This window comes from Oceanimonas smirnovii ATCC BAA-899 (assembly GCF_000381965.1).
Classification (GTDB): domain Bacteria; phylum Pseudomonadota; class Gammaproteobacteria; order Enterobacterales; family Aeromonadaceae; genus Oceanimonas; species Oceanimonas smirnovii.
Map to the genome: position 1 here is coordinate 1 of NZ_KB908457.1, position 57,671 is coordinate 57,671.

A 57,671-nucleotide genomic window follows, 5' to 3' on the forward strand; every position below is an offset into this window, starting at 1 on the left:
AAACGTTTGAGCAGCAATATCAATGCCGACAAATACACTCATTCCCTTTCCTCTCGCCTCGCTATGGTTCACAATTATCACCGGTTCCCCGACCTCGCACTTCATGCAGTCTCAACCTTGTGATGCGAAGTCCATCTTGATGGCTTCCTGATACTCTTCGAGATAGGCAATGAGGCGGGGGGCCAATCTACGCACGAGGTCAGTAAACACTGCCTCCAGGTTGGGACGGCCTCCCCGGTAACTGGTTTTAACTCTATCAATTCCTGTGCGTTCAACATACAAGGTTGGCGATGAGCGTAGCGAATTCACAACATTTTCGCCGTCTGCCGGAATGTTGGGACTCGTCCCAACCTACCTGTAAGGGTAATATCCACTGCCGCTTCATACGAACAAAACGGCGCTGTACTCACAGCGCCGTTTTTATTGATGTTTACGACACGGCTGTGTTGCCGGGCCGTACGTAATTCAGCGCTTCCTTTAGTGTGGAATGAAAACTCAGGCTGTGCTCTATCGGCGTCATGCCGGAGCGGGCCATGGTTTTCAGCGGCTGAAACTGTAAATCCGCAATCACTACTTCCGTCCCCTGTTTCCGGCAGACGTCAATAAAACGATTCAGCGCCGACAGGCCGCCGGCATCCAGTACCGGTACCGCATCCATATACAACACCACACCCCGGCATTCCTTCACCAGCAGCGTCAGCTCGCTGAACACGCGATCGGCAGCGGCAAAAAACAGCGGGCCGTTAATTTTGTAAACCTCCCAGCCCGCAGGCAAGGCAGCCGGCACCATTCTTTCATGCTGGGTAATATTTACGATACGGGTCATATCAGCGATGTTTTTCACAAATAACACCATGGCCATCAGAATACCGGCCGTAATGGCAATCACCATGTCAAAGACAATGGTCAGGGAAAAACAGGTAAGAAACACCAGCAAGTCGCCCTTCGGCGCTGTCTTGAACAAATGCACGGCCTTGGGCGCTTCACTCATGTTCCAGGCCACTACCAGCAACAGTGCCGCCATGGCCGGCATGGGCAGCCAGGCCAGCAGCCCCGACAGCAAGACCAGCCCCGCCAGTACCACCAGCGCATGTACCATGGCCGCCACCGGCGAGACACCACCGGCGCGAACGTTGGCCGCTGAGCGGGCAATGGCAGCAGTAGCAGGAATGCCACCAAAAAACGGTGCTATCAGGTTGCCTATGCCCTGCCCCAGCAGCTCACTGTTGGCACTGTGGCGCTTGCCGGTCATGCCGTCCAGCACCACGGCACACAGCAACGACTCTATCGCTCCCAGCATGGCAATAGCAAAGGCACCTGGCAGCAGATCCCGCAACAGCTGAACACTGAGGCCCACCGGACTGCCATCTGGCCCCGGCTGCAGCCAGGGCCAGGTAAAGGCCGGCAGCACCGGAGGTATGCCCGCGCCTGAGCTGCCGTCGGGTAATAAATAACTGAACCGGCTACTGATGGTATCAATACCAAGTCCCTGCTGGTTCAGTAACATCGCCAGCAGACTGGCCAGCAATACCGCCGGCAGATGAGGCGGCACCCCGGTTTTCAGCCGGGGCCAGAGCAGCATGATGACCAGAGTCAGTCCGGCTACCAGCAGACTGGGCCAGTGCAGCGCCGGCAGATGCCCGGCCAGCGCCAGCAGTCGCGGTACAAAGGCCTCGGGCAATCCGGTGGCCGTGAGGCCAAAAAAGTCCTTCAGCTGCAACCCTGCTATCACTACCGCAATCCCGGCGGTAAAACCCAGGGTTACCGGCTCGGGAATATATTCAACCAGACGGCCCAGCCGTAGCAGCGCCATCAGTACCAGCAAGCCACCGGCCATCAGGGTAGCCAACAGCAGACCACCCAGACCGTAATGTTGCGCAATGGGGTAAAGGATGACCACAAAGGCTGCCGTGGGGCCAGAAATACTCAACCTGGAGCCACCGGTCAGCGCAATCACAAAGCCGCCGATGATGGCGGTATAAAGCCCGTACTGGGGGGCCACACCGCTGGCAATAGCCAGCGCCATGGCCAGCGGAATGGCAATAATACCCACCGTTATCCCTGCCAGCACATCCTTAAGCAGATGTTTGCGGCCATAAGGCTCATGCCGGCAGGCTTCGATCAGAGCGTGACCGGGACGCAGGGAAAACAGATGGGCACGATGAGACATGGCTGGCTCCACGGTGGATGAAGGCATGAACAGACATTGATTGTATTCTCATCATAAATGCATTCAATGGTAATATGATTAACATGTGATATGCACCGGAGGTTTTTATGGAGCAACGTACCGCCCGCCTGACCCTGCTAATAGATCCGCGCAAGAAGGCGCTGTTTGAACGCCTGTGTGCCGAAGAAGACGTGACGCCGTCCCAGAAGGTAAGGCAGTTTATTCGTGACTATATTGAGCAGCAAACCGGTGAAGACTGGCAGAAATTGTCCGAGTGAGTCACTGTTATGTACCTGACCCAACTGAATGAAACACTCTGGTTTCCTGATCCGGCTACAGCCCTGAAGGAGCCCGACGGGCTGCTGGCAGTGGGGGGCGATCTGCGCCCCGAGCGTTTGCTGCTGGCCTATCGCATGGGCATTTTCCCCTGGTATGATCAATCTCAGCCGCCGTTGTGGTGGTCACCGGATCCCCGTGCCGTGATCTCACCGGACGCCCTTTATGTCAGCCGTAGCCTGGCCAGGCTGGCCCGCAAGCAGCGCTACCGGCTGACCGTCAACCACGCTTTTGAGGCTGTCATTCGCCACTGCCGTGAACTACGGGAAGACGGCCCGGGCACCTGGATCACCCCCGATATTGAGCACAACTATTGCCGGCTGCACCATCAGGGGCATGCCCATTCCATTGAGGTATGGGACGAGCAGCGGCTGGTGGCCGGGCTCTACGGCATCGGCCTGGGCCGGCTGTTTTGTGGTGAATCCATGTTTCACCTGGTCAGCAACGGCTCCAAGCTGGCCATGCTGGCCCTGTGCCGGCACTTTGCTCATTACGGCGGCACACTGATTGACTGTCAGTTACCCAATCCGCACCTGCAAAGCCTGGGAGTGAAAAGCTGGCCCAGATCACGCTTTCTGCATAAACTCAGAGAGCTGCAAACCCAATCCGTTTCTGCCCTGTGCTGGCAATCGCAAGAGCTGAGTCTATGAGGGAAGTAAATTTAAAGGTCGGTCTGACCCCCAGGCATCCCTGCAGTTATCTGCCCGGCCGGCTGGAGCAGCTGCTGGTGCTGCTGGACCGCGAGCTGCTCTGCCCCGAAGGCTATGAGCAACTGCTGACGGCAGGGTTTCGCCGCAGCGGTAGCGATATATACCGGCCGCGCTGTCAGGCCTGTCAGGCCTGTGAATCATTGCGTATTCCGGTTAACGACTTTGTGCCCAGCCGCAGCCAGAAGCGCATTTTGCGCAATAACCGGGATCTGACCATGGTGGTGAGTGATACTGATAAACCGGAATATTTCGAGCTTTATCAGTATTATATTGAACAACGCCATCAAGACGGGGCCATGTATCCCGCCAGCCGGCAGCAATATGACGGTTTTTTACTGTGCCACTGGCTGACCCCTCTGTTTCTTGAGTTTTATGCTGAAAGCCGTCTGATTGCAGTGGCAGTGACCGACTCGCTGAACGACTCCCTCAGCGCCATGTATACCTTTTATGATCCCGCCGAAGAGCACAGATCCCTGGGCATTTATGCCATTCTCAACCAGATAAAACTGGCGCGGACACTCGGTAAACACTGGCTGTATCTGGGCTATCAGGTCGATGACTGCCGCAAAATGAATTACAAGCAACAATTCCGGCCCCATCAGCGGCTGATAAAGGGCCAATGGCACATCATGAAAGACGGAGCCTAATCTTTACACTGCAGGCGAAATCCGGCATGATCGCAGCCGTTTTTATTGCCTGCGTTAACAAGAGGATTCAATGGCTAAAGAAGACAGTATTGAAATGCAGGGTACCATTCTGGAAACCCTGCCCAACACCATGTTCCGCGTAGAGTTGGAAAACGGCCATGTGGTCACCGCTCATATCTCCGGAAAAATGCGTAAAAACTACATTCGCATCCTGACCGGTGACAAGGTTACTGTTCAGCTGACCCCCTACGACCTGTCCAAGGGCCGCATCGTCTTCCGCTCCCGCTAAACCCCCTCCATCAGGTTAAGCCAACAGGCTTGATACCCTTGGTTTTGTTGTAGGCCGTGCTTGCCGCACGGCTGAAAGCAAGGCACCTGTTTTATTTTGCTGTATCAATAAAAAAATGCCCGGTGCCTTGCGGGCTCCGGGCATTATTGCTGTATTCAGGCGTGATGCCATCAGGCCATGGACGCCTCCGACTGGAACTCAAAGTGCAATTCGTCATCTTTCAGACTGACCCGCACCGAGCCACCGCCGACAAGCTCACCAAACAGCAGCTCGTTGGCCAGCGGCTTTTTAAGCTGCTCCTGAATCACTCTGCCCATGGGGCGCGCGCCCATCGACTTGTCGTAACCTTTTTCCGCCAGCCAGTGACGGGCAGGTTCACTCACCTCAAGCGACACTCCTTTCGCATCCAGCTGGGCCTGCAGCTCCACAATAAACTTGTCCACCACCCGATGAATAATATCGATATCAAGGTGATTGAACCAGATGATATGGTCGAGCCGGTTGCGGAATTCGGGCGCAAAGGTGCGGTTGATTTCGCTCATGGCATCATGGCTGTGATCCTGCTGCTGAAAGCCAATAGACTTGCGTACGGTTTCCTGTACGCCGGCATTGGTGGTCATCACCAGAATAACGTTGCGAAAATCCGCCTTACGGCCGTTGTTGTCCGTCAGGGTACCGTTGTCCATGACCTGCAGCAGAATATTGAACACATCAGGATGCGCCTTTTCGATTTCATCGAGCAGCAGCACCGCATGAGGATGTTTGATCACCGCATCGGTCAGCAGACCTCCCTGATCAAAGCCCACATAACCGGGAGGCGCGCCGATAAGACGGGACACGGTATGAGCCTCCATGTATTCCGACATATCAAAGCGAATAAGCTCAATGCCGAGAATACGCGCCAGCTGCTGGGTCACCTCGGTTTTGCCCACACCGGTGGGGCCGGCAAACAGGAAAGAGCCAATAGGCCGCTTCTCATTACCAAGACCGGCACGGGTAAGGCGAATGGCATCGGTCAGCACCGAAATGGCCTTGTCCTGACCAAACACCACCATTTTCAGATTTGGCTCCAGGTTCTTGAGGTTTTCCTTGTCGGAGCTGGACACCGACTTCTCCGGAATACGGGCAATTTTAGCCACAATGGCTTCAATGTCGCCTACCCCTATGGTCTTTTTCCGCTTTGAGGGTGGCAACATACGAATTTGCGCACCGGCCTCATCAATGACGTCAATGGCCTTGTCGGGCAGGTGACGATCGTTGATGTATTTGGCCGACAGCTCCGCCGCCGCCCGCAGCGCCTTGCTGGTGTAGCGCACATCATGGTGTGACTCATAGCGGCTTTTCAGCCCCTGCAGTATCTTGGCGGTATCCTCTACCGAGGGCTCCAGAATATCGATTTTCTGAAAACGCCGCGCCAGGGCTCGATCTTTTTCAAAAATCTGGCTGTATTCCTGATAAGTGGTCGAGCCGACACAACGGATTTGCCCGCCCGAGAGCAGCGGCTTGAGCAGGTTGGCGGCATCGAGCTGACCGCCAGACGCAGCCCCGGCACCAATAATGGTGTGGATCTCGTCAATAAACAGAATGGCCCCTTTTTGCTTTTCAAACTGCTTGAGCATCGCCTTGAAACGCTTTTCGAAATCACCGCGGTACTTGGTGCCTGCCAGCAAAGCGCCCATATCGAGAGAATAGATAGTGCTGCCAGCAATAATTTCCGGCACATCATCATGCACAATCCGATAGGCCAGGCCTTCGGCAATGGCGGTTTTCCCCACCCCGGCCTCACCCACCAGCAGGGGGTTATTCTTACGCCGGCGACACAGCACCTGAATCGTCCGGTTCACTTCCTGATCCCGGCCAATCAGCGGATCGACGCGGCCATCTTTTACCCACTGGTTCAGATTAATGACAAAGCCTTCGGTCTGGTTGCTGTTACCTTCTTCGCTTTGCTCTTCATGCTGTGAGGAAGAGGCGTCTTCCTGCTCGCCGTCTTTGCGAATGCCGTGAGACAAAAAGTTAACCACATCCAGCCGGCCCACACCGACTTTCTTCAGCAGGTAGGCTGCCTGAGACTCCTGTTCACTGAAAATGGCCACCAGCACATTGGCACCGGTGACCTCGGCATTACCGGAAGACTGAACATGGAACACGGCCCGCTGAAGTACTCGCTGGAATCCAAGCGTGGGCTGCGTTTCGATTTCATCATCACCCACCGGAATGAGCGGCGTGGTCTGCTCGATAAAGCTGTGAGTCTCACGACGCAGCTGTTCCAGATCGGCACCACAGGCCATTAAAGCCTCTTTGGCGGCCGGATTCTCAAGCAGGGCCAGCAACAGGTGCTCCACCGTCATGAACTCGTGGCGAGAGCGACGGGCTTCGTTGAAGGCATCGTTCAGTGTGCTCTCAAGATCTTTGTTCAACATAGGCACCTCCCCTAAAAAACCTCGATAATCCCGCTCAAGGGATTATTTTTACGCCTGCTCCATGGTGCACAACAGCGGATGTTCGTGCGTACGGGCAAACTTGTTCACTTGCGCAACCTTGGTTTCTGCAATCTCTGCGGTAAATTCTCCGCATACCCCTTTACCCTGATAGTGAACCGATAACATCACCTCGGTGGCCTTGTCCATGTCCATGGAAAAAAATTTCTGCAATACTTCTACAACAAAATCCATGGGTGTGTAGTCGTCATTGTTCAGGATGACTTTATACATAGGAGGGGGTTGCAGCGCCGTTTCTTCCGCCTCTTTCAGTTTATCATCAAGGGTATGCTGTGTTCTCCTGCCCATATCATTACTCTAAATCACGGGATTGATTCCTGCTACTGAAGCAGCGTTAAGGTCACTTTTTCGTGGTGTTGATCCCACCCTACCGGCTGTACCGGGGCTGTCAACCACAAGGCCTGTAAGGCCTTACATTTTGCATTGCCAAGCGGCTGTTCATTCATGCAGCACTTGACTCCCGTCCCGGTTGCTCTAGAGTGATCTCCTGGCAGTCAGTAAAGTTTCGTTCGAAGCTTTGCTGAATGGCCGCATCCGGCGAAAAAGCGCTGTAGTTATAATTGGCCACTGCCATTTTCTCAATGTTGTTTAGGATGTTTGAGTAAAAGGATGCACAGTATGACAACCGGAACGGTTAAGTGGTTTAACAACGCCAAAGGATTTGGTTTTATCTGCCCGACTGAGGGTGGTGAAGATGTATTTGCTCATTTTTCCACGATTCAGATGGACGGATACCGAACCCTTAAAGCGGGCCAGGTCGTTCGCTACGAAATACAAAAAGGCCCCAAGGGCAATCATGCCGTGAGCATAGTGCCCGATGGTCAGCCTGCATAACAAGCACGGGAATGACACATCATTCCAGTAAGCAAGGGGCACATTTTGTGCCCCTTCTTCATTCAGGCATTCAGCCAGTGGCTCAGACCATAACCCAGCACCGCCAGCCCGAGCAGGGCAAAACCCAGCTTTCTGGCATGCTGCTGCCACAGTTGCAGCGCCTTCTCTCCGGTCAGACGCACCAGCAGTGCCAGTCCGAAATAACGAATTCCACGGCCGATGGCTGACGCCAGTATAAACAGCCAGAGGGAATAGCCGGCCGCGCCGGCTGCCAGCATGGCCACCTGAAAGGGGACTGGCGTTATCCCCACCATAACAATGGCCATAAAGCCGTCCTGCTTCAGCTCCTGAGTAAAACGGTCAAGCGCATCCTGGCCGCCGGTCAGCTGTAATAGCTGCTGGCCCAGACTGTCGAACAGCCAGCCCCCCAGCCCATAACCGGCCAATGCGCCCGCCAGGCATCCCAGCAGGGCGGCGGCAGCCAGTGCCCACAGGCGCTTTTGTTCAATCAGAAATAAAGGAATCAATAACAGCTCAAGAGGAATCGGAACTATCACCGCTTCCAGCATGGACGCCACGAATACCACCGGCAGCAGCCAGTGTGACCCGGTGAAACGCTGCAACCAGTGTGGCAGCTGTGCCTGCATATTTGCCATTATGTCGCTCCCGCTCAGTCATGATTTCAGTGTGCCAGAGTTTCTGCGGCTTTGCCCGGTCCACCGGCTTTGTTAAGTTAAAGGCTGACACATAACGCGGACCCGGCATCATGGAACCTAATCTGCTCGCCCCTGCCCTGCTCTCTCCCGATGAGCTGACCATTACCCGCTGCAAAGACATGCTGGCTCGCCTGCAAACCTGGCTGGAACAGCGCTTTGAGGCCGGTGACGACATCAATGAGCTGGTTTCCCTGCGCTCCCAGCATATGGATCAGCTGCTCACCGGCCTGTGGACACGCCATGGTCTGGCTCAGCAGGACAACCTGGCGCTGGTGGCGGTGGGCGGCTACGGCCGGGGCGAGCTGCACCCTTGCTCCGATATTGATCTGCTGATCCTGAGCCGGTATCAGCATAATGAACCTCTGAATGACGCCATTGGCCGCTTTGTGACTCAACTGTGGGATCTGCATCTTGAGGTAGGTCACAGCGTGCGCACCGTGGCCGAGTGTGTGGCTCAGGGTGAGCACGATATTACCGTGGCCACCAATCTGATTGAAGCCAGGCTGATCACCGGCTGTTATGACACCTTTGCTGATCTCACTCGAGCCACGGCACCGGATCACTTCTGGCCCAGCCAGGCCTTTTTTGAAGCCAAGCGTGATGAACAGGCACAGCGCCACCAGCAATTTCACGACAGCAGCTATAAACTGGAGCCGGATATAAAAAACAGCCCCGGCGGCCTGCGCGACATTCAAACCATCAACTGGGTGGCCCGTCGCCACTTTGGTACCAGCACGCTGGGAGAAATGGCCAGCCATGGTTTTCTCAGCGAAGCTGAGTTTGGTGAACTGCAGGACTGCCAGAATTTTTTATGGAAGCTGCGCTTTGCCCTGCATACCGTCACCGGACGGGCTGATAACCGTTTGCTGTTTGACCGGCAAAGAGCGGTGGCCACGGCGCTGGGCTATGCCGGCGAAGGTAATCAGCCCATCGAATGCATGATGAAACGCTATTACCAGACCATTCGCCGGGTGGCGGAGCTGAACGAACTGCTGTTGCAGCTGTTTGATGAAGCCATTCTCGGCCACATTGCCATGGATGTGAAAACCCTTACTCCTGAGTTTCGCCTGCGCGGACGGCTGATTGATCTGGCAGACTCTACCCTGCTTACACGTGAGCCGGCGGCTATTTTGCGGCTGTTTTATCAGATTGCCGCCTGCCCGCAAATTACCGGCATTTATTCCAGCACACTGCGGGAGCTGCGCGAAGCCCGGCGCACTCAACAGGTTTATTTATGCGAGCGGGCCGACTGCCGGCGGCTGTTTATGATGTTACTGCGCCATCAGGGCAGTGGCCGGCTGGCGCTGACCCTGATGCACCGCTATGGAATACTGGCGGCTTATTTTCCACAATGGAGCAAGATTGTCGGGCAAATGCAGTTCGACATGTTCCACGCCTATCCGGTAGACGAGCATACTCACAGAGTATTAAAAAATATCGATCGCTTTCGTCAGCCCGGCAACCAGCGCCGGCACCCGCTGTGTTACGACATCTGCACCCGGTTACGCAAGCCCGAGCTGCTGCTGCTGGCAGGCCTGTTTCATGATATTGCCAAAGGCCGGGGGGGAGATCATTCCACCCTGGGAGCTGACGATGCACTGGAATTTTGTCTGGCTCACGGCCTGGACAAATCCGATGCCCGGCTGGTGTCCTGGCTGGTGCGCCAGCACCTGCTGATGTCGGTGACCGCCCAGCGCCGGGACATTCACGATCCGGATGTGATTCGGGAATTTGCCACTCAGGTGCGCGATGAGCTGCATCTCGATTTTCTGTATTGCCTGACGGTCGCAGACATTTGTGCCACCAACGATACACTGTGGAACGACTGGAAAGGCAGCCTGCTGCGGGAACTGTATTTTTCCACTCAGCGGGCATTGCGCCGGGGGCTCGAAAATCCGCCGGATCTGCGCCTGCGCATTCGGGAAAACCAGCAGCAGGCACGTCATTTGCTGGAACACCTGGATACGTCGTTTGAACATATCAAACCGCTGTGGGCCAGATTGCCCGCGGATTATTTTCTGCGCCATACACCAGAGCAGATTGCCTGGCACAGCCGGCATATTCTGGCCCACAACAAGGCGGGAACGCCACTGGTGCAGATCAGCCAGCAGCCGGGCCGTGGCGGCAGTGAGCTGTTTATCTACTGCCCCGACTCCCCCAACCTGTTTGGCCGGGTGGCGGCGGCGCTGGATCAGAAAAACCTCAATATTCACGATGCCCAGATCATGACCTCCAAAGACGGCTACGCCCTGGATACCTTTATTGTGCTGGAGCCTGACGGCCAGCCGGTCAGCGGTGACCGGCTCACTGATTTATGCCGGGATCTGGCCCGGGCTCTGGCCCGCAGTCAGCCACCGGTGATCCGCGCCCGGCCGCCCTCCCGCCGGCACCGGGAGTTTGATGTTCCTACCCGAGTGCAGTTTCTGCAACCGGTGCGCGCCAGCAAGCGCACCCTGATGGAACTGGTGGCACTGGATACGCCGGGCTTGCTGGCGCGCATCGGGGCCGTGTTCAGCCAGCTCAAACTGAATTTGCATGCCGCCAAGATCACGACCATTGGCGAGCGGGTAGAAGACTTTTTCAGCCTCACTAATGCGCATGATCGGCCATTAACTGAGCAGGAGCAGACGCAATTACGAGAAAAGTTGACTGATGAGCTCAAACAAAGGGGCAAAATGTGATAAAAGGTGCGTCAATTTCAGGAAAGCAACAACATTAACGGAGTGAACACCATGGCAAACTTTGCTTTCGGTCTGGGCGTGGGCACCAAGTCCGCCAAGGGAGACTGGCTTGAGGTTTATTATAATCAGCCGCTGCTGAACGCCAGCGAAACCCTGATCAAGGCCGTTGCCGGCCTGGTCGGTTATCAGGGCGGCAATACCGCCATTGAGCTGAATGCCAGTCAGCTCAATGAACTGAAAGCGGCTTTTGTCTCCGCCGATGCCAGCGAGCAGGCTGATATTGCAGACACCCTGGCTGGCACCGAGCAACCGCTGGTGCTCACCATTCTGGAAAGCGACAGCGCCCCGTCCAGCACCGCCGAGGTGTATCTCAAGCTGGCACTGCTGTCTCATCGCCTGGTCAAGCCCCATGGTCTGGATCTGTCCGGCATGTTTGGTCTGCTGCCCAACGTGGCCTGGACCAGCGAAGGGGCCATTGCCGTGGACGAACTGGCCAGGCGTCAGCTGCAGGCACGCGCTCAAGGGCGCACTATCAGCGTGAACTCAGTAGACAAATTCCCCAAAATGACTGACTACGTAGTGCCTGCCGGCGTGCGTATCGGCGATGCCTCCCGCATTCGTCTGGGTGCTCATGTAGGCGAAGGCACCACTGTGATGCACGAAGGCTTTATCAACTTCAATGCCGGTACCCTGGGTGTCAGCATGGTGGAAGGTCGTATTTCTGCCGGTGTAGTAGTGGGTAACGGCTCCGATCTGGGTGGCGGCTGCTCCACCATGGGTACCCTCTCAGGCGGCGGCAATATTGTGATTTCCGTGGGTGAAGGCAGCCTGCTGGGTGCCAACGCCGGCCTGGGCATTCCCCTGGGTGACCGCTGCACCATTGAATCCGGCCTTTACATCACTGCGGGTGCCAAGGTGACCGTACTGGACGACCAGAACAATGAAGTGCAGACCGTAAAGGCTGCCGATCTGGCCGGCAAACCGGATCTGCTGTTCCGCCGCAACTCTCAGACCGGCCGCATTGAGGTGAAGACCAACAAGTCTGCCGTTGAGCTGAACGCCGAGCTGCACAAGCATAACTGAGCCTCGGTCATGCCGGCCTTTGAGCCGGCATCTTCTGAATGCATGACGCAGCCCGGTATAACGGCGCTCTGTCCATGCCAACGGCGCTGTCACTCACAGCGCCGTTATTGTTTTCATCGTCCGGAAAATCGCCACACCCGGTGCATTTCTGCTATTATACTTGCCTGCCTCTTCGGCACTTTCATTTCATTACACAGCGAAACCTTCCGTGACTCATACCGACTTTTCTTCCCTGCCGCTGGACTCAGCGCTGCTGGATAATCTTGCCAGCCTGAATTTTACTCAAATGACCCCTATCCAGGCTCAGGGGCTGCCACTGGTGCTGGCGGGCCAGGATGTCATTGCTCAGGCCAGCACGGGCAGCGGCAAAACCCTGACCTTTGGCCTGGGAGTATTGTCGAGGCTGAATGTTAACCTCAACCGGGTGCAGGCCATGGTTCTGTGCCCCACCCGGGAGCTGGCCGATCAGGTGGCCCGCGAGCTGCGCCGGCTGGCCCGCACCCTGGCCAATGTAAAACTGGTCTCACTGTGTGGCGGCAGCCCCACCGCCGCACAGACCGCTACCCTGCAATTTGGTGCGCATATCGTGGTGGGCACACCGGGGCGCATACTCAAGCACCTGCAGCAAGGCAGCCTTAACCTGGATGCGCTCAATACCCTGGTGCTGGATGAAGCGGATCGCATGCTGGATATGGGCTTTGCCGACGATATTCACAACGTGGTGGAGTTTGTCCCGAAAGCACGCCAGACGCTGCTGTTTTCTGCCACCTATCCCGAAGAAATAAGCACCCTCAGCCGCGGGCTGCAACAACAGCCTGCAGAAATTTCGGTGGCCGATGAGAAAAACGGCAGCAATATTGTGGAGCTGTGGTTTGAAGTATCACAGGATCAGCGCCGCAGCGCACTGGCCACCCTGCTGGCCCATTATGCTCCGGCATCGGCGGTGGTGTTCTGCAATACCAAGCGGGCTTGTCAGGAAGTGGCCGATCACCTCGGCAGTCTGGGCTTTGCCGCGCTGGCACTGAACGGCGATCTGGAGCAGAGAGAGCGGGATCAGGTACTGGTGCGCTTTGCAAATGGCAGTGCCAATATTCTGGTGGCCACCGATGTGGCTGCCCGCGGCCTGGATATTCGCGAGCTGGAAGCGGTCATTAACTATGAGGTGACCCAGGATCCTCAGGTACATATACACCGCATCGGCCGCACCGGCCGTGCCGGTCATCAGGGGCTGGCACTGAGTCTGTACAGCGCCAAAGAAGCCTACCGGGTTAACATGATTGAGGAATATCAGCGTGCCCCCATGGCTCACGGGGATTTAAGCTCGCTGAACGGCACCACTGCGCCGCGTCAGCCGGCAATGGTCACGCTGAACATTGCCGGCGGCCGCAAAACCAAAATCCGCGCCGGTGATATTCTCGGTGCCCTGACCCGTGATGCCGGCATCAGTGGTGATCAGATCGGAAAAATCGACATCACGGAAATGCAGTCTTATGTTGCCATTCATAAAGACGTGGCCAAGCAGGCGCTGAAGCACCTGCAACAGGGCAAGGTCAAAGGCCGCAGCGTACGGGTCAGCAAACTGGGCTGATTGACATCAGGAGCCTTATGACTCGTTAAAGTTGCGATGAATGTAGTCAACTTTGGCCATAAACTGATCCTTCAGTGCCGTGGTGGCATAATCAAAGTGATAACTCTGATGAAAGTTCAGCTGCAGGGTCACACCACTGCCTTCCAGTAATACGCTGTAACCATCAAAATCGCTTTTGGCCACTATGCCTTCCAGCATGTGGCCATCCTCGTAAGGTTCGCCGAAACGGCGGATCTTGTCGAACACTTCCAGAATAATGCGGTTATTCAGTTCATTTTGCATCTTGTTTTCCTCTGTTATAGCGGCCATACCCACAATAACATGGGCAGGCTGATGGCGACCACCAGCAGCTCCAGGGGCAGGCCCATGCGCCAGTAATCCCCGAATCTGAAGCCTCCCGGCCCCAGAATAAGCGTATTGTTCTGATGACCAATCGGCGTCAGAAAGGCGCAGGAGCCGCCAATGGCCACCGCCATTAAAAAGGGATCGGCATTCACTCCCAGCTGGCTGGCGGCACCCAGTGCAATCGGACACATGACCGCTGCCGTGGCCGCATTATTCATTACATCCGACAGTGTCATGGTCACCACCAGGATCAGCGCCAGTGCCACCAGGGCACTGCCCTGCGCCACGCCATCCAGCAGCCAGGCTGCCACTAAACTGGCGGTGCCAGTGGTTTCCATCACATCTGCTACCGGAATTAATGCTGCCAGCAGTACCACCACCGGCCAGTCTACTGCGTTATATACAGACCGGGGCGGTACGGTACGCAACACCATAGAGGCCAGCACGCCGCTGGCAAAGGCCACCGCTGCCGGCAGCCAGCCCAGTGCTGCCACCATGACCGAGGCCGCCATTATGCCACCTGCCACCAGGGCTTTTTTCTTATCGGGAATGCGCAGCTCCCGCTCCGCCAGTGGCACACACCCCGTGCTGGAAGCAAATTCCGCAATCAGCTCGGGGGAGCCCTGCATCAGCAGCAAATCACCGGCACGAAAGGCCAGCGCCCGCAGTCGCTTGAAGGAGCGCTGGCCCTGACGGGAGACCGCCAGCAGATTGACGCCAAATCGGGTGCGCAGCTGTATACCCCTGGCAGTACGCCCCAGTAGTTCAGAGCTGGGCAGAATGACCAGCTCCATCAGTACAATTTCATCGGAGCTGTCACTCTCTCCCTTGTCTTTACCATCCTTTTTCTCTTTCTTGCTGTCTGCGCCGATAACCGCTTCGCGGGTGCCGTTATCTTCCTGGCTTTTTTCCTTTTTGCTCTCTTTTTCCTTGTCTGCTTCCTTGGTAGCCAGATCTTCTTCCAGCTTAAGTCCCAGCGAAGACAACGCCTGTGACAGTGCCTCTGCTTCCGCTTCCAGCATCAGAATATCACCCGCCCGGGTGCGCCGCCGCGGGCTGGGCGGCATCACCCGCACCGAGTTACGCACCAACCCCAGGATCTGAGCATCCGCGTCAGTCAGTGCGGTTTCCAGCTCGCGCAGCGTCAGACCTTCCGCCTTGCTGCCTTCCGGCACCCGCGCTTCGGTGATGTAAGCGCCGGATTCAAACCCTTCCATGCCTGCCTGTTTGCGTCCGGGTACCAGCCGCCAGCCAATCAGGGCAATAAACACTATGCCTGCCAGGGCCACCGCCAGCCCTACCGGTGTGTAATCAAACATGGAAAAGCCATCACCACTGCTGGCCTGGCGAAAGCCGGATACAATCAGGTTAGGGGGGGTGCCTATCAGGGTGGTCATGCCCCCCAAAATAGTGCCAAAGGCCAGGGGCATCAGTATTTTGCCAGGGGGCAGCTGCTGTCGCCTGGCCATTTGCAGCGCAATGGGCATCAGCAGTGCCAGCGCCCCTACGTTGTTCATAAAGGCAGACAGCACGGCTCCCAGGCCGGTGAGCGCCACAATGGACACCACAGGGCCGGACTGAGCGGGCAGAAAGGTACGGGCCAGCACATCAACGGCACCTGAACTTTGTAAACCCTTACTCAGCACCAGCACACAGGCCACCGTGATCACTGCCGGGTGCCCCAGGCCATCAAAAGCGGCGTCAGCCGACACCAGGCCGGTAAAGATACAGGCCAGCAGAGCTGCCGATGCCACCATATCGTGACGCCAGCGTCCCCACATAAACAGCACCACTGTCGCGGCCAGAATAGACAGAATGGTGATTTGTGATTGATCCATAACCCGTATCTCTCTCAAAGGATGGCATCACGCCCCGGGAGCGAAATCACACCATCACCAACATTTTTCGAGTGTAGCAGCCTTTCTTTTGTGCACAACCGAAAAAATATGATAAACCATTGAACTTTAAGGTTTATATGACACATGTACAAAGATGGTGTTTCCGTCTTCAGCGCGCTAAGATCCAGCCTTTAATTCTATTCGGTGACCTCCATGATAAAGCTTGGCGACTATAACTCTCTTCCTCTGTTACGACTGGGCGACAAGGGCGGCTGGCTGGACGGCGGTGATGAGGGCGAATTGTTCCTGCCCCACAGTCAGTTGCCGGCCAATGCCAAGCCGGGCGACAAGATCACCGTTTTCATTTATCTGGACGCAGATCTGGTACCGGTGGTAACCACCGACAGACCCAAGGGGCGGGTGAACGAGTTTGCCTCACTGCGCGTGGTCACGGTTAACCGTTTGGGTGCCTTTATGGACTGGGGCATGAAGAAAGACATTTTCGTCCCTCAGCGCAATCAGGCCACGCCCATGCAAACCGGCCGCCACTATGTGGTTTACCTGTATCTGGATCACGAAGGCCGCATGGTCGCCACCAGCAAGCTGGAGCCTTTTCTCAGCAAGGATATGCCCGGCTACCACGCCGGAGACGAAGTCAGTCTGTTGATCGTGGCCGGTACGCCGCTGGGACTGAAAGCCATTGTGGATGGCAAATACTGGGGCCAGCTGTTCAAGTCTGAGCTGCCCGAACGTCTGCCCATGGGCAAAAGCCTGCGTGGCTACATCAAGCAGCAGCGCGACGACGGCAAACTGGATCTCACCCTGTTTAAACCCGGCCCGGGTAAAACCGACGAAGCCGCAGAAAAGGTTCTGGCCAGGCTGCAGGCCGCCGGCGGCAGCCTGGCGGTTAATGACAAGACCGATCCCGACACTATTTACCGCCAGTTCGGTATCAGCAAGGGCACGTTTAAAAAAGCCATCGGCGGTCTTTATAAGCAGGGCAAAATCGTGATAGAACCTCATGGTATCCGGCTGTCCTTAGAAAACGAAAACTAAGCACATCGCCGTGACCGACAGGGAGGTATGAATGGAGCAGGAAACCGGCAATGCCTGTTCACTGGTACTGACCGGGGGAGGAGCACGGGCAGCTTATCAGGTGGGGGTGCTGAAGGCCGTTGCCGAATGCTACCCACGGGGGCATGCTATTCCCTTCCCCATATTGTGCGGCACGTCCGCCGGTGCCATTAATGCCACCGCGCTGGCCTGCTATGCTTCCTGTTTTCATTTGGGCGTGCGCAAGCTGGAGTATGTGTGGCGTCACCTTAACACCCATAAGGTGCTGCGCCTGCAGCTGGGGCGCATTGTTACGCACTCTGCCAAAAGTCTGATTAAGGGCGCGTTAGGGCAGCCAGCACAGATGGCCATGCCGTTGTTTGATAACAGCCCGCTGGAACGCCTGCTGGAAACCCTGATTGACTTTCAGCGCATCGATAACAACCTGCTTTACGGTGCCCTGGAAGTACTGGCCATTACTGCCTCCAACTATAACACCGGTGATTCCACCACCTTTTTTCAGGGCCGGCCCTATCATCAGCCCTGGGCCAGAGCAGGCCGCTCCGGTCGCTCCTCCATTATTGCCACGCCACATTTAATGGCCAGCAGTGCCCTGCCTTTTGTATTCAAACCCTGCCGCCTGCAGAACCACTTTTATGGTGACGGCTCCATTCACCAGCTGAATCCATTGAGCCCGGCCATTCATCTGGGAGCCAGACGCATTTTAATTGTGAGCCTGGCTCATGAAGAGCAAGACTCAGCACTGCTTTCCGGCAACCCCAGCAGCTCGGACATTGCCGGCCATTTGCTGGATACCATTTTTACCGATGCCCTCACCTCAGACATTGAGCGGCTGCAACGTATTAACAGCACCATAGCGCTGGTGCCGGAGCGTAAGCGCGAGCAACTGGCACTGCGTCATATTGATAATCTGGTATTGCAGCCCAGCCAGAATCTGGATGAATTAACCCATAAACACTTTCATCGCTTACCCGGTAACATTCGTGCAGTATTGCGTTTGTTTGGCGTAGAGGCCGGCGATGCCACCGGTCTGGCAAGCTTTTTGCTGTTTGAGCAGGAATATTGCCGGGAGCTGATTGATCTGGGCTATAAAGATACGCGGGCACGCATGGAAGAAGTGTGTTTGTTTTTGGAAGTATAATTGAAAAAGCGGGGGTTAGGGATTTTAACCATTCCCTATTCCCCGCTCCCCGATTTTCACCCTGCGTTGGCGGCAACAATCAGCTTTTGGCCGGTGCGTAACATATGCTTGCTGCTCAGCTGGTTCCAGCGCAGCAGGTCGGCAATGCTGACGCTGAAGCGGCTGGCAATCACAGACAGCGAGTCACCGGCCTTAACCAGATAAGTGCTTTGCTCAGGCACTGCAGCCGGTGCCGGCGCGGCACTGGAAGGCACCAGCAAGGTCTGGCCAATGCGAATAGTGTTGCTCGTCAGGTTATTGGCCTGTTTAAGCGCGCTGATATGAGTGCCGTGACGACGGGCAATTACTCCCAGGCTGTCTCCCCCTTTTACGCGGTAGCGGGCATAGCTCATACGCTCTTCGGCCGGCAAGTCGGCCATGGCCAGTTCAAACGTTTCTGCATGACGCACCGGCACCAGGATTTCTGCTGCAATCAGCGGTGAAGTGGCCGTGTGCTTGTAAGCCGGATTCAGTGCTTTTATCTGAGCCCGGCTTACACCGGCAAGATCTGCAGCCATGTGCAAATCTACCTGCCCTTCTACCGCCACGGCCGCAACCTGCGGACGATTGGGAATGGCAGGCACAACCATGCCATAGTGCCCGGGACGCTTGAGAATATCAGCCAGTGCCATCAGCTTGGGCACATAGTTCTGGGTTTCTTTGGGCAAAGACAAAGACCAGTAGTCAGTGGGCTTGCCCTGACGGCGGTTGGCACGAATGGCGCGCTGCACCCGGCCTTCGCCGGAGTTATAGGCAGCCAGAGCGTGCGTCCAGTTACCATCAAAGAATTTGTGCAGATACTCAAGGTAATCCAGTGCAGCCCGGGTAGATGCCATCACATCATAACGGCCGTCATACCAGCTGTCGTAGTGCAGGCCAAAGTTCTTGCCGGTGCTTTGCAACATCTGCCACAGACCGGCAGCATGACCGTGAGAATAGGCTTTGGGGTTAAAAGTGCTTTCCACCACCGGCAGCAGGGCCAGCTCCATTGGCATATTCCGTTTTTCTATCTCTTCCTTGATGAGATAGAGAAACGGTCTGGCGCGTTCAGTGACGGAACTCATGTACTGTGTCTGCTTCAGATACCAGTTGCGCTGGGCTACCACTCTTGGGTGATCAGCCGGTATCTCAAGGGTCATGCCGTCGGCAAGATGCTGCCACAGATCCTGCTGCTCCAGCTTGCTCTCCGGGGCACTTGGCGTATCGTCCGAAGAATGCCGGCTGTAACGACCGGAGGCCTTGAGTGAAGCATGGTCTTTCGACTTGGGATAGAGCCGCTGACTGGTTTGCTCGGTGCTGTTATGGCCATGTGTCTGGCGCGCCGAATCGGTGGATACCGCCTGGCAACCCGCCAGCAGCAAGGCACCGGATAAAAGGCAAAGTCTTATCATCGTGTCTGCTTTCCAAAAAAACGGCGGCCAGTGTATGCTTTGTGAGCAGCTTAATCAAGTTCGTTAAAAATGGTCTTTCCAGCGTCTAAGTGCAGCGAATATCTCATGCTCTTCATTTAACTCCCTTAACGCCTGCATCTGGGCAGCGGCTCTTACTTCAGGCTGCGCTACCCGTAAAAACACATTCACGGCATTTTCACGTTCTATGCTGGATGGCAGCGTAGGCACGTCCTGTTGCCGGCATTTAGCCACTTCTTTCATATAACTGAGCAATGCCGTATTACCCGGCTCTACCGCATGACAGAATGCCAGATTGGATTGAGTGTATTCGTGGGCACAATAGACCTGTGTGCTGCCGGGCAAGGCGGCCAGCCGGCTTAACGACCGGTACATCTGCTCTGGCGTTCCTTCAAACAAACGGCCACAGCCCCCCGAAAACAATGTGTCTCCACAAAACAGCATATTGTTGCCGTAATAAGCAATATGCCCCAAAGTATGGCCGGGTACTTCCAGCACCTGCAGCTCAAGCTCCAGTGCCGGTAATGACACCCGGTCACCTTCTTTCAGCGCAATGGCATCAGGAACCGGCAGACGCTCGCCGGCAGGCGCATAAACGGCAACATCGGGATACTGTGCCAGCAGCTGTTTTACACCGCCGGTATGATCATGATGATGATGTGTAATTAATATGGCAGCAAGCGCCAGCTCACGCTCAGCCAGTGCCGTCAGCACATGCGTGGCATCACCGGGGTCCACCACAACCGCCTGCCAGCCATTGCCTATCAGCCAGATATAGTTATCGTTAAAGGCACGAAGGGAAATTGCATTCATTGTTCTTGCATCCTTGGCATATTCAAACTGCCAAAGCTTACCAGAGGGATTATGGATACAGCCAGCCACACAACACTATCTCCTCCGCTCACCTGGAGCAGTCTGCCCCGGGGGCGCTACATTGCCGCTCAGCTACAGCAGCGCCTGGATGACTGGGCTCCCGGCCTGTTCGGTTTCAGCCTGCTCAAGGTAGATGCACTCAGTGCGGCTTTGTCGCTGGAGCGCAGCCGGCTGCGCCAGGGCGTGGTGATGGCCCAGACCGAGCAGGAAAACATGGATTTGCTGGGCGACGCCACTGCCATGCCTTTTTCCCCGGGCAGCCTGGATGCCTGTCTGCTGGCCCATGTGCTGGAATACAGCGCTCATCCTCATGCCATTCTGCGGGAGGCAGAAACCGCCCTGAGAGATGACGGCTGGCTTATTTTATCGGGCTTTAATCCTTATGGCAGTGCCGGTCTGGCGCGCTGGCTGCCGGGGTGGCGTAAAAGACTGCCCCACTGGCACGCCATGGTGGCACCTGCCAGGGTAGAAGACTGGCTGAAACTGCTGGGGTTTGAAGTGATTAAGCGCGATTACATCGGCTTTACCGGTTTTATGCCCTGGCTGGCCCACTGGCAGCGGCAGCGTTGTCCGCAGTTTTGCCCGTCTCCGGCAGCAGTCTATATTTTGCTGGCACGCAAACGTCGTTTTCCGCTTACGCCCATACAGGAACGCAGACGGGCTCCCGCGCCGGTAGCCCGCCCCGAGATGGCCCGTCAGCGCGAATAACCGGTATCCTCCCGGTGGCTGCTTTCCTTCATGGCTGCCTCCCGGGCCAGATCGTCGCACCGCTCGTTTTCCGGATGTCCGCTGTGACCTTTCACCCAATGCCATTCCACCTTGTGACGCTGGCAGGCATCATCCAGCTGTTGCCAGAGATCGGCATTTTTTACCGGTGTTTTCGCCGAGGTCCGCCAGCTATTCCGCTTCCACCCCGAAATCCATTGAGTAATGCCCTGACGCACATACTGACTGTCGGTGGTCAGAGAGACCTCACAAGGGGAGCTGAGTGCATTGAGGCCTTCAATCGCGGCCAGCAGCTCCATGCGGTTATTCGTGGTCAGCCGAAAGCCGCCGCTCAGCTCTTTTCGGTGCTGCTTGTAGATAAGCACGGCACCATAGCCGCCCGGCCCCGGATTACCAAGGCAGGAGCCATCTGTATAGAGCTGAACCTGTTTCATATCTTGCCTGTTACATGAATATACAAAGGCCGGCAGTCTGCCATAAACACAGGGGGTGAGCCAGCGCACACCCTTATCATATTGTGCTTCAGACGATATACTGACCGCTGCATTTTGCGGAGGATAAACACAGTGTTAACCGAATCTGGCTATCAGCGGCAGGTGGTGCTCGATACCGAAACCACAGGTATGAACATGGACTCGGGCCCTCATTATGTGGGGCACAGAGTGATCGAGATTGGCTGTGTCGAAGTGGTCAACCGGCGCTTAACCGGCCGGCACCTGCATATGTACCTCAGACCAGACCGAAAAGTAGATGAAGAAGCCATTCGGGTTCATGGCATTACTGATGATTTTCTCGCTGACAAACCAGAATTTGCCAGCCAGGCTGATGAATTTATCGACTTTATCCGTGGGGCCGAAATGGTCGCCCACAACGCCCCCTTTGACGTTGGCTTTCTTGATTATGAAATGGAGCTGCTGGGCAGGCCTGAACGCATGGCCCAGCTGTGTAAGGTCACCGATACGCTGGCCATGGCGCGCCAGCTTTATCCGGGCAAGCGCAACAACCTGGACGTGCTTTGTGATCGCTATGGCATAGACAACAGTCACCGTACCCTGCACGGCGCTTTGCTGGATGCCGAGATCCTGGCAGATGTCTACCTGCTGATGACAGGTGGCCAGACCAAACTCAACCTGTACCAGGATGGCGGAGAACAAAGCAACAACGGCAGCGAGCTGCGGCGACTGGCCAGCAGCCGGCCTCCCCTGAAGATCATTCGCGCCCTGAATGCAGAGCTGGAAGCCCACGAACGCCGGCTCGATCTGATTGAAAAACAAGGCGGCTCCTGCCTGTGGCGTCCCTGATGCAACTAACCATGATCAAACAGATGCTGCTGACGGCCCTGGCGCTGCTGTCTTTTACCGCGTCAGGCAAAGAGCAACACGCACGCTGGCTTGACAACACCTTCAGAATTGATCCTTCGGTCAAGGAAGTCACCCTGTTTATAGAGCGTGAAGCCCCTTCGGTGCCGGTAGTGCTGATTAAACCGGATGGCAGTAAGCTCTATTACCAGCGCCACCCTGATAACGTGAGCTGGGCCTCTACCGACAAGCGGGATGTCATTACCCTTTGGCAGCCACAGCCCGGCCCCTGGCAGGCCACCGGTAAAATAGCCGGCGAGCACGCTATTACTTTGCTCAGCGTGTTTCATCTGCAGCTGGATGCCCTGCCCAACCGTGTGTTTCAGAATGAAGTCATTCAGCTGAACGGTCAGCTTGCCTATAAAAATACCACCCTCGATGCCAATTATTATCTTGATGGCCTTTCACTGAAAGCACTGCTTTATGCCGAAAACCCGCAGAACCAGGATGCCTTTTCCCGTGCGCCTGTTGAGCTTGGCACTTTCAAGGATAATGGCACCGGTGCCGACGCCATTCCCGGTGACGGCATCATGACTGCAGAAGTTATTTTTGATGCACTGCCGGGGGATTATCTGTTTCAGGCAGAAGTATCCAATGGTGTGCTGGCCCGCTACGTTCAGCATACACTGCTGCTTTATCCACAGCCGGTACGGGCCCGTTTTACCACCCCCGATTCTGAACGTAACTGGCGTATTGAGCTGGAAACTGACAGTGACGTACTGGCTGACAGTCTGGTGGTGACCGGCGAGCTTATCAACCCGCTGGAGCAGCCGGTGACTATTTCTGGCCAGGGCACCAGCATAGCGCTGCCTGCTGCCCGCCAGCCCGGCAACTATCGCTGGCAGGGAAAAGCGTATGTCACTACCATGGACGGCCGTGAAATTCAGATTAAATTAAAAGACCAGGTTGTGCGAGTGGTAGCCCCCCTGCCTGAGCCCTTTGCCGGCAGCGCCGCTCAGACGCCGCCCGCTCCGCTGTGGCAGCAGTGGTGGCTGTGGGCCGCCCTTGCCCTGGTAGTGATCTCAGCCGTTGCCGGATTGTGGTGGCGTAAACGCCGAAAACAGCCAAAGTGATGTTTTTGGCGTCTTGAGTATAAAAAACAAGCGAACGATTCATAATTGGCATTTCAGGGCTTGACGCCCTTTCCGTTCAGCCATATAGTTCAACCCGCTTGCAGCGAAAGCCAAGCACCGGAGCGGTAGTTCAGTTGGTTAGAATACCGGCCTGTCACGCCGGGGGTCGCGGGTTCGAGTCCCGTCCGCTCCGCCAAATTTCAAAAGCCCAGCAGAGATGCTGGGCTTTTTTGTTATGGCCGCGGATAAACCAGAACCTACAGAGTGCTGAAGCTGGCCTTAATGGGGGTATGGTCGGAGGCGTGGGTATTGATGCTTTGCGCTGTTATCAGCGTCAGCCCCCGGTAGAAGATGGCGTCCAGCGGATAGCCCCAGAAGCGGGTACGCAGATCGGGCGCGGGAACGGCCTCACTGAGCTGATGGGTAACAGCCCATTGGTTTAACTGCTGCTGGCGGCGCGCATTCCAGCGGTTAAAGTCGCCGGCCACAATCAGCGGACCGCTGTGCCCGGCAATGGCCCGGCTGATCATGTCCAGCTGGGCCTGATAGGTGCGCCCGCGCAGAGAGAAGTTGACCGCGTGCAGATTAACCACCAGCAGTTGCTCTTTGGCTCCTGCCAGTGAATAGCGGCTGAACAGCAAGGATTTGGGAATGCGGGTGGCGGGCTCCGTCATCCGCTCGGCACATACCTGAACCGCGGGCTGGCGGCTGGCGGTTAAGACGCCGTTGGGCAGCTGCTGCCACTCAAAGGCATCTGCCTGAAACCAGTGCAGCTGTTGCTGCTCCAGCCACTGATAAAAGTCATCCCGGCCGCTGGCCTCCTGCAGCAGCAGCACGTCTGTGTCTGCCATCCAGCGGGAAAGCTCCGGCTGCCAGTTGCGCTGCTGTTTATAAATATTCCAGCTGAGCAGAGAAAACTGCGCCGGCAGCGGCGCTATGGCCGGTAGTGAAGGGTAAAGGCAATGCTCGGCAGGCTGAAACTCATTACTCAGCAGTGTCTGCCGGGGCACTTCCAGGCAGCCGGCAAGGGCCAGCGCCCCTGCCAGCACCAGTCCCTTAACCAGCGTTAACGACACGGGGGCGTCCGTTTTCGTCTATGGCCACATATACAAACTCGGCACCGGCCACCGAATAGCGGGGGCCGCTTTCCGGCGTGAGCACGGGCTTGACCCAGACTTCGACCTTGATGGTAATGGACGTGCGCCCTACTTTTACCAGCTCGCCATAGCAGCAGATCACATCTCCCACCTGCACCGGGCGGGCAAACACCATTTTATCTACCGCTACCGTGCATACCCGGCCACGGGCAATTTCGTTGGCCAGCAGGCTGCCACCCAAATCCATTTGAGACATGATCCAGCCGCCAAAGATATCGCCGTTGGCATTGGTGTCGGCGGGCATGGCCATGGTGCGCAACAACAAATCGCCTCTGGGGTTGATGGATTCGCTCATTCAGTATTCTCTTATGTCCGGTTGAAAACGGGGATCATAATCCTTGCCGCACGGCCTCGCAATCAGCGCCGCGCCTGCAGCCATTCAAACCAGTCGGTCACGCTGTAATCCATGCCCAGCAAGCCGCAGATGGCACTGCCGTCTATGGTCTTGCCGGCACCGCCACCGCTGAATATGGGCGGTGGCAGCTGCTGCAAACGAGCCGCTTCGCGGTAAAAGGCCTCGCGGCTGGGATGATGCGGCGCACTCAGGTTCAGCACGGCCGGCCAGTCATTACGCGCCAGCAGGGCCGGAATAAACCGTAACAAGTCTTCCTGCGCCACCAGATTGACCGGCTCGTCGCCGCCGTCAAACTCCCTGCCCGCCAAAAAGCGCCCGGGCTCGCGGTTGCCGCCCACCAGGCCGGACAGCCGCAAAATAAGCACCTGCCCGGCCCCACAGGCCTGCACCGCTTGCTCGGCGGCCAGCATGCGCTCTCCTCTGGGGCCGTCGGGGCTGGCGTCATGTTCGGTTTTTATGCCGGTGCCGCCATATACAGAGGTGGCACTGGTAAAGATCACGCGCTGAGTGCCGGCAGCCACGGCGGCCTGAGCCAGCTGGCCCAGCCGGCTGGCATAGTTATCCAGTTTGCCAGGCGGTATACACAGCAACAGAGTGTGCGCCCTGAGCGCGTCGGGCCACTGCGCCGGCAGCGGCTGGTTAAACTCCATGGTAATGGCATGCAGACCTTGCTGCTGCAGCCGCTCTGCCTTGGACTCATCCCGGCAGGTGCCACTCACCAGCCAGCCCTGTTGCTGCAATGTGAGCCCAAGAGGCTCTCCCAGCCAGCCCAGCCCGAGTATGGCAATGCTGCGTTCAGTAAACATGGTTCAGCTCGCTTGCTTTAAGAAAGTGGTGCTGCTGGCCCAGCATTTCCTGATACACCACGGAATAGGCCAGCACGTTCTGTACGTATCCGCGGGTTTCCCGATAGGGAATGTTTTCTACCCATACATCCAGCGGCCGGCTGCCACTGCCCGAGAGCCAGCGGTCGATGCGGCCGGGGCCGGCGTTGTAGGCGGCAATGGCCGCAATGCGGTTGCCGTTGTAACGGGCCAGCAGTTCACTGAAATAGCTGGAGCCCAGCTGCACATTAATGCCGGGCACATACACATCGCTGCTGCGCCGGTAGTCACTGATATTGTGCTTGCGGGCAGTTTCTTTGGCGGTGGCCGGCATTAACTGCATCAGACCGCCGGCGCCTACCGGTGAGCGGGCTTCTTCATAGAAGGCGCTTTCCTGCCGGGCAATGGCAAACAGAATGGGCTCGTCCAGCTTCAGCCGGGCCGCCTGCTTGCGAAAAATATCGCGGTAAACAACGGGAAAGCGCAAATCGAGCTGATCCCAGGCCTTGGCGCGAATACTGGCCAGAATGGACTTGTCATGCCAGCCCCGTTCCAGTGCCAGTGAACCCAGCGCCAGTTTTTCCTGCTCATCAACCTTGCTCAGCAGGTGATACCACTCGCTGCGGGCCGCCGATTTATTGCCCAGCGCCAGCCATTCTTCCACCCGCAGCAGGGCCGGCCAGTTTTTAACGGCGGTGCGCCACTCGGGTGCCGGCGGCGGTGCCTTGCGGTTAAGCGCATAGGGCCGCTGGCTGCGCTGGGCCGCCAGAAAGCCGTAGTACTCCCGCTCGGCAGCAGCCTTGGCAAAGGCGGTGGCGGCCTGCTCAGGCTTGCCGGTTTGTTCCAGCGCCCGGCCCCGCCAGTATTGCCAGCGACTGCTGTTTTGCTCCTCGGCAGGAAGACGGTCTATCCAGCCAATCAGGTGCTCCCAGTCCTGCTCCCAGATAGCCAGCCGGGCGCGCAGCTCAAACAGCGCATCGCTGCCCACCTCGGGCAGACGCGTATCCAGCCAGCGACGATATTCATGAGTGCGGTTATACATCAGGCGGCGGGCCAGGCTGCGCTCTATTTCGGCCTGCTGAGCACTGCTTAAACCGGGCTTGCGCTTGAAGCCGGAATACAGCTCCATGGTAAGCGCCGGATCCTTGTCCGCCAGACGGGCCAGCGCCACGGCAATGGCATCACTGTGGCGCTGGCTGCTGCCAAAGCGATCACGTTCAGCCAGCACAGCAGGATTGTTATCCAGCGCCATTAACAACTCGCCGTCGGGGCCGGCGTTTTTACTTAAAAGACCGGTGAGGTATTTAATCAGCCCGCTCTGGCCGTTTTCATAGGCCAGCAGCATACGCTGCCAGATTTGCTCGTCGGTCTGACCGCCTTTGGCCTTCCAGATATCAAATAAAGGATCACAGGCATTGGGGCGGGAGCGGCCGTAATTCCAGAGTTGTTCCGCGCCTTTGAGTGCCTCGGCCTGCTCCCCGGTGGCCCACTTGGCCCGATAGTGAGCACATTGCAACTCTGTGCTGTTGGGCAGCTCGGGATACAGCGCCAGGAAATCACGCCAGCGCTGCTCCCGGGCCAGACGGAACAGATATTGCCGCTCCAGCCGGTCGGCCAGCTGCGAATCGGGGTAGCGGTTTATAAAACCGGTGACATCCTGGCTGCTGAGCGAGCTGAGCCTGTCCGCCAGATAGCGGTAATCCAGATAAGGCACCAGCGGATAGTCATTCAACCCGGCTCTGAGCTGCCGGTAGTGTTCTGTATTATTCTGCTTTAAGGCCTGCTCTGCCTGACGATACTGCTCCCTGAGCGGCGATGCCTGAGCCGTGACTCCCAGAGTAAGTAATAAAATGCCGATTCCTGCCCGTTTGAACACGCTGCTTGCTCCCGCGACGATATAGTAGTGCTATCGTAAGAAATGGCGGCCTGACTGCCAATGCTCCAATGGTAATTTATTCGTTAATTGATCCAGCTCACGACAACATATTACCGAAGGAGTAATCTGAAACCGTAAGCAGACGACAACAACCAAGGGGGTCTTTTATGTCCATTGCCATTTCCAGCCAAGTTATTGACATCACTCCCGCCATCCGTGAACGGATTGAGAGTCGTTTTGAAAAGCTGAACCGGCGTCAGATTGCATTGATCACACCGCATGTGATGATTCAGAAAGAAGGACTGAATTATCTGGTAGAAGCCAGTGCCGGCGTGCCGGGCGAAACCCTGTTTGCTCAGGCAGAAGATGAAAACCTGTATGCGGCTATCAACGATCTTGGTCACAAACTGGAACGTCAGCTAACCAAATACGCAGAGAAGCCGCTGGCCCAGCGTGCCAACGCCGGTCAGCCGGCAGCAGAAGCAGAAGCAGAAGCAGAAAGCGAGGAATAACCGGGTTTTCCAGAAATCACTTGCCTCTGGCACCACTTTTCAGTATGTATATATCAACAGGCCTCCCTCCCACCGGGAGGCCTTTTTTATGTGTGCATGCCGGTGAGGAAGGAAGCCCTATTCATGAAGTTGGACGACATTAGAAGCAAGATCACTAACCTGGACCGAGAGCTGCTGAACCTGCTGGCTCAACGCAAGGCCCTTAGCCTGGACGTGGCCCGCGCCAAGCTGGAAAATCCCCGCCCCATTCGCGATCAGGAGCGGGAGCAGGCGCTGCTGGTGAGGCTGGTGGAACAGGGTCGTCAGCTGGGGCTGGATGCTCACTTTGTTACCCGCATTTTTCACACCGTTATTGAAGATTCGGTACTGTCACAACAGGCACTGCTGCAGGACCTGCTCAACCCGCAGGACGAAGTGCCCGCTATCAGCGTGGCCTTTCTGGGGCTTAAGGGCTCCTATTCCAATATGGCGGCGCGCAAATATCTGTCGCGCTTTCAGGCCCCTCTGATAGAGCATAACTGCGAGACCTTTCAGCAGATATTTGAAACCGTGGAGTCAGGCCGGGCGCAATATGGCATTTTGCCGATAGAAAATACCAGCTCCGGTGCCATTAACGATGTGTTCGATTTAATGCAGCACACCAGTCTGTCGATTGTGGGTGAGCTGACCCAGCCTATAGAGCATTGTCTGCTGGTGGCCACCGACACCAGTGTGGAGCAAATCACCACGCTTTATACTCACTCTCAGCCTTACCAGCAGTGCTCCCAGTATTTAAGCCGGCTGGGCGAGCTGGAGGTGAAGTTCTGCGCGGCATCATCCAACGCCATGGAGCAGGTAGCCAGACTGAAGCGTGCGGACGTGGCAGCCCTGGGCAGTGCCGACGGCGGCGAGCTGCATGGTCTGACACCACTGGTGGAAGGCCTGGCCAACCAGAAGCAGAACATGACCCGCTTTATTGTGGTGGCACGCAAACCCATTGAAGTCGCAGAGCAAATTCCGGCCAAAACCAGCTTTATCATGTCGACCGGCCAGCAAAGCGGTGCCCTGGTAGAAGCCCTGCTGGTGCTGCGCAACCACGGCATTACCATGACCCGGCTGGAGTCGCGCCCCATTATCGGCAATCCCTGGGAAGAGATGTTTTATGTGGATGTGGCTGCCAATGTAAATAGTGCCGATATGCAGGCTGCCATGAAAGAGCTGGGCCGCATCACTCGTTTTATCAAGGTGCTGGGCTGTTACCCCAGTGCCGAGGTGGCTCCCACTCGTATTCCTGCCCGCCTGCTGAACAAGAGCAAAAGCGCCGGCCAGAGCGACGAGCCGGTACGTTATAGCCGTCATTACAAGGCAAACAACACTCAGGTACAGATTGGTCCTTTTATGCTGGGCGACGACGAGCCGCTGCTGATTGCCGAGCTGGCCGGCTGGCCCGGTACCGAGCGGCTGGATGAGCTGGCCCGCAGCATCAAGGAGCAGGGCGGCCAGGTGCTGGCGGTGGATTGCTTCAGTGATGTGAGTGCCGAGCAGGGTTTGAAGCGCCTGCAGCAGTTGCATGCCAGTGCCGACCGCTTTGATCTGGCAGCCATGACCAGGGTGACCAGTGCCGAACAGGTGCACAGAGCCGCTGAACAGGTGGATCTGCTGCTGCTGGATACCAGTGCCGCCGGCAATGAAGCATTGTTAAATGCCGCGGGCCGCTGTACCCGGCCCTTGCTACTGGAGCTGAGTGAAGAGCCCGGGCAAAGTTTACGGTTGGCTCAGCATATTCTGCAGCAAGGCAACCAGCAGCTTGCTCTGCTGGATACGCAGGCCTTACCGCTGGCCCGCCTGCTGGAACTGAGCGGCCAGACCCACCTGCCGCTGGTCAGCCGCTTAAACGGAGATGCCGCCACTCTGCCTCGCCTGGCAGAAGCGTTAAGCGCCACCGGTGTCAGTGGTTTTGCGCTGCCGGTAACCGGCAATGACCGGGCCCTGGAGCAGCTGGCCCAGAGTTTGTACCGGTAACCCCTATTCCCCACTCCCTGTACCCTCGGGTTCAGCGCTGTATTCAATTTTCCAGCCGGGCTGGTGGGGGTTGGCGGCATATTCCTCGCAGATAAATAACCCGAGAGCGGCGACCAGCCGCTCACCGTGCATCAACAAGGGGATCCGCCCTCGCTGCCAGGGCGGTATGCCATATTCCTGCCAGAGTTTTTTCAGCGGCCGCGAGCCGTGCCGCCCTACCGGCTGCCCCCGCAGGCCAGTGATCCCAAAGGCAATATGCAGCTGCTCCGGTGCCATTGTGATATCGGCACCTGCTGTTACCGGCTGCAACTGCAGCCGGCCCACGGCCAGCTCATTCCAGCATCCGGGCTTGATGGTATTCAGAGCCATTGGTTCGCTTTCCCGTGCTGTTACATACAAATGGCCCTGATAGCGGCGCAGCTTGACGCCTTTAATCTCAAGCACAGGGGTTGCATCTTCAGCGGCAAGTGCCAGTTCATTCCAGGCCACCGCCAGCTGGCTGTGACTTAAATGCAGCCCTCGCTCACTCAGCCAATGGCGCAGCGCATTATTACGTCTGGCCAGAGTAAAAGACCGCAAATCAGTCACACTCAAGCCACCGGCACTATTAACCAGCCCGATCAAATCCTGCCGGGCCAGATCCTGTGCCAGCTCCAGCTGCTCAGCACAGAGCGCTGCACTGCGGCTGACGGTGCGTGCAAAGGCCGGCCATTGCGTCAGCAGCCGCGGCAATATTTCATTGCGCAGAAAGTTGCGATCAAAGCGGTTATCGGCATTGGACGGGTCCTCCACCCAGTTCAACCCCTGCTCGGCAGCAAACCGCTCAAGCTCGGCACGGGAAAGATGCAGCAAAGGCCGTAACTGCACGCCCCTGCCCAACGGTTTATGCTCCGGCATGGCAGCCAGACCGGCAATACCTGCCCCCCGCTTCAGGGCCAGCAGCAGGGTCTCGGCCTGATCATCCAGATGATGGCCGGTCAGCAGTGCCGCTCCTGCCGGCAGCTCAGCGGCAAGAGCGGCATAACGGGCATGGCGGGCAGCGGCCTCAAGGCTTACCCGCGGACCGGTTGCCACGGTGACGGTTAACACCCGGCATTCCACCCCCAGACTGGCCGCCACTTGCCGACAGTGCGCCGGCCAGGCATCGGCGGCGGCCTGCAGACCATGATGAACATGCAGGGCGGTCAGCTCACGGCCCTGCTCTCTGGCAAAGCGCGCCGCCAGCGCCAGCAGCACCGTAGAGTCCAGCCCCCCACTGAAGCCGACATAAAGTGGCCCGTTCGGGTACAGATCCTTGAGGCATTGGTAAACATGATGATATTCGTTCATGAAGCAGCTTCTACCCGGTTACGACCGTTATTTTTGGCTCGATAAAGCGCCTGATCGGCTTTGGCCAACAGCCGGTCAGCACTTTCAGTGGCAAACGCCTCAGCCACTCCCAGCGAAATAGTCAGACTTAAGCCCTCGGCAATGGCACTGCAGTCAAAATCCGCCACCCGCTGCCGAATACGCTCACAGACCGCCATGGCATCATGCAGCCGGGTATCGGGAAACAACAGAGTAAACTCCTCGCCCCCCCAGCGTGCCACATAGTCCTGCTCACGCACCTGTGTACTCAGGATTCGGGCCAGCGTTTTAATGGCTTCATCACCCACACTGTGGGACCACTGGTCATTAACCCGCTTAAAGTGATCAATATCAACAACCGCCAGGCAAAACCCTTGGTTTTTATCACTAAAACGCTGCCAGGCCTGAGCCAGCCAGTCATCAAAGGCCCGCCGGTTAGCAAGGCCGGTCAGCTGATCTTCCCGCGCCTGACGTTCAAAGTTCTGGGTTTGCTGTTGCAGCGCTTCGGTTTTTTCATGCACCAGCCGCCGCAGGGTAGCGGCATTATGTTTAAGCATTCGCAGGCGCAGCTGAAATATTCCCCACAGCAGTATCAGTCCGGCCACCGCCAACATTGCCCAGAATAGCGGACGCTGCCAGAAAAAAGGCGCAATATTGAAGCTCAGACTGGCCTGTCGGTCACTCCAGCGACTGTAAGGATAAGCGGCTGCCACCTGCAGACGATAGTTACCCGGAGCCAGATTAGTGTATTCTGCCAGACTCTGATCTCCCCGCTCTACCCACTCCTTGTCAAAGCCTTTCAGCCGGGTGCGATAGCGGATCCGCTCAGGCATCACATACCCCAGACCGGCAAACCCGATTTGTATACGCTCACTACCGGCAGGCAGTTTCAACGGTGTATCTGGCACCACAGGTTGGCCATTCACGGTGACCTGTTCCAGCACCACCGGCAGATTATTTTGAACAAGCTCAGCCAGACGCTCGGGCTGTACCCGCGCCACTCCCATGGCAGTGGCTACCCATATACTGCCATCAGCAGCCAGCGTTGCTGAAGGGCCTGAGCCGCCATTGGCCTGGCTGCTGGCCATACCGTCACCTTCACCAAAGAGTTCAAACGCAATGGCAGCCAGCTCACCATCTGCAGCCTGATGGGCCTGCTGCAAATCCAGCCGCAGTATACCGCGATTGGTCGTCACCCAGATCCCGCCATGATAATCCGCTACCGGCTGAAACATTTTTTCAATGGGCAGACCATGGGGCCGGCCTACCATCGACAGGCTGCTGTCAGTGTAACGGTAACGCAGCAAGCCACGATCCGTCGCAATCCACACCGCATCACTGCCCGGCTGCTGATAAAAACCAAAGGCATATTCGGCATTTTCCTGGCTGTGCAGATCCAGAGTACGAATCCGGGATGGATTCCCTTGCTCAATAATGGCTGCCCCTACCCCGGTTCCTACCCAGATATCATTGTTTTCCGCCTGATGCAGCGCCATCACAAATTCGCCAGGCAGGCCGTCCTGCTTGCCGTAGGTTAATACCCGGCCCTGATGCACCCGGCTCAGTCCTTCCGCGGTGCCCGCCCACAGACTGCCATCCCGTGCGGGTAATATGGCGCGAACCTCATTGGCACTAAGACCCTGCTCCCGGTCGATAATAACCGGCTGCTGTCCGGGTTTGAGTCCGACCAGACCATGGGTATAGGTACCCAACCAGAGAATATCCCCCTGACGGGCCAGACTAAGAATGGACGGCGTCTTGCCATCCGGCAGTAAGACCGGAACGGTTCGGGTGCCGTCAGCATCAATCACGCTCAGGCCGTTGCTGGTGCCTGCCCATACCTGGCCGTTATCGTCGGCCAACACAGAACGCACATAGTTACCTGCCAGCCCCTGCTCCTGAGTAAAGCTGGTAAAAGGGGCATCACGAAGGCGCAGCAAACCACCATTGGTGCCCACCCAGATATTACCTTCGGTATCCTGCAACAACGACAGCACACGGTTATCGGGCAGTCCCTGCTCCATGCCAAGCCGCTCCAGCCCCAAACTGCCCAGCCGCGCCAGCCCGCGATCCGTGGTGCCAATCCAGAGCGCCCCGTCCCTGTCCTGCAACAAGCTGCTGATGGCCTCTTCGGCAAGCTGCGGGTGCATCAATTCAAAGTGATGATCTTTGCTGCCATAGAGCCCTTGAGCCGAGCCTACCAGTAATTGTTCTTCCTGGGTTTGCAGCAGCGCCAGCACAGGAGCGGCGGGAATATGCCGGTTTACACTGATGATATTATTGGGACCAATAACCGCCAGGCCACGGGACGTACCCGCCCAGATCCGCCCGTCACTTGTCTGCAGCAGCCGGTATACCGCCAGCCCGGGCAGGCCCTGTTGCACAGAGAAGTGATGCTGTTCACCTTGAGCGTCGCGCATATAGATGCCGTCCCCTTCGGTGGCAAACCACAGCCGGCCGCGATTATCACGTAACACATGGTTTACCATGGCTGGCAGGTGCTGCTGAGGAAACCAACGAGGATGCTGATAGCGGCTGAAACCGCCTCGGGCACCGACTACCAGCAGGCCGTCATCGTCCAGCGTAAGGCCACGAATACCCGAGTCAGGCAGACCGGTTTGCTCACCACGCACAAAAGTATGAAATCCCCGCCCGTTGTAGCGGGATATTCCTTCCCAGGTGGCAAACCAGAGGTAGCCTTCGGGCGTTTGCGCCATGCTGTTGATGCTGTTGTGAGGCAGACCGTTACGGGTATTCCAGCTGTCCTGGTAAAAGTTCTTCAGTGGCGACTGGGCAGCCGCGGGGGGCAGTGCGATGAGCAGCCAGCAAAAGCCGGCAAGCAGCTGCAGGTGACGGAGGTTCATGTAAACATTCCCTGTTAATTGGTTCCGTTCTTAGCCGGAATATAACAGTTTTGGCCGGAGTTTACTGTGGGTGCGCCTCTTTGAGGAGCTGAGAGCTGGGAGCTGAAAGTCGGAAGTAACAGCCAGGTTGGGACAAGTCCCAACCTGGCTGTTACTTATCGCTTAAAGCTGACAGCTCCCGGCAAAGCCGGGGTTTAGCAGTAACCGTATTTCATCAGGCGCTGATAGCGCTGTTCAAGCAGGGTGTCGGTATCAAGCTGATCAAGGTCGGCCAGATCGGCGACAAGGCGCGCTTTCAGACGCTCGGCGGTCAGTAATGGATTGCTGTGGGCACCGCCCATGGGCTCTTCCACTACGTTGTCGATAAGACCCAGCTCATGAATACGACCGGCGGTAATGCCCATGGCCTCGGCAGCCACCGAAGCCTTGTCAGCACTCTTCCACAGAATAGAAGCACAGCCTTCCGGTGAGATCACCGAATAGGTGGAATATTGCAGCATGTTCACACGGTCACCCACGCCAATGGCCAGGGCACCGCCGGATCCGCCTTCGCCCACTACGGTACAGATGATGGGAGTTTTGAGGCCCGACATCACTTTCAGGTTGCGGGCAATGGCTTCACTCTGGCCGCGCTCTTCAGCGCCCACACCCGGGTAGGCACCGGGGGTGTCGATAAAGGTAAGAATGGGCATTTTAAAGCGCTCGGCCATTTCCATCAGACGCAGGGCCTTGCGGTAGCCTTCCGGACGGGGCATGCCAAAGTTACGCTTTATCTTTTCTTTGGTTTCACGCCCCTTCTGGTGGCCGATCACCATGACCGGACGGCCTTCAAAGCGGGCCACACCACCCACAATGGCCTTGTCGTCGGCATAGGCACGATCGCCGGCCAGCTCGTCGAACTCACCAAACATCATCTCCAGGTAGTCCTGAGTATAAGGACGACGAGGGTGGCGGGCCAGCTGGGAAATCTGCCAGGGACCCAGATTGCTGAACACCTTTTTAGTCAGCTCATCACGTTTCACTTCCAAACGACCGATCTCTTCATCCAGATCGATATCGAGGCCGTCGCCTTCGCCTACGTGACGAAGTTCTTCAATCTGGGCCTGAAGTTCGGCAATAGGTTGTTCAAAATCCAGAAAATGGTGGCTCATGGCTGCCCTCTAGTCAAAAATCAGTTCGACCCTGTCCGCACCCAGCAGGCCCTTTAGCGAATCGAGCATATCGTCAGTGGGGGTTACCCGCCATTCTGTGCCCAGAGTCAGCTCGGCTCGTGCGCCGGGTCGGTGGTAGGTCACACGCACAGGACATACGCCCGCCCTAACCGGCGTGAGTATATCCAGCAATTGAGTAAAAAAGCCCTGTTCTATGCGGCTTTTATCTATATACAGTGCAAGGCCCCGAGCAAACCGCTCCCGGGCATCGCTGATATCAAGCACCTCTCTGGCCGACATTTTAAGGCCTCCGGAGAAGTCGTCAAAGCTGACCTGTCCACTGATAACCAGAATTTTATCTTTTTCCAGCAAAGACTCATAGCGTTCCAGCGCATCAGAAAACAGAGTCACATCCAAACGGCCCGATTTATCATCCAGGGTCAGAATGCCCATGCGGTTGCCCCGCTTGGTGGTCATCACCCTGGCGGCAATCACCAGCCCGGCCACGGTGCTGAGTCTGTCACGCCCGCCGGGCTGTACCTCATTAAGCCGGCCACTGGTGTAATGGCGCAGCTCTCTGGCATATTGGTTAATGGGGTGGCCGGTAAGATACAAGCCAAGAGTGTCCCGCTCTCCTTCCAGCCAGATTTTGTCGGGCCAGTGGGGCACATCGGCAAAAGCGTGCTCCACCTTGTCTTCTTCTACCAGCACGCCAAACATGTCGCCCTGGCCCAGCGCCTCTGCTTTGGCATGCTGATCCGCCGCCTTCATGGCTTCCTCAAGGGTAGCCATCATGGACGCCCGGTGCGGACCCAGCTTATCCATGGCACCCGACAGGATCAGCTTTTCCATCACTCGCTTGTTGAGCTTTTTAAGATCTACCCGGTTGCAGAAGTCGAATAAATCACGGAAGGGACCGCCACGTTCACGCGCAGCAAGAATGGACTCAATAGGTGACTCGCCCACGCCCTTGATGGCCCCGATACCATACACTATGTGACCGTCTTCATTCACGGTAAAGCGATAGCGGCCGGTATTGACATCGGGCGGACTCAGCGTCAGCCCCATGCGCTGGCACTCATCCACCAGCGTCACTACCTTGTCGGTGTTGTCCATATCGGCAGTCATCACCGCCGCCATAAACTCCGCCGGAAAGTGGGTTTTAAGCCACAGAGTCTGATAAGACACCAGCGCATAAGCGGCAGAATGTGACTTGTTGAAGCCATATCCGGCGAATTTTTCCACCAGATCGAAGATCTTCATTGCCAGCTCGCCGTCGATGCCGTTGGCCACAGCCCCCGCTTCAAAGCCGGCCCGCTGCTTGGCCATTTCTTCGGGTTTCTTTTTACCCATGGCCCGGCGCAGCAGGTCAGCGCCGCCCAGCGAATAGCCCGCCAATACCTGGGCAATCTGCATCACCTGCTCCTGATACAGGATAATGCCGTAGGTTGGCTCAAGAATCGGCTTGAGAGAGTCGTGCTGCCACTGTTCATCGGGGTAAGACACCGCCTCACGGCCGTGCTTGCGGTCGATAAAGTTATCTACCATGCCCGACTGCAAAGGCCCCGGGCGAAACAGCGCTACCAGAGCGATCATGTCTTCAAAACAGTCCGGCTGCAGGCGCTTGATCAGGTCCTTCATGCCACGGGATTCCAGCTGGAATACCGCCGTGGTTTCATGGCGCTTGAGCAGCTGGAAAGAAGCCTTGTCGTCAATGGGAATGGCGGCAATGTCGACAGGCGGCTTGCCTTCCTGCTCCAGCCTGGGGTTGATCATGCCCAGCGCCCAGTCAATGATGGTGAGGGTGCGCAGGCCAAGAAAGTCAAACTTCACCAGGCCGGCAGACTCTACATCGTTTTTATCAAACTGGGTCACCGGATGATGACCTTCGGCATCGCAATAGAGCGGGGCAAAATCGGTGATTTTGGTGGGAGCAATGACCACGCCGCCGGCATGTTTGCCGGCGTTACGGGTCACCCCTTCCAGAATGCGGGCCATATCAATCAAGGCACGCACTTCTTCATCCTGTTCGTAAAGCTCAGGCAGCTTGGGTTCAGCCTCAAAGGCCTTGGCCAGGGTCATGCCCGGATCGGGCGGGATCAGCTTGGAAATACGATCCACAAAGCCATAAGGGTGGCCCAGCACCCGGCCCACATCACGCACCACCGCCTTGGCAGCCATGGTGCCAAAGGTAATGATCTGGGATACCGCATCCCGGCCATAGAGCTCGGCCACATGATCGATCACCTCGTCCCGTCTGTCCATGCAGAAGTCGATGTCAAAGTCGGGCATGGACACCCGCTCGGGATTAAGAAAACGTTCAAACAGCAGATCGAATTCAAGCGGATCAAGATCGGTGATCTTCAGGGCGTAGGCCACCAGGGAGCCGGCACCCGAGCCCCGGCCCGGTCCCACAGGAATACCGTTATCCTTGGACCATTGAATGAACTCCATCACGATCAAAAAATAGCCGGGAAAGCCCATCTGGTTGATCACATCGAGCTCAATCTGCAGCCGCTCGTCGTATTCACCGCGCTTTTCGGCGCGCACTGCCGGGTCCGGAAACAAAAACGCCAGCCGCTCTTCCAGCCCTTCTTGCGAGCATTTGACCAGAAAGTCTTCAATGCTCATGTCGCCGGTGGGAAAGTCGGGCAGAAAATATTCACCCAGGCGCACGGTCACGTTGCAGCGCTTGGCAATCTCCACGCTGTTTTCCAGCGCCTCGGGAATGTCGGCAAACAGCTCGGCCATTTCCTCAGCACTTTTAAGATATTGCTCGGGGCTGTAGCGCCTGGGACGGCGCTTGTCGTCAAGGGTGTAGCCGTCGTGAATGGCAACACGAATTTCGTGGGCGTCAAAGTCGTCTTTATCAAGAAACACCACTTCATTGGTGGCCACCACCGGCAGCTGCTGCTCGGCCGCCAGCGCCACCGCCATATGCAGATAGCTTTCTTCATCGGGCCGGCCGGTGCGCAGCAGCTCCACATAATAACGGTCGGGAAAATGCTGCTGATAAAAAGCGAGGCACTGCTCCGCCAGGGCCTGGTTGCCTTTCAGCAGATAAGTGCCCACATCCCCTTCCCGGCCCCCGGACAGCACAATAAGGCCGTCGCTGAGCTCGGCAAGCCAGGCTTTGTCGATCACCGGCCTGTGCTGAATATGACCACGCAGATAAGCTCTGGAAATAAGCTGGGTAATATTCTGATAGCCGGTATTATCCATGGCTAAAAGAGTAAGACGAAACAGCTGCTCGCCCATCTCTTCGCTTTGCAGCCAGAAGTCTGCACCCACCAGCGGTTTAAGGCCTTTTTTATGCGCATCACCATAAAAGCGCACCAGACCACAGAGGTTCATCTCATCAGTCAGCGCCAGCGCCGGATAACCCAGCTCCTGCACTCTGGCGGTGATGGGACCAATTTTGGCCAGCCCGTCCACCATGGAAAAGTCGGAGTGAATGCGAAGGTGAATAAAGCCCGGCGTCATATCCGCTCCAGCGCTCTGGCAACAGGTTTAAAGCTTTTACGATGCTCGGGCAAAGCGCCATGCTCGGCCAGCGCTGCCAGATGTTCCTTGGTGGGGTACCCTTTGTGGCGGGCAAAACCGTATTGCGGATACATGGCATCCAGCGCCAGCATTTCATTATCCCGCGCTACCTTGGCCAGAATGGAAGCGGCGCTGATCTCCGCTACCCGGCTGTCGCCCTTGACCACTGCCTGTGCCGGCATGGGCAGCTCGGGGCAGCGGTTGCCGTCGATAAATACAAAACCGGGTTGCACGGCAAGCGCCGCCACCGCCCGTGTCATGGCCAGCAGGGTAGCCTGCAATATGTTCAGCTGATCAATTTCGGCGGCGGAGCAGCGGCCGATGGCCCAGGCCAGGGCGTGTTCACGTATCAGTGGTGCCAGCTTTTCACGCCTTTTCTCGCTGATGGCCTTGGAGTCGGCAAGCCCCGGAATGGGATGGTTCGGGTCAAGAATAACGGCGGCGGTGACCACGTCACCCACCAGCGGGCCCCGGCCCACTTCGTCAACACCGGCCACCAGCACGCCGCTGGGGTAAATAATGTCGGTCATGATGTTCTTTTTGCCAGCTCCAGCACTGCCAGGGCGGCCTGTTCATCGGCATTGCAACGAATGCGTTTATGCAATTGCGTAAAGTGAGCAATCAGCTCACTGGTGTCGTTATCAAGCAGCTTGCCCACCTCGTCCACTATGTGGCCCGGCGTGCATTCGTGCTGAATAAGCTCGGTCACCAGGGTCTGGTCTGCCAGCAGGTTGGGCAGAGACACATGCTCGGTTTTTACCAGCCGTTGAGCCAGCCAGTAGCTGAAGTCTTTCAGTTTATAGCCCACTACCATGGGCTTTTTGGCCAGCATGGCCTCAAGCGTGGCGGTACCCGATGCCAGCAAAATCACATCGGCGGCGGTCATCACTTCTCGGCCCTGACCTTCTATCAAGATCACCTCAAGATCAGGAGCCACGGTTTTTTTGATGGCCGAAAATTCCTGCCGGCGCTTCTCACTGGTTAATGGCACCACAAATTCCAGTTCGGGGTGGCGCACCTTGAGTTGCTTGCAGGCTTCCAGATACACGGGCGCAAGCAGAGTCACTTCGGCATGACGACTGCCGGGCAGCAGAGCCAGATAGCGGCCATCAGCGTTCAGTCCCAGTCGTTCACGGGCACCCCGTGTGTCGGGCACCAGTGGCATTTTGTCGGCAAGCGTATGGCCGATAAACCGGCAGGGCGCGTCAAAGCGGTCGTAAAAGGCTTTTTCAAAAGGAAGAAAGGCCAGCACCATGTCGGTGGCAGCTTTAATTTTATGGATGCGGTTTTGCCGCCAGGCCCAGACCGATGGGCTGACATAATGCACGGTGGCAATGCCAGCCTGCTTGAGCTTGAGTTCAACGCCGATGTTGAAATCGGGGGCATCGATACCGATAAACACATCAGGCGGATTATCGATAAAGTGCTGAATAATGCGCCTGCGAATGTGCAGAATACGCGGCAGCCGGCCCAACACTTCCACTATGCCCATGACCGCCAGCTCGTCCATCTCAAACAGGGCCCGACAACCTTCGTCCTGCATCTGCGGGCCGGCAATGCCTTCAAAAATGGCATCGGGATGACGGCGGCGCAGCTCGCGAATGAGCCCCGCCCCCAGCGTGTCGCCGGAAACTTCTCCGGCCACAATACCAATACGAAGCGGCACCTCAGGCACGAATAATACCGCGCTCGTTGGCCTTGAGGAAATCGACCATGATGCTTACCTCAGGCTGTGTTTCACACAGACTTTCCAGTACCGGAATGACCTCTTCCACGGTTTTACCGCTGCGAAACAGTTCCCGGTAAGCCTGTTTAATGGCAGAGATGCCTTCCTTGCTGAAGCCGCGACGACGCAGCCCTTCGGAATTGATGCCAAAGGGCTTGGCATAGTGTCCGGCCGCCATCACATAGGGCGGCACGTCTTTATTCAGGGCGGCACAGCCGGCAATAAAGGCATGACTGCCAACCCGGCCAAACTGGTGAATGGCGGCATGACCACCAAAAATAACATGATCGCCAATGTGCACATGTCCTGCCAGAGTGGCATTGTTGGCAAAAATGCAGTCGCTGCCAATGCGGCAGTCGTGGGCCACGTGCACGTTCACCATAAACAGGTTACGGCTGCCGACAGTGGTCAGGCTTTCGTCCTGGGACGTCCCCCGGTGAAAGGTACAGGACTCACGAATCACGTTGTCGTCGCCAATTTCCAGCACGGTGCGTTCGCCGGCATATTTCTTGTCCTGGCAGTCTTCACCGATGGAGGCAAACTGAAAAATACGGTTGCGCTTGCCAATGCGGGTAGGCCCCTTAATCACCACATGAGAGGCAATCTGGCAATGATCACCGATTTCAACTTCCGGACCTATCAGGGTCCAGGGGCCTATCTCCACCCCCTTGCCAATCACGGCATCCGGGTGAACGATGGCGGTTTCATGGATCACTGTACCTTGTTCACTCACACTTAACCCTCGCGTTTGGCGCACATCAGTTCGGCGGTGCAAACCACTTCACCGTCAACACTGGCAACACCGGTAAATTTGGCAATGCCTCTGCGCTCTTTCAGATACACCACATCCAGCACCAGCTGATCTCCCGGCACTACTGGACGCTTGAAACGGGCATTGTCGATGGAAGCAAAATAGTACAGCTCGTTGGGCTTGGGCTTACCGACCATTTTAAATGCCAGAATACCGGTGGCCTGAGCCATGGCTTCCAGGATCAGCACACCGGGAAATACCGGCTTGTTGGGAAAGTGGCCGGTGAACATGGGCTCGTTGAACGATACATTCTTGATGCCGCGCAGGGTTTTACGCTCCGGGCTTATTTCGTAGTGAGCTACCTTGTCGACCATCAGAAAAGGATAGCGATGCGGCAACAGTTCCAGAATTTCCTGGATGTCCAACTGATTCAGTTCGTTACTCAAAATTTAACCCTACCAAAAAGTGTGCTTAATCGTTGTTGTTCAGTTTTTTTTCAAGCTGGCTCAGCCGCTTGTGCATATCGTCTATGCGCATCACGCGCGCCGCCGTTTTGCGCCACTCCTTGTTCGGTTGCAGCGGAATGCCGGAGGAATAAATGCCGGGCTCGGTAATGGGGCGCATCACCATGGCCATTCCGGTAATGGTGACCCCATCACAGATTTCCATATGGCCATTAAACACAGAAGCACCGCCAATAATACAATATTTACCGACCTTGAGACTACCGGCCATCACTGTGCCACCGGCCATGGCGGTGCCGTAGCCGATGTCTACGTTGTGTGCTATCTGACACTGATTGTCGATAATCACATTGTCGGCAATGCGGGTATCATCCAGCGCTCCTCTGTCGATAGTAGTGCAGGCACCAATTTCTACCCGGTTACCGATCACCACGCCACCAAGCTGAGGAATTTTTATCCACTCACCCTTGTTATTGGCATAGCCGAAGCCATCTGAGCCGATAACGGCACCGGACTGCACCAGACAGTCAGTCCCCATGGTCACGCCATGGTAGATAGTCACATTAGCCCATAGCCGGGTGCGCGCGCCCAGGCGCGTATTCTTGCCGACGAAGCAACCCGGACCAATGATAACGCCTTCTTCAAGCACTGCACCGGACTCAATGACCGCGTTAGCCCCAATGGCCACACCGTCACCAAGGGCAGCATCGGCAGCCACCACGGCACTGGGGTGAATATCCAGCGCCGGAGCCGGTGTGGTATCCAGCGCCTGAGCGGCCAGGGCAAAGCCAAGATACGGATCACTCATCACCAGACAAGCTACTGGGCAAGCCTGACTGTCGGCTTCACGCAGTATCACTGCAGAGGCTCTGGTGTCTTTCAGCAGATGCTGATATTTACCATCCGTCAGAAAGGCCACATCGCCGGGGCCTGCTTTATCCAGGGTGGTCACCTTATGAATAAGTTGCGCCGGTTCGCCACGCAGCTCAGCGCCCAGCTCCTGGGCCAGTTGTTGCAGTGTAATGCTCATCATCTTGCTCTTGTTACTTACTGACGCGGCTGATCACCTGTTGAGTGATATCGAGAGAAGGATTGACATAAATCACCGCTCCTCGTTCAATCACCAGATCCAGCCCTTGCGCCTTGGTGATATCATCTATCGCGCCCTTGATGCGCGACAGCATTTTCTGCCGTTCTTCCTGCTCACGTTTGGCTCTGTCCTGCTCCAGTGAGCGGGCTTTCTGGACAAAGGTAGCCTGCATGTCGTTCAGCTTTTTCTGGGCTTCTGCTTTCTGGCTGTCGTTCATGAAGGCCATGTCTTTTTGCTGTTTTTCCACAAAGCTGCGGCCTTGCTGTTCCAGCTGCTGAACTTCTTTTACCCGCGAAGCAAATTCGTTTTGCAGCTGATTACGTACTACGTCACGCTGAGGCATTTTCTGAAATACTTCGGCTGTATCCACCACCGCTATCTTGCTCTGGGCCTGAGCAAAAGTCGCCGTCATGACCAGCGCCAGGGCGCCGGCCAGTTGAATCAATCTGTTCATGTAACACTCCTTTAAAACGTACGTCCGATATTGAAGTTAAAGACTTCGGTTCTGTCCCCTTCCACCTCGGTTACCGGTGTGGCCAGAGAGAACACCAGCGGGCCGAGCGGCGACAGCCACTGCATGCTGACACCGGCCGCAGCGCGATATTCGCCCGGGTCGCCAAAGTCATAACAGCCCTGATCGCAATTGGTGAAATCCGATGCGTCATAGTTGGTATCCCAGACGGTGCCCACATCCATAAACAGGCTGGTACGCAAAGAGCGCTGCAGATCTTCACCGGCAAAGGGCGTGGGCACAATCAGCTCGAGCGACGCAGCCAGCAGGGCGTTACCGCCAATGGCACTGCCGTCAGTGGTCTGCTTGCCATTCGCATCTTCAAAAACCGCCCGCGGGCCGACCGAGTTGCTCTTGAAGCCCCGCAATGTGCTGAAACCACCGGCATAGTAGTTTTCAAAGAAGGGCAGCCTTGCGGTATCGCCGTAGCCGTCAGCAAAGGCGGCGCGGAACTTGCCGTGCAATACCCAGTTGTGTTTACGGTCCAGCGGAAAATAATGGCCGTCATCAAAGCTCAGTTTGTAATACTGCAGATCCGAGCCGGGCACTGTTACCTTGATACTGGCACTCTGACGGCTGCCGGCGGTAGGGAAGATGCCCCGGTTCAGGGTATTGCGGGTCCAGCCGGCGGTGATATCAAAGTCATCAAAGCTGATTTTATCCTTGGGATCCGCACCGTTATCAAGCCAGAAGTCATTCAGCTGAATAGACGGCTCTGTCGGCTGGCTCAGAGTATTGTGCTCATAGCCAGCACTGAAGTTCAGGCTGTTGTTTTCATTGACCGGAAAGCCGGTCAGCCCACGAACGCCATAGGTGGTACTTTCATAGTCAATGGAGCCCAGATCATCATCGGGCTCAAATGAGCGATAATAAAGACGTCCGCCAAGACTGACGCCGTCTACCGTGAAGTAAGGGTCGGTATAATCCAGTGACACATTCTTGGAGTAATCGTTCATCTGGGAGTTGATGCCCACCCGGTTACCTGTTCCAAGGAAGTTATCCTGCTGCAGACCGGCCTGAATGCTGAAGCCGGAGTCAGTACCAAAACCTACCCCAAAGTTGATGGAGCCGGCAGGCTGCTCTTTTACCTTAACGCCAAGATCCACCAGATCATCCTGGCCCGGAATACGCTGCGTCTCCACTTCTACCTGCTCAAAATAGCCCAGGCGGTTCAGACGGGTACGGGATTGCTCGACGTTTTCGCTGGACAGCCAGGTACCTTCCATCTGACGCATTTCCCGGCGCAAGACTTCATCTTTGGTGATTTCGTTGCCGCTGAAATTGATACGGCGTACATACACACGGTTACCCGGCTCTATGTTAACGATCAGCTCAACCTTGTTGGTGGCCTCATCAATTTGCGGAAAGGTATTGATCCGTGGATAGGCATAGCCAAAACGGCCGAGAAAACGGGACAGCAGCTCTTCCATGTGGGCCACATCACCGGCGGAATAGAGGTCACCATTTTCAATGGGGATCAGCTCGTTCATTTCCCGTTCACGGTCAATCAGATTACCGCGCAGGCTGACTCCGGATACCGTATATTGTTCGCCCTCAGTGACGTTCAGGGTAATGTAAACCCCTTCCTTGTCCGGTGACATTGATACCTGAGTAGAGGTGATTTCCGCCTTGAGGTAACCCCGGTCACGATAGAAAGAGCGCAGGGTTTCAATGTCGCCGGCCAGTTTTTGTTTCTGGTAGCGCTTGTCACCCAGAATATTCCACCAGGGCACACTGTCGGACAACTCCAGCTGAGCCAGCAGCTGCTCTTCGGTAAAGGCCCGGTTACCGACGATATTAATCTGTTTGATTTCAGCAGCATTGCCTTCAATAAACTCAAACTTGAGCTCAACCCGGTTACGGGGCAGCGGCGTCAGTACGGCTTTAACATCTGCAGAGTATTTACCCACACCGTAATAAAAGTCTTCCAGGCCTTTTTCAAGCTCGCTCAGGGTGGTGCGGTCCAGGGGCTCACCCACACGCACGCCGGCACCTTCCAGGCTTTCACGCAGCTGCTCTTCCTTTATTTCTTTGTTGCCGCTGAAGCTGATGCCGGCAATGGTGGGCCGTTCGGTCACCTGTACCACCAGCGTATCGCCGTCACGCAGCAGCTGTACCTGCTCAAAGTTACCGGAGGCGTAAAGACTGCGAATGGCCTCGGCCAGACGCCCCTGATCCACTTCCTCACCAACCCGTACCGGCAGGCTGAGCAGAGCGGCACCCAGGGTGACCCGCTGCAAACCGTTTACCTGAATATCTTCCACTACAAAGGGGGCCACATTGCTCTGTGCCTGTGCCAGCATGCTGGCACCCAGCAGGCAGGAAGCGGCGAGGGTGTGTTTTACTGCCCTTGTTTTTGCCATAGCCTGACGTTGTCCTTGTGTCTTGCCGCTCACAGGCGACCAATATCGTTAAACAGTGCCAGCCCCATCAGTAACACCAACAGAGCCGCTCCAATTCTGAAACCCAGTTCCTGTATTTTCTCCGGTACCGGTCGTCCGGTTACCGCTTCCACCATATAAAACAGCAGGTGGCCGCCGTCGAGTACCGGTAACGGCAGCAAATTGATAATGCCGAGGTTAACACTGACCAGCGCCATAAAGCTCAGAAAGTACACCAGACCAAAACCGGCACTGGCACCGGCACCTTTGGCGATGGAGATGGGCCCGCTCAGGTTATCCACCGAGACAATGCCGGTCAGCAGCTTGCCAATCATGTTAAACGTCAGCACCGTCAGCTCCCAGGTCCGCTCCATGCCATGCCATGCCGCTTCCAGCGGTCCGTAGGTCAGCTCAAAGCGATAGCGTTCGTCTACAGGCAGCACAGCAGGTGCCAGCCCGACATAGCCCACAGCCTGGCGGTTAGTCTCACGCAGCGCCGGGGTCAGTGTCAGGTCGAGCCTCTGACCATCACGCAGTACCACAAGTTCCATCGGTTGTTCAGGAGAAGACTGCACCAGTGCCACAAAGTGGTTCCAGTCGCGCAGTATTTCACCATTTGCCTGTGTTATCTGGTCACCGGACTGTAACCCTGCCTGTTCACCGGCTCCATCCGCCATGACCTGTTCAAGCGTAAGGGTGGCAACAGGGCCTTCGGGCATCAGCCCCAGCGCAGTAATGGGCGACTCACTGTCAGGATCAAACTGCCAGCGGGTAAGCGGCACCGCCAGTTGCTGCTGACGTCCGCTGTCGTTTTGTACCGTGATGACGGTTTGCTCAGCACCAATGCTGCCGATAAGGGAGAAGTTGACGTCTTCCCAGGTCAGAATGTCGTTGCCGTTAATAGCGGTAATTTGCATGCCCGGCTGAACACCGGCCACCGCCGCCGGAGATTCGGGAACCACATCACGTACTACCGGCTTGACCGAGGGCACACCAATCAGAAACATCAGCCAGAAGGCAAACACAGCAAACAGAAAGTTGGCCATGGGACCGGCTACCACAATCGCCATTCGTGCCCATACCGACTTATTGTTGAACGCCTGATCAGCCAGCTCAGGCGGCACCTCATCCACGCGGCCGTCAAGCATTTTGACATAGCCCCCCAGGGGGATCATGGCCACCACATATTCAGTGCCATCGCGGCCGGTTCTGCGCCAGATGGGCTTGCCAAAACCGATGGAAAACCGCTCTACTTTTACGCCATTGCGCCGGGCCACCCAGAAGTGACCATATTCATGCACCGCTACCAGTATGCCCAGGGCAACGATAAAGGCACCCAGATTCCATAATATTCCGGTCATGTGTGTGTCCTGATAAGTTGTACAGCCAGCCGGCGCGCTTCTTCATCCAGCGCCAGTATATCTTCCAGTATTACCGCTCTGGTGGTACCCAGCTGCTCTGTGACCTTGCGGTTAATATCAGCGATGGTCATAAAGCCAATGTCTTGATTCAAAAACGCGGCTACCGCCACTTCGTTGGCGGCATTCAGTGCCGTCGTGGCTCCCTGCCCTTGTGCACAGGCGTCCATCGCCAGCTCAAGGCAGGGGTAACGGGCCATATCCGGTGCCATAAAACTGAGCTCACCCAGCCGGGTAAAATCCAGCGGTGCCACACCCGACTCCATTCGCTCGGGCCAGGCCAGCGCATGGGCAATAGGTGTCATCATATCCGGCTGTCCAAGCTGGGCCAAGACGGAACCGTCCGAGTACTGCACCATGGAATGAATGACCGACTGCGGATGAACCAGTACTTCAATCTGCTCTGGTGCCGCGTTAAAGAGCCAGCGGGCCTCTATATATTCCAGGCCCTTGTTCATCATGGTGGCGGAATCAACGGAAATTTTAGGCCCCATGGACCAGTTGGGGTGGTTTATTGCCTGTGCCGGCGTAACAGCGGTGAGCTCACTGACCGGAGTATAACGAAACGGACCGCCGGAGCCGGTCAGGAGTAGTTTGCTGATGCCGGCGTGATTCAGGCACCCCCGGCCGGGATTGCGCTGCAGCGCCTCGGGCAGACACTGAAAAATGGCATTATGCTCACTGTCTACCGGCAGCAGCTCGGCATGACTTTGGTGCACGGCGTCAATAAACAGCTCGCCGCTCATGACCAGGGCTTCTTTATTGGCCAGCAGTACCCGCTTGCCCGCCTGCACTGCCGCCAGTGTCGGCAACAAACCGGCCGCTCCCACTATGGCCGCCATTACCACCGTCACCTCGGCATCATCCGCTACCCGGCACAGCGCTTCAGTGCCTTCCAGGACGGTTGTGGTACTGCCGCTTTGTGCCAGCATCTGGCGCAACTGTGCAGCCGCAGCCGGTACGGCCATCACCGCATAACGGGGTGAAAATTCCAGGCAGTCGGCCAGCATTTGTGGTATCTGCTGACAAGCCGTCAGCGCAAAAACAGAAAATTGCTCGGGATGGCGGCGCACCACAGCCAGGGTGCTCTGGCCGATGGAGCCTGTGGCCCCCAGTATGGTCAGCTGTTGCATCAGCCCTGCCCTGCCAGTTGATAGACCACCACAAACACCGGCAGTGCTGCCGTCAGGCTGTCGATGCGGTCCATTATGCCGCCATGGCCGGGCAGAATGCTGCCGGAGTCTTTTATGCCGGCTTCCCGTTTGAACATGCTTTCAACCAGATCCCCCAGCACGGACGCCAGCACCGCCACTGCAGATGCCAGCAACACAGCCGTGCGCTGCGCACTGCTCAGGTCAATGGCATAAGTAACCGCCAGCGCCAGCAAACAGGCCGCAAGAACACCACCAAGCATGCCTTCAATGGTCTTACCCGGGCTGACCCGCGGGCACAGCTTGTGTTTGCCAAAGGCTTTGCCGGCAAAGTAGGCACCAGTGTCGGCAGCCCATACCAGCGCCATCACAAACAGCAGCAGCCAGGCACCGTAGTGGGCGTCCTGCTCATACTGATAACTGCGCAGCACCAGCAGCGACCAGAAAAACGGCACCAGACTGAGCAGGGCAAACAGCGCTTTAAGCCAGGGCCGGTTTTGCCAGAGACCACGGCTTTGGGGGTAACGCAATACCAGAGGCAGGGCCACCAGCCACCAGAGTGCACCGGCCGTCAGCACAATGCCAATCCAGGGATGCAGGCCATTGCCCCAGATATGCTCAATGGGCACTGCAGCCATCAGTGCCACCAGTACCAAAGCCAGAAATACCATGACGACATTAGACTTTCCGGCATCAATAAAACGCCCCCACTCTCTTCCTGCCAGCAGATAAACCACAGTGGCAAAAAGAGCAAAAAACGGCAGGGGCAGTAAAAAAACTGCCCCCAGCACCACAGGGATCAGGCACAGGGCCGTAATAATACGAAGCTTTAGCAAGAGGTATCCTCGTTCTTATTTGTTATCCGCTCAGTGTTAGTTCTGTCGGCCTCTTTTATTGTGGCTGCCGGTCAGGCTGATCCGCTGAGGCCGGACCTGCGCTCAGGCCTTTTGTGCCAGCAACTCCCTGATCTGAGCACCGGTACAGCCAAAACGCCGCTCCCGACTAACAAAAGCAGCAATGGCCTCGCTGAAGGCATCTTCCCCAAAGTCCGGCCACAACACAGGAGTGAAGTAAAACTCGGCATAGGCCAGCTGCCACAGCAAAAAGTTGCTGATACGCTGCTCACCACCGGTACGGATCAACAGATCGACAGGAGCAAGCTCTGCCATCTGTATATGCTTATCCAGCTGCTCCTCGGTAATGTCTTCCGCCTTCAGCTCGCCACCCGCTACCTGCTCTGCAAGCAGGCGGGCCGCCTGAGTAATATCCCAGCGGCCACCATAATTGGCAGCAATATTAAGAGTAAGACCGGTATTGTTGGCGGTAAGACGCTCTGCATCGTTAATTTTGCGCTGCAGGTGAGGAGCAAAGGCGCTGCGATCGCCGATAATGCGCAGCCGAATATTATTGTGATGCAGCTTGCGTACTTCCGAGCCCAGCACGGCAATAAACAGGCTCATTAAAGCGCTGACTTCCTCTTCCGGCCGGCGCCAGTTTTCACTGGAAAAGGCGAACAGGGTCAGGGCATCAAGGCCAAGTTTATAGCCGAAAGTGACCGCTGCCCGCACCGACTTGACGCCGGCCTTATGACCGGACACTCTGAACTTGCCTCTTTGCTCGGCCCAGCGGCCGTTGCCGTCCATAATAATGGCCACATGGCGAGGTAAACGCGCGTCATTATTCGGTGCTGCCGTAGCTGGCATAATCACTCCTGCACAAAAACAAACGCCGCGCAGGCAGCTACGCGGCGTCGGCTACTATACCTGATGTAACTATCAGATTTCCATTAACTCTTTCTCTTTGGCAGCCAGTGCATCGTCTACCTGCTTGATAAAAGTATCGGTGATTTTCTGAACATCATCCTGACCACGACGCTCGTCGTCTTCAGAGATTTCCTTGTCTTTCAGCAACGCTTTAAGGCTGTTATTGGCATCGCGACGAATATTGCGAATGGCCACACGACCCTGTTCGGCTTCATTGCGCACTACCTTGATCAGATCCTTGCGGCGCTCTTCGGTCAGCGGCGGCAGCGGAATGCGGATCATGGCACCGGCGCTGGACGGGTTCAGGCCCAGATCAGACATCATGATGGCCTTCTCAACAGCCTGAATCATGGAGCGGTCAAACACGGTCACTGCCAGAGTGCGGGAATCTTCGGTAGTGATGTTGGCCAGCTGATTCAACGGCGTGGAAGCACCGTAGTAATCCACATGAATGGTGTCGAGCAGGCTGGGGTGAGCACGACCGGTGCGCACCTTGTTCATCTGGGATTTCAGCGCTTCGACGCTTTTTTCCATGCGGGTCTTGGCGTCGGTTTTAATGTCGTTTATCACGGTCGTTATCCTTTTTTGTGAGTGAGGGGTGAGGGGTCAGGCGTGAAGCGAAAGACGCAAACCCACCAGCAATGGCTGTCGGGTTCGTGTTTTATTCCTCACTCTTCTCCCCTTACTCCTTACAAAATATCAAAGCTTGTTACTGATCAGAGTGCCTTCGGTTTCACCCATAACAGCACGACGCAGCGCGCCCGGCTTATTCATGTTAAATACACGAATAGGCAGGTTATGGTCCCGTGCCAGCGTAAAGGCAGCCAGGTCCATGACCTTAAGCTCACGGTCGAGCACATCATCATAACCCAGATGATGGTACAGCTCGGCATCGGGATTTTTGACCGGATCCTCACTGAACACACCGTCTACCTTGGTGGCCTTGAGCACCACATCGGCTTCAATTTCAATACCGCGCAGGCAAGCGGCAGAGTCGGTGGTAAAGAAGGGGTTGCCGGTGCCGGCAGAGAAGATCACTACCCGGCCCTTGCGCAGCAGACTGATGGCATCGGCCCAGTTGTAGCTGTCGCACACGCCTTCAAGGGTAATGGCAGACATCAGACGGGCATTCACATAAGCACGGTGCAAAGCATCGCGCATGGCCAGACCATTCATCACGGTGGCCAACATACCCATGTGGTCGCCCACCACGCGGTTCATGCCCGCTTTGGCCAGGCCCGCACCACGGAACAGGTTACCGCCGCCAATCACCAGGCCGACCTGAACACCCAGCTCAACCAGTTCCTTGATTTCCTGAGCCATACGCTCCAGTACGGCAGGATCAATGCCAAAGCCTTCTTCACCCTGCAGGGCTTCGCCGCTGAGCTTGAGAAGAATGCGTCTGTATGCGGGTTTCGGATTGGTACTCATGCTTTCTATTCCTGGTCATAGAAAGACCGCGACGGAATGTCGCGGTCTGAATAGCATTAAAAAAGCAGGGAATTAACCCTTGGAAGCGGCGATCTGAGCCTGAACTTCGGCAGCGAAGTCTTCTTCTTTACGCTCGATGCCTTCACCCACTTCAAAGCGGATAAAGCCCTGAGCGTCGGCACCTTTCTGCTTGAGCAGGTCGCCAACAGAAACAGACGGATCCTTAACGAAAGGCTGGCCGGTCAGAGAGATCTCACCGGTGAATTTCTTCATGCGGCCTTCAACCATTTTCTCGGCAATTTCTTTCGGCTTGCCGGAGTTAACAGCGATTTCAACCTGAATTTCGCGCTCTTTGGCAACCACTTCTTCAGAAACGTCTTCGGGCTTGACGAACTGCGGGCTGGAAGCAGCCACGTGCATGGCCACGTCTTTGGCCAGCTCTTCGTCGCCACCCTGCAGGTTGGCGATAACGCCGATGCGGGTGCCGTGCAGATAAGTCACTACATTGTCGCCTTCTACCAGAGCAACACGGCGCAGGCTCATGTTCTCACCGATCTTGGCGATCAGGTTGGTCAGGGCGGTTTCAACGGTTTCGCCGTTGGCCAGAGTGGCGGCTTTCAGAGTGTCTACGTCGCCAATCTTGTTGGCCAGGGCCAGCTCAACAATCTGATCACCCAGAGCCAGGAAGCTGGCATCTTTGGCAACAAAGTCGGTTTCGCTGTTCATTTCTACCAGTACGGCTACATTGCCGGCCTGACGGGCCAGAATGATACCTTCGGCAGCAATGCGGCCGGCTTTTTTGGCGGCTTTGGCCTGGCCGGATTTACGCATGTCTTCAATGGCCTGCTCGATATCACCATTGGCTTCGATCAGGGCTTTTTTACAATCCATCATGCCGGCGCCAGTGCGCTCGCGGAGTTCTTTTACCAGGGCGGCGGTAATGTTTGCCATTCGTAATGTCCTCGGTCTTGTTAAGAAAACAGGGGCACATGGCCCCTGTTAACCTATCACTTGCGTATGGTTAATAAAGGCGTGAGCAAATGCTCAGTCTTTATTATTCTTCTACGACGTAGTTGTCTTCGGCTTGTACGGCCAGATCTTGCGCGCGGGCAGCGTTAACGGCGTCGGCAGCAGCGTTCAGATACAGCTGAACGGCGCGGATGGCGTCATCGTTACCGGGAATGATGTAGTCAACGCTGTCCGGGTTGGAGTTGGTGTCTACAACAGAAACCACAGGGATGCCCAGGTTATTGGCTTCCTTGATAGCGATGTGCTCGTGATCGGCGTCGATAACGAACAGTACGTCGGGCAGACCGCCCATGTCCTTGATACCACCCAGGGACTTCTCAAGCTTTTCCATTTCACGAGTACGCATCAGCGCCTCTTTCTTGGTCAGCTTTTCAAAAGTACCGTCCTGAGCCTGCGCTTCCAGGTCTTTCAGGCGGTTGATGGACTGACGCACGGTTTTCCAGTTGGTCAGCATACCGCCCAGCCAGCGATGGTTCACATAGAACTGATCGCAGTTGGTAGCGGCTTCTTTAACGGCTTCAGAAGCTGCGCGCTTGGTACCAACAAACAGGATTTTACCTTTCTTGGAAGCCACGTTACCCAGGTAGTTCAGCGCATCGTTGAACAGGGGAACGGTTTTTTCCAGGTTGATGATGTGAACCCGGTTGCTGGCGCCGAAAATGTAAGGCTTCATCTTGGGGTTCCAGAAACGGGTCTGGTGACCGAAGTGAACGCCGGCTTTCAGCATGTCGCGCATTGATACTTGTGCCATGATTTCCTCAAATATGTATTGGGTTAGGCCTCCACACATCCCATGACTCCGACCCGAAGGCACCCTGGAGCATGTGCCGATGTGTGTGTGTGTTAAAAAAGTGAATGTGGTTGCAATGCTGATTTTGATCAAACCTGCATCACGGCGCGCTTTATACCACAATTGCATGCTCCGCACCAGCATGAGCGCTGATTTCGGTGCTGGAAGTTAGCCGCCGGCAAGGGTACACTTTTGGCCCTTTCACGGGTACGCCCGCCTAACGCCGCCAGTAACAGAGACGAATATGAGCATAGTCATAAAAACCCCGGAAGAAATAGAAAAAATGCGCGTGGCCGGCCGCCTGGCCGCGGAAGTGCTGGAAATGATCGAGCCTTACATCAAGCCCGGCGTCACCACCGACGAACTCAATCAAATCTGTCACGATTATATTGTGAATGAGCAACAGGCCATTCCGGCACCACTGAACTATCATGGCTTTCCCAAATCCATCTGCACCTCGGTAAATCATGTGATCTGCCACGGTATTCCCTCAGACAAAAAGCTGAAAGACGGTGATATTCTGAATATCGACATTACTGTGATCAAAGACGGCTATCACGGTGATACCTCCAAAATGTTTACCGTGGGCAAGCCCAGCATCATGGCCGAGCGTCTGTGCCGGGTCACTCAGGAGTGCATGGAGATCGGCATTAAAATGGTGAAGGACGGGGTACACCTGGGTGACATCGGTGCCGCCATTCAGAAGCATGCCGAGGCCCATAACTATTCGGTAGTGCGGGAATACTGCGGCCACGGCATTGGTGCCGAGTTTCATGAAGAGCCTCAGGTGCTGCACTATGGCAAGGCCGGTACTGGTGAAGTGCTGAGGGCGGGCATGTGCCTGACCATTGAGCCCATGATTAACGTGGGCAAACGCCACAGCAAGATGCTGGCCGACGGCTGGACAGTAGTCACCAAGGACCGCAGCCTGTCGGCCCAGTATGAGCACACCATTCTGGTGACCGACACCGGCTGCGAAGTACTGACCCTGCGGCATGACGACAACCTGCCGCGGATTATTACCGCTTAACCGCAATGCGAAGCAGCAGCGCGGTTGCGCTCCGCCGACACGCTTCAAGCCCATCCATGGGACGCTCGGCAAATGCCGTCCATGGCATTTGACGGTCGGCTACGGCAATCCCCGCTGCTGCTTCGTGAAAATGCAGTGTCGTCTGCCTGCATCTTGTATGCCCGGTTTTAACCGGGCAAATCATATAACGATTCCCCATTCCCTATTCCCTGAATCACTCCCATGAAACCCAAGTCTATACGCCTCCCTGCCCGCTACCCCCGCAAGCCGGCACCGAAAAAGCCCTCGGGCCCACCGGTGACCCTGCTGCTGAACAAGCCTTATATGGTGCTGTGCCAGTTTACCGACGGTGACGGCCGCGAGACCCTGGCCGATTACGTGGACGTGCCCGGTGTGTATGCCGCCGGCCGGCTGGACCGCGACAGCGAGGGCCTGCTGGTGCTGACCAACGACGGCGCGCTCAATGCCCGCCTGACCCAGCCCGGACGCAAGACCGCCAAAACCTATTGGGTACAGGTGGAAGGTGACCCCAGCGAAGCCGATCTCGATAAGCTGCGCCAGGGCGTTACGCTGAAGGACGGCCCCACCCTGCCGGCACAAGTCAGGCGCATGGACGAGCCGGCGATCTGGCCGCGCAACCCGCCCATTCGCGAACGGAAAAATATTCCCGCCACCTGGCTGGAGATAAAAATTACCGAGGGACGCAACCGCCAGGTGCGGCGCATGACCGCCCATATCGGTTTTCCTACCCTGCGGCTGATACGCTACGCCGTGGGCAACTGGACCCTGGACAGCCTGCAACCCGGGCAATGGAGAAAAGTTTGATGAGTCATGCGGTAACCCTGGCGGTGATAGTGCGCGCCGGTGAACGGTTTTTAATGGTGGAAGAATGGCAGCAGGGCCAAGTGATGTTTAATCAGCCCGCCGGCCATCTGGAACCCGGTGAAAACCTGCTGGACGGTGCCCGGCGCGAGCTGCTGGAAGAAACCGGTCTGGACTTGCCCCTGGAGCAAGCGGTGGGCGTATACCAGTACACGGCACCGGACAACGGCAAGCACTTTGTGCGTTTTACCTTCTGCGCCGAAGTGGCCGAGCCACTGCCAACAAACCCGCAGGACCCCGACGGCGACATTATTCGCTGCCACTGGCTGACGCTGGCTGAAATTGAAGCCCTCGGCAAACAACTGCGCAGCCCGCTGATTTTGGCCTCTCTGCGGGATTACCTGGCGGGCGAGCGGTTTCCGTTATCGGCGCTTAAGCCGACAACCCCACCCTGACCCTCCCCTTGCCAAGGGGAGGGAACCAAAATGAGCGTGCTGATTTAGCACCTCCCCCTGCCAAGGGGGAGGTTGAGAAGGGGGTTGTGTTGCCAGCCTCCCCCTCACGGCATTTGTCTGGTAAAATAGCGCCCGTTTTGCAATCGGGTAATGGGCGTTATGAGCGATAACAGTCAGGTTAAAGTGATTGTCGGCATGTCCGGCGGTGTGGATTCTTCCGTTTCAGCCTATCTGCTGCAACAGCAGGGCTATCAGGTGGAAGGCCTGTTCATGAAAAACTGGGAAGAAGACGACACCGACGAATACTGCTCTGCGGCAGAAGATCTGCGCGATGCTCAGGCGGTGTGTGACAAGCTCGGCATTGAACTGCACACCATCAACTTTGCCGCCGAATACTGGGACAATGTGTTCGAGCACTTTCTGGCGGAATACAAGGCCGGCCGCACCCCCAACCCCGATATCCTTTGCAATAAAGAAATCAAGTTCAAGGCGTTTCTGGAATTTGCCGCCGAGGATCTGGGGGCCGATTACATTGCCACCGGTCACTATGTGCGCCGCAGCTTTGACGATGAGCCCAGACTGCTGCGCGGTATTGACGGCAACAAGGATCAGAGTTACTTCCTTTACACTCTGAGTTCTCAGCAGGTAGCCAAAAGCCTGTTTCCGGTGGGCGAGCTGGAAAAGCCCGAGGTGCGCCGCATTGCCGAGCAGCTGGAGCTGGTCACCGCCAAGAAAAAAGACTCCACCGGCATCTGCTTTATCGGCGAGCGCAAGTTTACCGACTTTCTGGCCCGCTACCTGCCCGCTCAGCCGGGCAATATTGAAACCGTAAACGGCGAGGTGATTGGCCAGCATCAGGGCCTGATGTATCACACCCTTGGCCAGCGCAAGGGCCTTGGCATCGGCGGTCTGAAAAACGCCGGTGATGAGCCCTGGTACGTAGTGGACAAGGAAGTGGAGCGCAATGTGCTGGTGGTGGCTCAGGGAGATCATCCACGGCTCTATTCCGACGGACTGATTGCCCGTCAGCTGCACTGGGTGGATCGTCAGCCCCTTACCGCCCCCCTGCGCTGCACGGTAAAAACCCGTTACCGCCAGACCGACATTCCCTGCACCATTGAGCCGGTAGACGCCGACACCATTCGCGTGACCTTTGATGAGCCTCAGGCCGCAGTCACCCCGGGTCAGTCTGCGGTGTTCTACAAGGGTGAGGTATGCCTTGGCGGCGGCATTATTGAAACCCGTTTCAACAAGGATCAAGCGTGAGTCATAGTCTGGAAAATCAAACCCTGGCCTTTGCCGGCATCTGTCAGGCCGCACGTCTGGTGCAACAAGTGGCCCGAGAGGGCAGAATTGATGACAAGGATGTGCTGGCCACGACCCTGAACAGCATTCTGGTGACCGACGCCGAGCAGTCGGCCGATATTTATGGCGGCCATGAAAACCTGCGTCTTGGCTATCAGACCCTGATTGAACAGCTGAACGGCGACAGCAGCAAAAAAGATGCCGAGCTCACCCGTTATCTGGTGGGTGTGGTGGCGCTGGAACGCAAACTGGCCAAGCGGCGGGATCTGATGTCGATGCTGGGTGAGCGCATCAGCCAGGTCAAGCGCCAGCTGCATCACTTTGACCTGCTCGACGAGCAGGTGCTGGCCAACCTGGCCGGCATTTACAGCGATATTGTCAGCCCCATCGGCCCGCGTATTCAGGTGGCGGGCAACCCCAGCCACCTGCAACAGCCCATGGTACAGCACCAAATTCGTGCCCTGCTGCTGGCGGGCATTCGCAGTGCCGTGCT

The 57,671-nt window shown here is 56.5% G+C and carries 50 protein-coding genes, 1 tRNA gene and 2 pseudogenes (1 of these 53 running past the window's edge); 21 read left to right on the forward strand and 32 right to left on the reverse strand.

Features of this window, described 5'->3' with window-relative positions; genetic code table 11:
* Positions 1 to 430: 430 nt before the first annotated feature.
* The gene (gene dauA, locus G364_RS0105635) at positions 431 to 2,170 is read right to left on the reverse strand and encodes a C4-dicarboxylic acid transporter DauA (protein ID WP_019934179.1); all 1,740 of its coding nucleotides are present in this window, start codon (positions 2,168 to 2,170) and stop codon (positions 431 to 433) included.
* 107 nt (positions 2,171 to 2,277) lie between these two features.
* Here dauA and G364_RS0105640 point away from each other — a divergent pair, with 107 nt between their 5' ends.
* From G364_RS0105640 to infA, 4 genes are all read left to right on the forward strand, one after another.
* A complete protein-coding gene (locus tag G364_RS0105640; protein ID WP_019934180.1) occupies positions 2,278 to 2,448 on the forward strand; it encodes a hypothetical protein in 171 nt (56 codons plus the stop codon).
* Positions 2,449 to 2,457: 9 nt separating this feature from the next.
* On the forward strand, positions 2,458 to 3,156 hold the full coding sequence (aat, locus tag G364_RS0105645) for a leucyl/phenylalanyl-tRNA--protein transferase (protein WP_019934181.1): 699 nt from the start codon (positions 2,458 to 2,460) through the stop codon (positions 3,154 to 3,156).
* A complete protein-coding gene (locus tag G364_RS0105650) occupies positions 3,153 to 3,863 on the forward strand; it encodes an arginyltransferase (protein ID WP_019934182.1) in 711 nt (236 codons plus the stop codon). Before aat ends, G364_RS0105650 begins: the two co-directional genes overlap by 4 nt.
* A gap of 70 nt (positions 3,864 to 3,933) precedes the next feature.
* Positions 3,934 to 4,152 (forward strand): translation initiation factor IF-1, encoded by a 219-nt coding sequence (gene infA / locus G364_RS0105655; protein WP_014291892.1) that lies wholly within the window; start codon positions 3,934 to 3,936, stop codon positions 4,150 to 4,152.
* 170 nt (positions 4,153 to 4,322) lie between these two features.
* On the opposite strand, the gene clpA is transcribed toward infA, so the two are convergent.
* Entirely contained in the window at positions 4,323 to 6,575 is a 2,253-nt protein-coding gene (clpA, locus tag G364_RS0105660; RefSeq protein ID WP_019934183.1) for an ATP-dependent Clp protease ATP-binding subunit ClpA, read from the reverse strand.
* Between the two features lie 48 nt (positions 6,576 to 6,623).
* A complete protein-coding gene (gene clpS, locus G364_RS0105665) occupies positions 6,624 to 6,941 on the reverse strand; it encodes an ATP-dependent Clp protease adapter ClpS (protein WP_019934184.1) in 318 nt (105 codons plus the stop codon).
* A gap of 330 nt (positions 6,942 to 7,271) precedes the next feature.
* On the opposite strand from clpS, the gene cspD reads away from it, so the two are divergent.
* Complete coding sequence (cspD, locus tag G364_RS0105670; RefSeq protein WP_019934185.1) at positions 7,272 to 7,487, forward strand: cold shock domain-containing protein CspD; 216 nt, start codon at positions 7,272 to 7,274, stop codon at positions 7,485 to 7,487.
* A gap of 62 nt (positions 7,488 to 7,549) precedes the next feature.
* On the opposite strand, the gene G364_RS0105675 is transcribed toward cspD, so the two are convergent.
* Positions 7,550 to 8,143, reverse strand: coding sequence for a YqaA family protein (locus G364_RS0105675; protein WP_019934186.1), 594 nt, complete (start codon positions 8,141 to 8,143; stop codon positions 7,550 to 7,552).
* A 110-nt stretch (positions 8,144 to 8,253) separates the two neighbouring features.
* Here G364_RS0105675 and glnD point away from each other — a divergent pair, with 110 nt between their 5' ends.
* The 3 genes from glnD (at position 8,254) to dbpA (ending at position 13,555) form a co-directional block, all read left to right on the forward strand.
* Positions 8,254 to 10,884 carry a bifunctional uridylyltransferase/uridylyl-removing protein GlnD gene (gene glnD / locus G364_RS0105680; RefSeq protein WP_019934187.1) on the forward strand — a complete coding sequence of 877 codons (2,631 nt, stop codon included), beginning with the start codon at positions 8,254 to 8,256 and terminating at the stop codon, positions 10,882 to 10,884.
* Positions 10,885 to 10,935: 51 nt separating this feature from the next.
* Positions 10,936 to 11,967, forward strand: coding sequence for a 2,3,4,5-tetrahydropyridine-2,6-dicarboxylate N-succinyltransferase (dapD, locus tag G364_RS0105685; RefSeq protein ID WP_026344721.1), 1,032 nt, complete (start codon positions 10,936 to 10,938; stop codon positions 11,965 to 11,967).
* Positions 11,968 to 12,175: 208 nt separating this feature from the next.
* Positions 12,176 to 13,555, forward strand: coding sequence for an ATP-dependent RNA helicase DbpA (dbpA, locus tag G364_RS0105690; RefSeq protein WP_019934189.1), 1,380 nt, complete (start codon positions 12,176 to 12,178; stop codon positions 13,553 to 13,555).
* A gap of 15 nt (positions 13,556 to 13,570) precedes the next feature.
* Here the strand turns inward: dbpA and G364_RS0105695 are convergent, their stop codons facing one another.
* Together G364_RS0105695 and G364_RS0105700 are read right to left on the reverse strand one after the other, a co-directional pair.
* Positions 13,571 to 13,837: a DUF3081 domain-containing protein gene (locus G364_RS0105695; RefSeq protein ID WP_019934190.1), complete on the reverse strand. Its 267-nt coding sequence runs from the start codon at positions 13,835 to 13,837 to the stop codon at positions 13,571 to 13,573.
* A gap of 14 nt (positions 13,838 to 13,851) precedes the next feature.
* Complete coding sequence (locus G364_RS0105700) at positions 13,852 to 15,738, reverse strand: SLC13 family permease (RefSeq protein ID WP_019934191.1); 1,887 nt, start codon at positions 15,736 to 15,738, stop codon at positions 13,852 to 13,854.
* A gap of 213 nt (positions 15,739 to 15,951) precedes the next feature.
* On the opposite strand from G364_RS0105700, the gene G364_RS0105705 reads away from it, so the two are divergent.
* Together G364_RS0105705 and G364_RS0105710 are read left to right on the forward strand one after the other, a co-directional pair.
* Positions 15,952 to 16,794, forward strand: coding sequence for a CvfB family protein (locus tag G364_RS0105705; protein ID WP_019934192.1), 843 nt, complete (start codon positions 15,952 to 15,954; stop codon positions 16,792 to 16,794).
* A 31-nt stretch (positions 16,795 to 16,825) separates the two neighbouring features.
* Positions 16,826 to 17,953 carry a patatin-like phospholipase family protein gene (locus G364_RS0105710; RefSeq protein ID WP_019934193.1) on the forward strand — a complete coding sequence of 376 codons (1,128 nt, stop codon included), beginning with the start codon at positions 16,826 to 16,828 and terminating at the stop codon, positions 17,951 to 17,953.
* Positions 17,954 to 18,009: 56 nt separating this feature from the next.
* On the opposite strand, the gene G364_RS0105715 is transcribed toward G364_RS0105710, so the two are convergent.
* Together G364_RS0105715 and gloB are read right to left on the reverse strand one after the other, a co-directional pair.
* Positions 18,010 to 19,383 carry a LysM peptidoglycan-binding domain-containing protein gene (locus G364_RS0105715; RefSeq protein ID WP_019934194.1) on the reverse strand — a complete coding sequence of 458 codons (1,374 nt, stop codon included), beginning with the start codon at positions 19,381 to 19,383 and terminating at the stop codon, positions 18,010 to 18,012.
* 63 nt (positions 19,384 to 19,446) lie between these two features.
* Positions 19,447 to 20,214: a hydroxyacylglutathione hydrolase gene (gene gloB / locus G364_RS0105720; RefSeq protein WP_019934195.1), complete on the reverse strand. Its 768-nt coding sequence runs from the start codon at positions 20,212 to 20,214 to the stop codon at positions 19,447 to 19,449.
* A 51-nt stretch (positions 20,215 to 20,265) separates the two neighbouring features.
* Here gloB and G364_RS0105725 point away from each other — a divergent pair, with 51 nt between their 5' ends.
* Positions 20,266 to 20,982, forward strand: coding sequence for a class I SAM-dependent methyltransferase (locus G364_RS0105725; RefSeq protein WP_019934196.1), 717 nt, complete (start codon positions 20,266 to 20,268; stop codon positions 20,980 to 20,982).
* On the opposite strand, the gene rnhA is transcribed toward G364_RS0105725, so the two are convergent.
* Positions 20,970 to 21,434: a ribonuclease HI gene (gene rnhA, locus G364_RS0105730; RefSeq protein ID WP_019934197.1), complete on the reverse strand. Its 465-nt coding sequence runs from the start codon at positions 21,432 to 21,434 to the stop codon at positions 20,970 to 20,972. The genes G364_RS0105725 and rnhA overlap by 13 nt on opposite strands.
* A 132-nt stretch (positions 21,435 to 21,566) precedes the next feature.
* On the opposite strand from rnhA, the gene dnaQ reads away from it, so the two are divergent.
* From dnaQ to G364_RS0105745, 3 genes are all read left to right on the forward strand, one after another.
* Complete coding sequence (gene dnaQ / locus G364_RS0105735) at positions 21,567 to 22,301, forward strand: DNA polymerase III subunit epsilon (protein ID WP_019934198.1); 735 nt, start codon at positions 21,567 to 21,569, stop codon at positions 22,299 to 22,301.
* Positions 22,302 to 22,312: 11 nt separating this feature from the next.
* Positions 22,313 to 23,431: a choice-of-anchor X domain-containing protein gene (locus G364_RS0105740; protein ID WP_019934199.1), complete on the forward strand. Its 1,119-nt coding sequence runs from the start codon at positions 22,313 to 22,315 to the stop codon at positions 23,429 to 23,431.
* A 119-nt stretch (positions 23,432 to 23,550) separates the two neighbouring features.
* Positions 23,551 to 23,627, forward strand: a tRNA-Asp gene (locus G364_RS0105745).
* 61 nt (positions 23,628 to 23,688) lie between these two features.
* Here the strand turns inward: G364_RS0105745 and G364_RS0105750 are convergent.
* The 4 genes from G364_RS0105750 to G364_RS0105765 form a co-directional block, all read right to left on the reverse strand.
* Positions 23,689 to 24,507, reverse strand: a complete 819-nt coding sequence (locus G364_RS0105750; RefSeq protein WP_019934200.1) for an endonuclease/exonuclease/phosphatase family protein — start codon at positions 24,505 to 24,507, stop codon at positions 23,689 to 23,691.
* Positions 24,488 to 24,883: an acyl-CoA thioester hydrolase YciA gene (yciA, locus tag G364_RS0105755; protein ID WP_019934201.1), complete on the reverse strand. Its 396-nt coding sequence runs from the start codon at positions 24,881 to 24,883 to the stop codon at positions 24,488 to 24,490. Before yciA ends, G364_RS0105750 begins: the two co-directional genes overlap by 20 nt.
* Positions 24,884 to 24,945: 62 nt before the next feature.
* Positions 24,946 to 25,749, reverse strand: coding sequence for a Rossmann-fold NAD(P)-binding domain-containing protein (locus G364_RS0105760; protein WP_019934202.1), 804 nt, complete (start codon positions 25,747 to 25,749; stop codon positions 24,946 to 24,948).
* A complete protein-coding gene (locus G364_RS0105765; RefSeq protein ID WP_019934203.1) occupies positions 25,739 to 27,643 on the reverse strand; it encodes a transglycosylase SLT domain-containing protein in 1,905 nt (634 codons plus the stop codon). The genes G364_RS0105760 and G364_RS0105765 overlap by 11 nt, the downstream gene beginning before the upstream one ends.
* 167 nt (positions 27,644 to 27,810) lie before the next feature.
* Between G364_RS0105765 and hpf the strand changes: the two genes are divergently transcribed.
* Positions 27,811 to 28,155, forward strand: a complete 345-nt coding sequence (hpf, locus tag G364_RS0105770; RefSeq protein ID WP_019934204.1) for a ribosome hibernation-promoting factor, HPF/YfiA family — start codon at positions 27,811 to 27,813, stop codon at positions 28,153 to 28,155.
* A gap of 123 nt (positions 28,156 to 28,278) precedes the next feature.
* Positions 28,279 to 29,439: pseudogene (locus tag G364_RS17430) on the forward strand (chorismate mutase); the annotation flags it as partial.
* 720 nt (positions 29,440 to 30,159) lie between these two features.
* On the opposite strand, the gene tilS reads toward G364_RS17430, so the two are convergent.
* The 19 genes from tilS to rpsB all read right to left on the reverse strand — a co-directional run bounded on the left by tilS (position 30,160) and on the right by rpsB (position 53,527).
* The gene (gene tilS / locus G364_RS0105780) at positions 30,160 to 31,485 is read right to left on the reverse strand and encodes a tRNA lysidine(34) synthetase TilS (protein WP_083928703.1); all 1,326 of its coding nucleotides are present in this window, start codon (positions 31,483 to 31,485) and stop codon (positions 30,160 to 30,162) included.
* Entirely contained in the window at positions 31,482 to 34,367 is a 2,886-nt protein-coding gene (locus G364_RS0105785) for a ligand-binding sensor domain-containing diguanylate cyclase (RefSeq protein WP_019934207.1), read from the reverse strand. The genes tilS and G364_RS0105785 overlap by 4 nt, the downstream gene beginning before the upstream one ends.
* Before the next feature lie 194 nt (positions 34,368 to 34,561).
* On the reverse strand, positions 34,562 to 35,518 hold the full coding sequence (gene accA, locus G364_RS0105790) for an acetyl-CoA carboxylase carboxyl transferase subunit alpha (RefSeq protein WP_019934208.1): 957 nt from the start codon (positions 35,516 to 35,518) through the stop codon (positions 34,562 to 34,564).
* Between the two features lie 9 nt (positions 35,519 to 35,527).
* A complete protein-coding gene (dnaE, locus tag G364_RS0105795; RefSeq protein ID WP_019934209.1) occupies positions 35,528 to 39,001 on the reverse strand; it encodes a DNA polymerase III subunit alpha in 3,474 nt (1,157 codons plus the stop codon).
* Complete coding sequence (rnhB, locus tag G364_RS0105800) at positions 38,998 to 39,591, reverse strand: ribonuclease HII (protein WP_019934210.1); 594 nt, start codon at positions 39,589 to 39,591, stop codon at positions 38,998 to 39,000. Before rnhB ends, dnaE begins: the two co-directional genes overlap by 4 nt.
* Positions 39,588 to 40,736, reverse strand: a complete 1,149-nt coding sequence (lpxB, locus tag G364_RS0105805) for a lipid-A-disaccharide synthase (RefSeq protein WP_019934211.1) — start codon at positions 40,734 to 40,736, stop codon at positions 39,588 to 39,590. The genes rnhB and lpxB overlap by 4 nt, the downstream gene beginning before the upstream one ends.
* Complete coding sequence (gene lpxA / locus G364_RS0105810) at positions 40,729 to 41,520, reverse strand: acyl-ACP--UDP-N-acetylglucosamine O-acyltransferase (protein ID WP_026344723.1); 792 nt, start codon at positions 41,518 to 41,520, stop codon at positions 40,729 to 40,731. Before lpxA ends, lpxB begins: the two co-directional genes overlap by 8 nt.
* A 2-nt stretch (positions 41,521 to 41,522) precedes the next feature.
* On the reverse strand, positions 41,523 to 41,984 hold the full coding sequence (gene fabZ, locus G364_RS0105815; protein WP_014293049.1) for a 3-hydroxyacyl-ACP dehydratase FabZ: 462 nt from the start codon (positions 41,982 to 41,984) through the stop codon (positions 41,523 to 41,525).
* 25 nt (positions 41,985 to 42,009) lie between these two features.
* The gene (lpxD, locus tag G364_RS0105820) at positions 42,010 to 43,035 is read right to left on the reverse strand and encodes a UDP-3-O-(3-hydroxymyristoyl)glucosamine N-acyltransferase (protein WP_026344724.1); all 1,026 of its coding nucleotides are present in this window, start codon (positions 43,033 to 43,035) and stop codon (positions 42,010 to 42,012) included.
* A gap of 10 nt (positions 43,036 to 43,045) precedes the next feature.
* The gene (locus G364_RS0105825; RefSeq protein ID WP_019934214.1) at positions 43,046 to 43,546 is read right to left on the reverse strand and encodes an OmpH/Skp family outer membrane protein; all 501 of its coding nucleotides are present in this window, start codon (positions 43,544 to 43,546) and stop codon (positions 43,046 to 43,048) included.
* Positions 43,547 to 43,557: 11 nt separating this feature from the next.
* On the reverse strand, positions 43,558 to 45,966 hold the full coding sequence (gene bamA / locus G364_RS0105830) for an outer membrane protein assembly factor BamA (RefSeq protein WP_019934215.1): 2,409 nt from the start codon (positions 45,964 to 45,966) through the stop codon (positions 43,558 to 43,560).
* Between the two features lie 29 nt (positions 45,967 to 45,995).
* Positions 45,996 to 47,345: a sigma E protease regulator RseP gene (gene rseP / locus G364_RS0105835; protein ID WP_019934216.1), complete on the reverse strand. Its 1,350-nt coding sequence runs from the start codon at positions 47,343 to 47,345 to the stop codon at positions 45,996 to 45,998.
* Complete coding sequence (gene ispC, locus G364_RS0105840) at positions 47,342 to 48,535, reverse strand: 1-deoxy-D-xylulose-5-phosphate reductoisomerase (RefSeq protein WP_019934217.1); 1,194 nt, start codon at positions 48,533 to 48,535, stop codon at positions 47,342 to 47,344. Before ispC ends, rseP begins: the two co-directional genes overlap by 4 nt.
* Positions 48,535 to 49,389: a phosphatidate cytidylyltransferase gene (locus tag G364_RS0105845; protein WP_019934218.1), complete on the reverse strand. Its 855-nt coding sequence runs from the start codon at positions 49,387 to 49,389 to the stop codon at positions 48,535 to 48,537. Before G364_RS0105845 ends, ispC begins: the two co-directional genes overlap by 1 nt.
* 102 nt (positions 49,390 to 49,491) lie before the next feature.
* Entirely contained in the window at positions 49,492 to 50,256 is a 765-nt protein-coding gene (gene uppS / locus G364_RS0105850) for a polyprenyl diphosphate synthase (RefSeq protein ID WP_019934219.1), read from the reverse strand.
* A gap of 72 nt (positions 50,257 to 50,328) precedes the next feature.
* The gene (gene frr, locus G364_RS0105855) at positions 50,329 to 50,886 is read right to left on the reverse strand and encodes a ribosome recycling factor (protein WP_019934220.1); all 558 of its coding nucleotides are present in this window, start codon (positions 50,884 to 50,886) and stop codon (positions 50,329 to 50,331) included.
* Positions 50,887 to 51,015: 129 nt separating this feature from the next.
* On the reverse strand, positions 51,016 to 51,747 hold the full coding sequence (pyrH, locus tag G364_RS0105860; protein WP_014293058.1) for a UMP kinase: 732 nt from the start codon (positions 51,745 to 51,747) through the stop codon (positions 51,016 to 51,018).
* Positions 51,748 to 51,819: 72 nt separating this feature from the next.
* Positions 51,820 to 52,698, reverse strand: coding sequence for a translation elongation factor Ts (tsf, locus tag G364_RS0105865; protein ID WP_019934221.1), 879 nt, complete (start codon positions 52,696 to 52,698; stop codon positions 51,820 to 51,822).
* A 103-nt stretch (positions 52,699 to 52,801) separates the two neighbouring features.
* Positions 52,802 to 53,527 carry a 30S ribosomal protein S2 gene (gene rpsB, locus G364_RS0105870; protein ID WP_019934222.1) on the reverse strand — a complete coding sequence of 242 codons (726 nt, stop codon included), beginning with the start codon at positions 53,525 to 53,527 and terminating at the stop codon, positions 52,802 to 52,804.
* 283 nt (positions 53,528 to 53,810) lie between these two features.
* Here rpsB and map point away from each other — a divergent pair, with 283 nt between their 5' ends.
* From map to hflD, 5 genes and pseudogenes are all read left to right on the forward strand, one after another.
* On the forward strand, positions 53,811 to 54,596 hold the full coding sequence (gene map / locus G364_RS0105875) for a type I methionyl aminopeptidase (protein ID WP_019934223.1): 786 nt from the start codon (positions 53,811 to 53,813) through the stop codon (positions 54,594 to 54,596).
* A gap of 222 nt (positions 54,597 to 54,818) precedes the next feature.
* Positions 54,819 to 55,412: pseudogene (locus tag G364_RS0105880) on the forward strand (pseudouridine synthase); the annotation flags it as partial.
* 8 nt (positions 55,413 to 55,420) lie between these two features.
* On the forward strand, positions 55,421 to 55,873 hold the full coding sequence (locus G364_RS0105885; protein ID WP_019934225.1) for an NUDIX hydrolase: 453 nt from the start codon (positions 55,421 to 55,423) through the stop codon (positions 55,871 to 55,873).
* A 159-nt stretch (positions 55,874 to 56,032) separates the two neighbouring features.
* A complete protein-coding gene (gene mnmA / locus G364_RS0105890; protein ID WP_019934226.1) occupies positions 56,033 to 57,139 on the forward strand; it encodes a tRNA 2-thiouridine(34) synthase MnmA in 1,107 nt (368 codons plus the stop codon).
* On the forward strand, positions 57,136 to 57,671 hold the 5' portion of the coding sequence (hflD, locus tag G364_RS0105895) for a high frequency lysogenization protein HflD (protein WP_019934227.1). Its footprint extends 88 nt past the window's final position; 536 of the gene's 624 nt are visible here — the first part of the coding sequence; its start codon is at positions 57,136 to 57,138; the stop codon falls past the right edge of the window. Before mnmA ends, hflD begins: the two co-directional genes overlap by 4 nt.

Coding starts and splice junctions, on each gene's coding strand:
- dauA (WP_019934179.1), bottom strand. CDS start 2,170: ATGTCTCATCGTGCCCATCTGTTTTCCCTGCGTCCCGGTCACGCTCTG.
- G364_RS0105640 (WP_019934180.1), top strand. CDS start 2,278: ATGGAGCAACGTACCGCCCGCCTGACCCTGCTAATAGATCCGCGCAAG.
- aat (WP_019934181.1), top strand. CDS start 2,458: ATGTACCTGACCCAACTGAATGAAACACTCTGGTTTCCTGATCCGGCT.
- G364_RS0105650 (WP_019934182.1), top strand. CDS start 3,153: ATGAGGGAAGTAAATTTAAAGGTCGGTCTGACCCCCAGGCATCCCTGC.
- infA (WP_014291892.1), top strand. CDS start 3,934: ATGGCTAAAGAAGACAGTATTGAAATGCAGGGTACCATTCTGGAAACC.
- clpA (WP_019934183.1), bottom strand. CDS start 6,575: ATGTTGAACAAAGATCTTGAGAGCACACTGAACGATGCCTTCAACGAA.
- clpS (WP_019934184.1), bottom strand. CDS start 6,941: ATGGGCAGGAGAACACAGCATACCCTTGATGATAAACTGAAAGAGGCG.
- cspD (WP_019934185.1), top strand. CDS start 7,272: ATGACAACCGGAACGGTTAAGTGGTTTAACAACGCCAAAGGATTTGGT.
- G364_RS0105675 (WP_019934186.1), bottom strand. CDS start 8,143: ATGGCAAATATGCAGGCACAGCTGCCACACTGGTTGCAGCGTTTCACC.
- glnD (WP_019934187.1), top strand. CDS start 8,254: ATGGAACCTAATCTGCTCGCCCCTGCCCTGCTCTCTCCCGATGAGCTG.
- dapD (WP_026344721.1), top strand. CDS start 10,936: ATGGCAAACTTTGCTTTCGGTCTGGGCGTGGGCACCAAGTCCGCCAAG.
- G364_RS0105695 (WP_019934190.1), bottom strand. CDS start 13,837: ATGCAAAATGAACTGAATAACCGCATTATTCTGGAAGTGTTCGACAAG.
- G364_RS0105700 (WP_019934191.1), bottom strand. CDS start 15,738: ATGGATCAATCACAAATCACCATTCTGTCTATTCTGGCCGCGACAGTG.
- G364_RS0105705 (WP_019934192.1), top strand. CDS start 15,952: ATGATAAAGCTTGGCGACTATAACTCTCTTCCTCTGTTACGACTGGGC.
- G364_RS0105710 (WP_019934193.1), top strand. CDS start 16,826: ATGGAGCAGGAAACCGGCAATGCCTGTTCACTGGTACTGACCGGGGGA.
- G364_RS0105715 (WP_019934194.1), bottom strand. CDS start 19,383: ATGATAAGACTTTGCCTTTTATCCGGTGCCTTGCTGCTGGCGGGTTGC.
- gloB (WP_019934195.1), bottom strand. CDS start 20,214: ATGAATGCAATTTCCCTTCGTGCCTTTAACGATAACTATATCTGGCTG.
- G364_RS0105725 (WP_019934196.1), top strand. CDS start 20,266: ATGGATACAGCCAGCCACACAACACTATCTCCTCCGCTCACCTGGAGC.
- rnhA (WP_019934197.1), bottom strand. CDS start 21,434: ATGAAACAGGTTCAGCTCTATACAGATGGCTCCTGCCTTGGTAATCCG.
- G364_RS0105740 (WP_019934199.1), top strand. CDS start 22,313: ATGATCAAACAGATGCTGCTGACGGCCCTGGCGCTGCTGTCTTTTACC.
- yciA (WP_019934201.1), bottom strand. CDS start 24,883: ATGAGCGAATCCATCAACCCCAGAGGCGATTTGTTGTTGCGCACCATG.
- G364_RS0105760 (WP_019934202.1), bottom strand. CDS start 25,749: ATGTTTACTGAACGCAGCATTGCCATACTCGGGCTGGGCTGGCTGGGA.
- hpf (WP_019934204.1), top strand. CDS start 27,811: ATGTCCATTGCCATTTCCAGCCAAGTTATTGACATCACTCCCGCCATC.
- tilS (WP_083928703.1), bottom strand. CDS start 31,485: ATGAACGAATATCATCATGTTTACCAATGCCTCAAGGATCTGTACCCG.
- G364_RS0105785 (WP_019934207.1), bottom strand. CDS start 34,367: ATGAACCTCCGTCACCTGCAGCTGCTTGCCGGCTTTTGCTGGCTGCTC.
- accA (WP_019934208.1), bottom strand. CDS start 35,518: ATGAGCCACCATTTTCTGGATTTTGAACAACCTATTGCCGAACTTCAG.
- dnaE (WP_019934209.1), bottom strand. CDS start 39,001: ATGACGCCGGGCTTTATTCACCTTCGCATTCACTCCGACTTTTCCATG.
- rnhB (WP_019934210.1), bottom strand. CDS start 39,591: ATGACCGACATTATTTACCCCAGCGGCGTGCTGGTGGCCGGTGTTGAC.
- lpxD (WP_026344724.1), bottom strand. CDS start 43,035: ATGATGAGCATTACACTGCAACAACTGGCCCAGGAGCTGGGCGCTGAG.
- G364_RS0105825 (WP_019934214.1), bottom strand. CDS start 43,546: ATGAACAGATTGATTCAACTGGCCGGCGCCCTGGCGCTGGTCATGACG.
- bamA (WP_019934215.1), bottom strand. CDS start 45,966: ATGGCAAAAACAAGGGCAGTAAAACACACCCTCGCCGCTTCCTGCCTG.
- rseP (WP_019934216.1), bottom strand. CDS start 47,345: ATGACCGGAATATTATGGAATCTGGGTGCCTTTATCGTTGCCCTGGGC.
- ispC (WP_019934217.1), bottom strand. CDS start 48,535: ATGCAACAGCTGACCATACTGGGGGCCACAGGCTCCATCGGCCAGAGC.
- uppS (WP_019934219.1), bottom strand. CDS start 50,256: ATGCCAGCTACGGCAGCACCGAATAATGACGCGCGTTTACCTCGCCAT.
- pyrH (WP_014293058.1), bottom strand. CDS start 51,747: ATGAGTACCAATCCGAAACCCGCATACAGACGCATTCTTCTCAAGCTC.
- tsf (WP_019934221.1), bottom strand. CDS start 52,698: ATGGCAAACATTACCGCCGCCCTGGTAAAAGAACTCCGCGAGCGCACT.
- rpsB (WP_019934222.1), bottom strand. CDS start 53,527: ATGGCACAAGTATCAATGCGCGACATGCTGAAAGCCGGCGTTCACTTC.
- map (WP_019934223.1), top strand. CDS start 53,811: ATGAGCATAGTCATAAAAACCCCGGAAGAAATAGAAAAAATGCGCGTG.
- G364_RS0105885 (WP_019934225.1), top strand. CDS start 55,421: ATGAGTCATGCGGTAACCCTGGCGGTGATAGTGCGCGCCGGTGAACGG.
- mnmA (WP_019934226.1), top strand. CDS start 56,033: ATGAGCGATAACAGTCAGGTTAAAGTGATTGTCGGCATGTCCGGCGGT.